Source organism: Gammaproteobacteria bacterium (assembly GCA_041395445.1).
GTDB lineage: Bacteria > Pseudomonadota > Gammaproteobacteria > Xanthomonadales > Marinicellaceae > NORP309.
This window is the reverse complement of record JAWLAO010000004.1, coordinates 115,344-173,014: the sequence shown is the minus strand read 5'-3', so window position 1 is coordinate 173,014 and position 57,671 is coordinate 115,344. Positions and strand designations below refer to the sequence as shown.

Below are 57,671 nucleotides of genomic sequence, written 5' to 3'. Positions count from 1 at the left end.
TGGTCTTGGGCATTATCTGGGTTTGCAAGTGCATGACATTGGCGGTCGTCAAATCGATGAAGATGGCAACACACTTTCTCCACCGGAACTTCATCCTTTCCTGCGTTTAACCCGAACCTTGCAGGAAAACAACGTCCTTACCATCGAACCAGGCATTTATTTCATCGACATGCTATTGGATGAAGCCAAAGCCAAAGGTCTTGGAAAATACATTAATTGGTCACGAGTGGAAGACTTTAAACCTTATGGCGGTATTCGCATTGAAGATAATATTGTGGTTAAGAAAAACAAGTCGGTGAATTTGACGAGGTAATGTTCTCTCGCAGAGACGCAGAGGGCTTTATGTATGAGTCATAACGGTTTATATAAAAATAAATTTGACAAGTGACTCAAGGGAGTTTTATTGCTAAAATTCATAAACAAACAACCAATCACTAAACAAGGAAACACATGCCAACTCTCAACTGGATAGGAAAAGAAAAAGTCATCAGCCATCATCAGGATGTTCCCTACCGAGTTTTGCAACATCAATACGGTTTTACCGCGGACAATGGCGAACAAAGCGAACCCACCAATAGCGGCAACAAAATCATCCACGGAGACAATCTCGAAGCCCTCAAAAGCCTGTTGCCCGAATACGAAGGTAAAATCAAATGCATTTATATCGATCCGCCGTATAACACAGGCAACGAAAGCTGGGTGTATAACGACAATGTCAATCACCCGAAAATCAAGAAATGGCTGGGTGAAGTGGTTGGCAAAGAAGGTGATGACCTCAGCCGCCACGATAAATGGCTGTGTATGATGTATCCGCGGTTAAAACTTTTACACAAACTGTTAGCTGATGATGGGGCTATTTTTATTTCCATTGATGATAATGAGCAAGCCAATTTGAAATTACTATGTGATGAAATTTTTGGAGTTCGAAATTTTTAGGGAAATATGATATGGCAACATTATACAAGGCAAGATATCAACCGATGAGTAATCTCTATTCATCATAACCACACTGTTATTTAGTCAAAGTCAAATTTTAATTGGAATCTTTTGATAGACAAAAAAGATAATACAAGCTTACAAAAACCGAAAATGATCCAAATGGACTTTGAGGAGGTGATGTTAGAAGCTTATAAGACAAACCTATTTATGATTTAAATACTCCTGACGGAAAAACTATTTACCACCAAAAAAGGTGGCGTTGGACTGAAACTGTCCAGAAAAATAAAGATGGGGAAATAATCTTCAATGAAGATGGAAAATGGAAGATCACTAGAAAAATATTATTTAAAGAACAAAAAGGCCGACCTACTAAAGCATTTGGTTGGATGAATTGAGGTACAACAAGGCCAAATTCGATACAAAAAATATTTGGAACAAAAAATGTATTTGATACCCCAAAACCAATAGTTATTACAAGAGATACATTTTTAATACAAAAGACTTTTATGTACTTGATTCTTTTGCCGGATCAGGAACAACTGCTCATGCCGTTTTAAACCTAAACAAACAAGACGGTGGCAATCGCAAGTTCATTCTCATAGAAATGGAAGATTACGCCAATGATATTACTGCTGAAAGAGTCAAACGGGTTGCCAAAGGTTATGGTGAAGACAAAAAAGCAGTCGAAGGCACCGGCGGAGCCTTTGATTTCTACCAACTTGGCTTACCTCTTTTTGATGAAAACCAAAACCTGAATGAAGAAGTCGGTCTGTCTAAAATCCGCGAATACATCTGGTTCTCCGAAACCCGGACTCCCCTCACAGATGTCATTTCGAGCGAAGTCGAGAAATCTCAATACTTTTTAGGCACAAAAGACCAAACTGCCTACTACTTCATCTATGAAAAAGACCAATTAACCACTTTGGACTATGATTCATTGGGCTTGATACAAACCAAAGCGGAACAGTACATCATTTATGCGGATAATTGTTTGTTACCCAAAGACTTTATGAACAAGCACAATATCATCTTCAAAAAAATACCCAGAGATATCACGCGGTTTTAAATTATGGATAATCAACAAGACAATTTTTTACTCTATGATACGACCAATGGAGAGGTTCGTTTACAAGTTTATTTGCAAGATGAAACGGTTTGGTTAACTCAGAAAGCAATGGGAATGCTTTTTGATACGACGCCTCAGAATATCACAACCCACCTGAAAAATATTTTTGAAACCGGGGAATTGCAAAAGTTGGCAACTTGTAAGGAATTTTTACAAGTTCAACTTGAAGGTAACAGAGAAGTAAACAGAACCCATAAGTTTTACAACCTGGATGCAATTATTTCAGTTGGCTATCGGGTCAATTCTGCCAAAGCCACTCAATTCAGAATTTGGGCAACTCAAACACTCAAAGAATACATTATTAAAGGTTTTGTTATGGATGACGAACGCCTGAAGCAAGGGAACAAGGTTTTTGGTAAAGATTATTTCAGAGAATTACTGGAGCGGGTTCGTTCCATTCGTGCCAGCGAACGCCGGGTATATCAACAAGTAACTGATATTTTTTCGGAGTGCAGTATTGATTATGATAGAAATTCTGAAATCACCCGAAACTTCTTTGCCAATGTACAAAACAAATTTCACTTCGCCATCGTCGGTAAAACCTCAGCTGAAATTATTCATGGGCAGGCAGATGCCGGCAAGAAAAACATGGGGCTTGAAACATGGAAAAATTCACCCGATGGTCGTATCTTGAAATCTGATACAGAAGTGGCAAAAAATTACCTGAAAGAAGACCAAATCAAACGATTGGAAAGAACCGTTTCAGCGTATTTTGATTATATTGAAAACCAAATTGAAATGAAAAACACTTTTACCATGGAAACTTTGGCGGAAAGCATAAATAAGTTTTTGTCCTTCAACGACTTCAAAGTCCTTGATGGAAAGGGAAGCGTTTCCAGACAGCAGGCACTTGAAAAAGCTGAAAAGCAGTATCAGGAATTTAATAAAACCCAAAAGATTTTATCCGACTTTGATAAACATATTAAAAAGATGAAGAAATAGCATGGAACTCAAACTCTATCAGCGTAAAGTCATAGAAAATATTGAAGAATATCTTGATTATGTTCAGGAACAAAAAGATTTAGGCAAAGCCTTTAATCAATATTGGGAAGACAAAATCGGGCCGTATAATCCTTTGGATGGCTCCGGAATGCAGCCTTATAAAAACAATATTCCCAATGCGGCTCATGTTTGTATCAAAGTTCCAACGGCCGGTGGCAAGACATTTATTGCCGTCAATGCTTTGCATTCTATTTTTCAGGCTTACGATTCAAGCAAACCCAAAGCGGTGATATGGCTGGTTCCCTGGAGCAATTTATTGCAACAAACCGTTGATGCTCTTTCCAACCCGGAGCATCCATACAGACAAAAACTCAATACACTTTTTAATCACCGAGTAGAAATCTACCAAAAAGAAGACTTGTTACAAGGCTCAAACTTCAATCCAACGGTTGTGAAAGATCAATTGAGCATTTTTGTGATGAGTTTTGCCAGTTTACGAGCAAGAAACAAAGACGACAGAAAGGTAAACGAAGAAAATGGTGCCTTACAATCATTTGTTGAAAGTTATGTGTCTAAAGATCATCTTCACCCAGAGGTTCCTGAAAGTGCTTTAACGAATGTTTTACGCTACCTTAATCCAGTTTTAATAGTGGATGAAAGCCATAATGCCGAAAGTGATTTGAGTGTAGACATGCTCAAGAATCTCAACCCGTCTTTTATTCTCGATTTAACAGCCACTCCGAAAAATAACAGTAATATTGTTAGCCTTGTTCCAGCCATTGAGTTGAAAAAAGAACATATGGTGAAATTACCGGTTATCGTTTATAACAATCACGATAAAACAGAGGTGATTAATAACGCTTTGCATTTGCAACGAAAACTCGAAATTCTTGCTAAAAAGCAGGAGTCTGAAGGAGGTAAGTATATCCGACCGATTGTTCTGTTTCAGGCACAGCCCAAAACAGCTAAAGATAACACCACCTTTGAAAAGCTGAAAGAGCAACTGCTAAAACTGGGTATTCCCGAAAACCAAATTAAAATCAAAACTGCCAATATTGACGAACTCAAAGGTGTAGATTTAATGAGCAAGGAATGTGAAGTCCGATACATCATAACCATAAACGCATTGAAAGAAGGCTGGGATTGTCCTTTTGCATACATTCTGGCATCTCTGGCAGACAAATCCAGTGCGGTTGATGTTGAACAAATTCTCGGTCGTGTACTTCGACAGCCTTATGTGCAAAGGCACAAATCGTTTCAGTTAAATCTCTCCTATGTTCTGACAGCTTCAGCCAAATTTAATGAAACCCTGCAAAGCATTGTAAAAGGTCTGCAAGAGTCCGGTTTCAGCGACAGAGATTATCGTCAAGTTGATGTTATGACAGAGGAAGAAAAGAATCCAGTTGATGCTGATCCAATTGAAACTTTTTTGTTTCCTGAACAACAAAATAAGAAAAATGAAGAAGAAACCATTGACCCTGAAAGAGTCACATTTAATCCAAATGCAGTTGATGAAGATATAAAGCCAACAACTGTTATAGAAGAAATTGAGGCGATAGCTGAAGAGCAAAATCGTCAATTGGAAGAACAAATAAAACAACAGGAACAACAACCTGTTGACGACAATATGTTTCAGGAAATGGGTGATAAAGTGAAACGATATAAAGTCAGAGACTCATACAAAGAGTTAGTGAAAAACATTAAGCTCCCCAAATTTTATATTAAAGTTACAATCAGTGATATTTTTGGAACAGATGAAGAATTACTCAATCGGGAATCATTGCTCAAAGACTTCAAATTATCGAATGAAGACATCAAGATTGACTTTAATAAGATTTCATCAGATTTGTATAAAGTGGATATCGAAGAATCAAAGAAAAATGAATACAGTCCCTCTTTTACCAAGATTGAAGATTATCAAATTAAAGAACCTTTTACTGATTACATATTAGCTCAACCTCAAACGAGTCAAATTAGAGAAATTACCAATAAAATCATTCAAGTTATTGGTAGCATGTCTCCAATTCCAGATCAGGAAATTAAGACATATATTGAACGAATATTGGATGGTTTTAACTCCGAGCAATTAAGAGATGTTCTGGCTCATAAATGGAGTTATAAAGATAAAATTAAAGTCAAAATCAGGCAATTGGCAGACTCTTATGCGGAAAACCGTTTTATGGATTTAATCAAATCAAAACGAATCCAGGTCAAAGAAGACTGGAACTTGTCCAGTGAAATCGTCCCGGGTGCTGTTGGGTCTTCAATTGGTAACTCTTTGTATGAAAGAGAAGGAAAAATGAATACATTTGAAGAAAGAGTTATCATGGAATTGGGTACGACATCAAATATTGAGTTTTGGCACAGAAATCTGGAAAGAGGAAAAGGGTTTTGTATCAATGGTTTTATCAATCATTACCCTGATTTTATCTTGCACACAAAATCAGGAAAAATCATCCTTGTTGAATCGAAAGGCGACGATAGAGATAATAGTGATAGTGCCGCAAAATGCCGATTAGGCAATGAGTGGGAAAAGCTCGCCGGAAGCAATTATTCCTATTTTATGGTTTTTGAAAACAAAGAAGTCGAAGGAGCCTATACTTTGGATAAAGCCAAAAAGTTGATTAGCCAAATGTGATTTTCGTAATTCTCTAGATTCCCTCCTTCGAGGGAATGACAAAATTGTGGAAATGACTATTTTTCAGCAAGATAACTCGGGGCGTTCCTCTCGCTCAAAATGACATTTTAAAACCCCTTTACTCTCACCGAAATATTTTTGAAGATTTGGAATCAAGTTCGCAAGTGTTTGAACATTGCTTGCAATGTGAGTTGTTGCGAACGCCAAATTTGAGAAAATATTGAGGGAAACCGCAGGTTGAGAGTTCGGGGCGTGCTTTTGCGTTACTTTTGCACGAACAAAAGTAACAAAGAAAATAATGGTTTTATTTCCCGTCATCTCGACTAAGCGAAGCGCATGGAGAGATCTCTATTCACAGAAGCTGCTAGAAAAAAAGATTTCTCCGTTCGTTTCACTCGGTCGAAAAATTCTTCGGGAAAGAATTTTCATGTAAACCATCATGGAAGATGGTGAGCCTCAGGACGAGGCGAATAAATGACGGTGTTTTATAGTTCATTCGCTCAGAAGGGTAATTCTAATTCGCTGTGCCTCTGTGTCGCTGTGCGAAATAAAAACAAATAGATTCCAGCCTTCGCGGGAATGACGAGGCTTTTTTTATCTGCGGATAAATTCTTTTAACTTATCACAAATAAACTCCACACCTTCTCTCGTTAATTCGTTATAAAACGGTAAAGCCAGACATTGACTGGCAATCTCTTCGGTGACTTGAGGTTTTAAATCCGGGAATTTATCCCGATAAAAAGGCTGCAGATGAACAGGAGCAAAATATCGACCGCATTGAATTCCTTGGTTTTGCATATCTGTGATAACTGCTTCCCTGTCCGTTGTGAGCAAGCGAATCACATAAACAAACCATGCAGATTGAGGTTCACTTTTTGAAAACTGCGGACAAATGACTTCATCAACATCTTCAAGGTTTTCATAATACCAATTGGAAATTTGTTGGCGTTTTTTAATGATTTGCGAAAGTCGTTTGAGTTGAGACAAACACAAAGCGGCATTGATGTCGCTCATACGGAAATTCCAACCAAAGCTGATTTGATCATACAAATCGCCGTTCATTGTGCGGCCGTGATTTCGCAGCAGTTTGAATTTTTCATCATATTGCTTATTGTTGGTGACCAGCATTCCTCCTTCACCGCTGGTGATTTGTTTGTTGGGATAAAAGGCAAACACACCGATATCAGCGAATGTTCCTAAGTGTTTGTCTTTGTATCGATTGCCAATCGCTTCGCAGGTATCTTCAATCACGGGGATGTCATGTTGTTTGGCAATGTTTATAATCTCTGCAATTTTTGTCGCTTTGCCAAACGCATGAACCACAATAATCGCTTTAGTTTTGTGAGTGATGGATTTTTTAAGGGCGACCGGGCACATCCCCAAAGTTTGAGGCTCAATATCAATCATCATCGGAGTTGCGCCAACAGCAATGATTGAATTTACTGTTGCCGGAACGGTGAAAGAAACGGTGATCACTTCGTCTCTGGCTTGAACTCCCAAAGCCTGAAGTGCCATAATCAGCCCGGCTGTTCCTGAACTCACAGCACAGGCATATTCAGATTTAACAGCCCGACAGATGGCTTGTTCAAACTCTTTAACAATAGGTCCACGGGATAGTTCCGAAGACTTTAATACTGAAGTGACAGCATCAATATCTTCCTGAGTGACTTCAGGTTTTGCCAGCGGATATTTCCTCATAAGATGTTCTTCTTGAACAACAAATCATTATTGATTGTCAGTTCCGACAAAACTTTCACAATTTTCTCTGCCGCAAAACCATCACCATAAGGATTTGAAATATTTTTAATGGTTTTTTTGAATTCTGAACTCAAACCTTTATCAATAGCCTGAGAGATTACTAAACAATCCGCACCAACATCAATAATATTTTCTGCTCGATCTCTCCCTTTTTGGCGAATGCCGATGTTGACTGTGGGCAATTGTAATGAAGCGGTTTCCATGATGCCACTGGATGAATTTCCCAGCATTAAATCGGCCGACTTTAATAATCCCCAATAGGTTTGAGCCGGTAAGTTGGTGTGCATTTGAGCATTTTTATGGTTTTCACAAAACTCTTTTGCTTGTTGCATGATTTTGTGCGAGCCGGTATCGGCATTGGGAAAACAAAACACGATTTGCTCTTTTCGTCGTTCTAATGCATCAAAAACAGCATGTTGCTCAAGATTAGAATTTCTGTGCATTGTGACCGGATGATAGGCAACAACAATGATACTTTCATCATCTTTGAGATTAAACTGACCTAAAATCTCTGAGCGAGTCGGGATTTCACTGCGTCGTAAATGATCCAATGAAGGAGCTCCGCTCACATGAACTCTCCAAGACTCTTCTCCCATAGCCAATACCCGCTTTTGTGCCATTGTTGTTGGAGTAAAATGAATATGGCTCATTTTCGTCAAAGCATTTCGCACCGCATCATCAATAGCTCCTTCAGAAACATCTCCTCCTTCAATATGTGCAATTGGAATTCGTAATGTCAAAGCGACATTCGCAGGAGCGAGCATTTCATAGCGATCAGCAATTATCAACATTAAGTCCGGACGAAGTTCAGACAAATAATCCGCAATGCTTAATGTTGCCAACCCCAAAGACTTTGCCATACCGACATCGGTATCAGAACTCAGCAAGCATTCAATCGTTTTGACATTTGTAAAACCGTCTTTAATGATTTCTTTCCATGTTTCGCCATACTCAGGAGACAAGTGAGGACCAAAACACAAAATGCTTAATTCGATGGATTTGTCTTGTTCCAAAAGTTTTAACGGCCAGTATAGATGGCTGTAATCGGCACGTGATGAGGTTATTGCGACGATTTTTTTCTTCATTCTTAGAGGTCTGTAGCCAATGCTTGTATAATACGCCCCGATTTTACAACAGACGAATCAACAATGAATAACAAAATTACAGTAATTAAAGGGGATGGCATCGGACCGGAAATCATGGATGCCACATTACGCGTATTGGATGCTGTTGAAGCAGGACTGGAATACGAGTATGTTGATGCCGGACTAATGGCTTTGGAAAAGCATGGGGAACTTCTTCCAAAAGATACATTAGACACCATCGCAAAAAACAAAGTTTGTTTGAAAGGGCCTTTAACCACACCGGTTGGTAAAGGTTTTAGCTCGATTAATGTCGCTTTGCGTCGTCATTTTCACCTATATGCCAACTTACGCCCGGTGATTACTTTTCCGGGAACAAAGTCAAAGTTTGAAGATATTGACATTATCACCGTTCGTGAAAATACTGAAGGAGCTTATCGTCAGGAAGGACAGACTATCAATGAAGATAGAACGGTGGCAAAAGGCGAAATTGTAGTCACTCGTGAAGCGTGCGAAAATATCGTTCGCTATGCATTTGATATTGCTGTTAAGGCTGAACGCAAAAAAGTGACAGCGGTGCATAAAGCTAATATCATGAAAACAGTTTCAGGATTATTTCTGGAAGTGGCAGAAGAAATAGCCAAGGAATATCCTCAAATCGAGTTCAATTCATTAATTGTTGATAACACTTGTATGCAGTTGGTTATGAATCCGCAACAATTCGATATTATTGTTACCACCAATCTTTTCGGTGATATTATTTCAGATCTTTGTGCCGGGCTTGTTGGTGGCTTGGGTATGGCACCGGGAGCCAATATTGGTAAAGATTCAGCTATTTTTGAAGCTGTTCATGGTTCCGCTCCTGATATTGCCGGCAAGAAAATTGCCAACCCAACAGCAGTAATTCTCGCAGCAGCTTTAATGCTTGAACATCTGGGAATGCATGATAAAGCGATTAAAATTCGCAATGCAATCCGCAGCGTTTTAGCAGATAAAGATCGTTTAACGGGTGATTTGGGTGGTTCAGCGAAAACAGCTGAATTTACCGATGCTGTTATTGAAAGATTATAATTTTTTTTGTTGAAAAGGTCTTATCCAGGCCTTTTCATTTTTACTTTTCACTCAGTTTTTCAAGAATTGCTTGAGTAAGTGTACTCATGCCTAAATTATTGAGGTGAAGAGGATCTGAAAAATACTCGCACTCTTTGTGAGACGAATCTTCTGCAAATAGATTTCTAAAATCGATCAATTCAAAATCTGATTTACTCCTATAACTATCTAACACCATGTTCATGGTTTCGACAGAGTTTGTTGGTTTTACAGCATAGTTGAACATTTGATGTTCCGGTAATAAAACAACTTTCAGTTTTTTTCCATTACTAAAAATTTTGTCAAAAAGTTTTTTCCAGTTATTCGATATTTGCAATTGTTCATCAGCTGTTTTTTTATGGAATGGAGTGTTATTTTGTGCTCGGCGTTGACTATAATCATTACCGCAGACTAATTGTATAAAATTAAATGCTCCCTTATTATTGACTTGGTCAATATGTCGGTTTGCTGTTTTGACACACTGTTGAATACTATCGAGTTCAAATTCACAAACATCATTTGGTAAATCTCTTTTGAAAGAGAAAATATCTGAATGCTCTTTTGATTGATAGTGACTAATTTGCTTGAACCGAACCATACTTTTTTGAAAAAGTTCTTTGATATCAAAAAAATAGACATAAAGAGCAAATCTGGAAAGATAGCTAAATTTCCAAAAGTTCGGATGAAAATATTTAAAATCATCATAGTTGATGAAATTTCTGAAAGGCCACGCCACGTTATATTGTTTGGAAACATCATCATAGTGACCAAAATTATTTTCTCCAACACCAAGAAAAATACCTTCCAAGTTCGGCATATTTGCCATAGACCATTCTACAGTTGATTGTAACGCTAAAAAATTCGAACTCTCAAAAGACATCCTCAAGTGATTAATTCCCTTGTCTTTTTGAAGCTTAAGAATCTTTTCGTGTTCAATTCCCCAGTCCAATCGAGAATCACCGATGGTTATCCAATGGACATTCTCCAAACCAAAATCTTGTAATGCTTTCTCTCTGTAGACAGCATTTCCTAAATATGATCTGGGCTTGATAAAATCATCGTAAATACCAAGCCTTAACAATAACTCAAGTACAACAGCAATTCCAATAATCAAAACAATCGGTAGCCAAAACTTTCTATGTAAAAAAAACTGAATCATATTAAAACTGGAAGTACATGAATGAGCCTGTTTGTTGTGGATAGAAAAAAATCAGGGTGAGTGTCAAAGCCGTTTGCCAAAACACATACTCTTTTGTTTGCATGGTTCCACTTCGACCTGTCAAATCAATTTTTGCTGAAATCCAGTGCCAAAGCGGAAACAAAACAACAAGAGCAGATGAAATCCAAAACACATCAGGAATGGCAAATTGTCCTTTCATCGTGATGATATTTTCAATAATTTGACGGCTGTCTGAAAATTCTACAGCACGGAAGAATATCCAGGCAAAGCAAACCAGATGGAAAACGACAAGCCATTTAAAAAGTCGAATGAATTTGTTCTGTAAATTCCATTTGAACAATTTATATTTGTCTATAATTCGTTCAATTGCAAGATAGACTCCATGCAAGACACCCCAGAGTGCAAAATTCCATGAAGCACCATGCCATAACCCACCTAAAAACATTGTCAGAAATAAATTTCTCATGGTTTTGTAAGAGCCTTTTCGGTTGCCGCCAAGACTAATGTAGAGATAATCTCTCAGCCAGCGAGACAAAGTCATGTGCCAACGTCGCCAAAAATCCTGGATCGACAATGCAATGTAAGGATGATTAAAGTTTCTTGGAAAACTAAATCCAAGCAACTTAGCGACTCCAATGGCAATGTCTGTATAACCGGAGAAATCAAAATAGATTTGGAATGCAAACGCATAAACCGCTATTAACGTCATTAAACCATTCGCGCTTTCCGGATTATCAAAAACAGGATCAACAATCGTTGCTAGATTATCCGCAAAAACAATCTTTTTAACCAAACCAAGTAAAATCAACATAACCCCGGATTGAGCCATATCAAAACTGAAGTGTCTTTTCTTGTCTAATTGCTCAAAGAACTCTGAAGCACGAACAATCGGTCCGGCAACCAGCTGTGGGAAAAAGGAAATAAACAAAGCATAATCAAAAATACTTTTTCTTGGTTGCAATTCCTTTCGATAAATATCAATGGTGTAACTGAGGCTCTGAAAAGTATAAAAAGAAATTCCAACCGGAAGTAAAAACTCGAAGAATTGCATTTGGTAATCAAATCCAAGCCCTGTACTAATGTTGTTACCTGTATTTATCAGAAAATTGGCATATTTGAAGAAACCCAAAATACCAAGGTTGACAATGAGGCTAAGCAAGAGAAATTTTTGTGGTTTGTCGGAACTATAGCATTTAAGACCTAAAATATAATCCGTAACGATAGTGATATAGATAAGGATAATGTAATTCCAGCTCCATTGCCCGTAGAAATAAGCACTGGCAATGATTAAAAATAAAACTTCTGCTTTTTTTGAATACTTTCTGAGTATTGCTGCTCCGAGCAGAACAATCGGCAGAAAGATAAAGAAATGTATGCTATTAAATAACACAGCTATTGATTAGTTCCCTAAAGGAATAGTTAATCCAACGGTAAAAACACCATCACCGAACCCATCTTGTCCCGGCAATTTGGTATCATTCAAATCCAATCTGGAAACCGCTTCGGCACGCAGCCTGACATTGTCACCAAAGAAATACCAACTACCGCCAATGCCTACATTGAAATAAAGATTGGTTCCGGATTCGTCTTGCGTTTCATGGCGAATCAACCCAACGCCCATTAAAAAATAAGGCTTCCACAGCGGGTCTTGGTTGATGTCGAGAAAATTGATGCCGACACCCGTGTGTTTTAAGCCATAGTCGATATCGAAATCGTATTCATCAGCAAAGCCGACAATTTCATAACTCCACACTTCACTCATTGCTTTACCGACTCGAAAATCAAATATTTTGGCATCATTCAATTGCAAGGAATCGTCAGGAACAACTGCACCTGCATTGACATTGAAATACCAACGTTCATCAAATTTTTTGTCCTGGGACAGACCATTTGCAGAGAATAAAAGTAAAGTTATGATGAAAATCAATCGCATCGGCAGATTATAATGCATACAACACTTCTGAGACTATCAATTGTCTATTTAACTGGACAATTGTTTTCAACGAGAAGAGTTTCTCCTTGAAAAATTCTTCCTGTGAATTGAGTGTTTCTTTGAATTTTTCCAACTCCTTTGGGTGTTCCAGTCATAATAACATCGCCATCTTCCAAAGTCATAAAGCGGCTGATTTCTTCAAGAATTTGCTGGGGTTTATAAAGCATCAAATCATAACCGCCATATTGCTTGAGTTCACCATCAATCAATAATTGCATGTGGATATTCTGTGTGTTTCCATCAAACTCGACAAAATCTGACAAAACCGCAGAACCATCAAAAGCCTTAGCCCGTTCCCATGGCAAACCTTTAGATTTAAGTTTAGACTGAACCTCCCTTTTGGTTAAATCCAGCCCAAAACCAACACCTGCCAGTTGATTATTCATGACAACAAAACAAATCTCTCCCTCATAATGGATTTCATCATTTTCATCTAAATTTATTTCATCAGAGATTGCCGAATTCGGTTTGCAGAAAACCACAGGTTCGCTTGGTGTTTCGTTATCCAGTTCTTTGATATGCTCAACATAATTTCTGCCGATACAAACGACTTTGGAAGGTGTGATTGCTTTATTGTTAAATTGAATCGTTTTCATTCTTCATCCTCAGAAGTGACAAACTCACCCGAATCCCATTGACGTAAAATCTCTTCAGCATCCGCAAAGTCTTCTTCAGCTACTCTAATCGTCAATAAACCACTCGCAGGCAAACCACCCATTGCCCCTTGCAAATATTCACCATCAACACGAACATTCAATCCGGCTTGTTCAAACAAATCAAGCAAAAGTTTGGCTTCAATAGAATTACTCGCTTCGTAGATTTTTTTCATGGTCTTCATTTGTTAAAAACTTCAATATTTAATTTTAACTTAATGGATTATGAATGGAAAGTCGCGAAACATTTTGATTGTTTTATTTTTTCTTTCTAATAGCACCAATGATCTCAAATATATTTGGATAGTGGGGTAAGGGGTTATTGTTAACTTTTGGAAAAATAAGAGCAAAAGATAACAATAATAATCCTCCCCCAAATGATATAAAAATCCAAAGCAAATAGAAACTTTCATTATTTTTAGGATTTTGATCCAAAGGAACAATCACAACAGGGTTTTTGTAAGATTCTAAGTACGATTCGCTTATTGCTTTGGTATACCCATCTAAGTCTTCAGATGATGACAATACTTCAAAGTACTCAGGCTTATCTAAATCATAGTCAGAATAATTAGATTCAACTTGCTTTAGAAATTCTTCATATAATTTTTCTTTCTCTCTTTCAGGAAGACTTTTTTCAATAGTTTTATAGAATTTGATCCCATACCAAAATTTATAATAGTTTTCCGACTCATCCCAATAAGCTATGTCTTTAAAGTTTTCAACTTTAAAGGGTATTACAATATATGCAGTGAAGGTTAGATCTCTCCTCCGATTGAATCTAAATCCTCCACCAGATGTGCTGATTTTTATATGGATACTTGGCATATCGAATTCCAGGTCAATATCTGAAATTGCTAGATATCTTGAGTTGTTTTTATGCAAATTATTTATAGAGGTTACTTCTGTTATTTCACTAGTTACGAAATTGAGATAATAGTTTGATGACATTAAAGTTCCAAAAAATGCTGCATACACAATCATTTCATAAATCATGACAGATTTATGGTAATTTACAAAACGTAGTATTCTAAACTTACGACTTAACCATATAAAACTCACAATAAGCGGCAAAATTAGAGGAATATAAAAGAAAAAAACTTCCTCGTTGATATGTAAGAAATCATTTCGTATTGTGAAAAACCATCTAAATAATAAAACAACCGATGTTGTTATAAAAGTCACAGCAATGTAAGCTGGAATGATGTGTTTTATCTTTTTTAGATATTTTTCCATTAGTGGCGATTGTTCAACAATTTACGAGTTTTATTACCCCAATACAAATCTCTGTGTAACTTTGTGACTTTTCCATTAATCTTTATGTTCCTTATTAAACCTAATACCAATTTTCCAGTTTTAAATCTTCAATTCTCGAAAACTCTTTTACATTATTAGTAATCAGGGTTTTATTATTTGCTAAAGCTGTTCCGGCAATGAGATTATCATAGGGTCCAACAGGTGTGCCTTTGTTTTCCAAAGTTGCTCTGAGTGTTGCAGACACTTTGGACTCTTTTTCGGCAAATGGAATGACCTCAATGACTGAACAAAGGTCTTGTAATTGTTTCATTCGCTTTTCAGGAGAGTTGGATTTAGCAATACCTAACTCAATTTCAAACAGTGTGATTGAAGATATTGAAATTTCTTTGGGTGAAACAGAGAGAAGTTTAGAGGCGACTTTTCCGGCTCCTTTGAAAAAATAAATTAGAATGTTTGTATCCAGAAGATACATTATAGCTCTTCCCGTTTTGTATCTTTGCCCTGATTGTTACGCAATTCTTCAGCACTTGGGAAGACATCCCAGCTACCGGCGGCTTCCTGAACTGATAAAGGCCATTCGGAATTGACCTTTTCCTGTATTAGTTTCGCAATCCATTTGCTTTTGGAAAGATTGGCTGATTGAGCCGCCTCAACCATTTTTTTTTCTATTTCATCTTCGAGATATATTGTAACTTGTCCCATATTGACTTTTTTATAAATTATATGTGTCATTATATGTGTTTTTATTATTGCTGTAAAGTTTCTTATGAACAAGTTGAATATCAATCTTGTTTCAATAGACACATCCCTCAACATCCGCTAAAGTATGTTGGTTTAAATAGTATTGAAAAATCATGAGCGAGTCTTCACGAGTTGAGTTAAAAATTGAAAACCAGATTGCTTTTGTCAGTTTGGCTCGTCCGCATAAACGCAATGCTTTGGATATGGAGATGTTTAAAGCGATTGCTGACACAATTAAAAAACTCAGAAAAAATCGTGACATTAGAGCGGTGATTGTTTCCGGTGAGGGTGAGGATTTTTGTTCCGGTTTGGATGTAAAATCAATTATGAAATCCAAATCAGCGCCGCTGAAATTATTAAAAAAATGGAATCCCTTTTCATCCAATCTGGCTCAATTTGTTTCGACCGGATGGCAAAAAATTGGTGTTCCCGTCATTACTGTGATTCATGGTCGTTGTTGGGGTGGTGGCTTGCATATTGCTCTGGGTGCGGATATTCGCATTGCCACACCTAATGCTTCTTTGTCGATTATGGAGGGTCGTTGGGGCTTGATTCCTGATATGGGCGGTTTGCTTGCCCTGCGAACCCATTGTCGTTTGGATGTTGCTAAAGAACTCACATGGACTGCAAAAATCATTGATGGAAAACAGGCAAAAGATTTTGGATTAGTTACGCATTTGTCTGAAACTCCCAAAGAGGCGGCGATGCAGTTAGCTGAAGAATTAATTGAACAATCGCCTGACACGGTTTCAGCTGTCAAAAAATTGTACAATAAAAGTTGGAAAGGTCGTAAGGGCTGGGCGTTATTCCGTGAATCGTTTTATCAAATTCGTATTCTTTTGGGGAAAAACAGTCGTATCAAAGCATACAACCAAACTCATGAACCAGATGAACACAAACCATTCCTCAGACGTAAGAAGTGGTGAATTTTCAAAATTCAATGACGTTAATTATTGAGAGAAATAGATGCAAAACAAAACTATCATCATTTTGAGCTTATTGGTTTTATCCTCATGCGCTCAGAAAAATTCAGTTAAGAACTCATCAAACCTAAGTGATCACAAAACCCCTTATGAAATTGTGGAAAAAGCACCACAGAGTGATTGGCGAGATTTAGATCAGGAAAACAGTCTTTATATCAAACTCGAAAGCGGAATGGTGGTTGTCGAATTGGCAAAAGACTATGCTCCAAATCATGTTCAAAATACCAAGGCATTAGCAAGAGAGGGTATATTCGACAATACCAGTTTTTATCGGGTGATTGATGGTTTTGTTGCACAAGGCGGCCCGATGAACCCTGAAAAACTGACAAAACCTAAAAATGGAAATCTAAGTATCGACGCTGAATTTAGTATAAAAACTGAAAAACCATTCAATATCACAGCAATTGAAGAGTTTGATGGCTATGCTGATGAAACCGGTTTTTATAACGGTTTTGCAGTCGGTCGCTCTGCTGATAAAAAAGACAATTGGTTGTTGCATTGTTATAGAGCATTTGCCATGGGTCGGGCGAACGATGTGAATAGTGGCGGCACAGAACTCTATGCAGTTATAGGAAATGCCCTACGATATCTGGATAAAAATACGACTGTGTTCGGTCGTGTGGTTGCCGGAATGGAGCATTTGCAGGCTCTCAAACGCAGCTCCGGTTTAAATGGTTCTGTTGATGTCACCAACGAAAATAAAATTATCAGCATTCAGGTAGGAAGTGATTTAGAAGAATCTGAACAACTTCAGTTACAAATTATGGATACAGCATCACAATCTTTTAGAGATTTGATTCAATCTCGTAAAAATCGTAAAGGTGAGTGGTTTGTGGATGCAAAAAATTATATTGATGCTTGTAGTGTGCCTGTTCCTTCGCGATTAAAAATTAATCAATAAACCGTTATTAGCAGTTTTCTTCGGTGAGGAGAATCGCGATGCTCACAAAGATAGATTCCCTGCCATGTTCCCAATGCCAAACGTCCATTGGTAACGGGAACAGTCAACTGGCACCCGAATAACGAAGACTTGATATGAGCCGGCATGTCATCGTCGCCTTCATAGCAATGTCTGAAAGGAAAGTTACGAGGAACGAGCTTTTCTTCAAAACTCTTAAAATCTTCCCGTACGGTTGGATCAGCATTCTCATTGATGGTCAAGCCGGCACTGGAATGTTGCAAGAAAACGTGAACTAGACCCGCATTGGTTCCTTTAATCTCATGAGCAATTGCCTGCTCAATTTCATCAGTAATCAGATAATAACCTCTTCCGGGCGTGTTGATAACAATTGGGAACTGTTTCATGGTTTGCGATTATTCTATCAAGAGATTTCACTATAGTTTTTTTTGGACTTTGAAACAACTGCATTTTTAAAAAAAATATCTCAACCGAAAGAAAAGAGAGGGCAACTTTCGGTCGAGATACGGGTTAAGCTCTATCAGCCCTGAGCCAGTCGAAACTGAATGAGTACCATAAATAATTCATCCACAAAGTCCTTTTGATCGCTCGTCAATACATTACGAATTTCTTTCTTCATGTGTTCTTTGGCAACAATTATCTGAGAAAGAAGTTCACCCTGTCTATCAGCTATTTCCTGCAAAAAAGTTTCATCAACCTGATCTTCGCCAAGGTTATTTTCAATCAATAATTGTCTGTTATTCAGCATTTCATTCGCTTTATATGCCAATACGGGTGCATAGGAGAAAACGACTCCTCGGATGTCACTCCGTTGCTGATCTGTCAAATTAAACTCATCAGCTAAATCAGCAATCTGCTGCATAATCCCCATTGCGTTACCAATCATGGTTTTATTGGCAAATGCTGTGGTCGTTGTCAAAGCAATGAAGCAAGTTAGGAGAACTATTGTTTTAAATATTTTCATGTGATTTCTCCTTAATATTTGCTTGGGCATTTGATTTCATTGCCATTGGCGTCATAGCAAGCATGATTGTGATTGACCCCTGAATTCGAATCATAAGTCGTATCACCTTGATAAGAGTTCCCGTTATTAGCTGTTGCCGTCGTAGAACGCGCACCAATCACTCCACCACCGGCTGATCGACTGAACCCTCCGGATGTTGAAGCTGAACCATTGGCACCTGTAGCAGCAGCTCCACCTTGGTAATTTACATTTCCTGAACTATCAGCTGTGTATGAACCAGCCCTGAAACCAGCACCTCCATTTGGACCTTTTACAGCAGTTGCGCCACCGCCAGTTGCTTGCCCTTGTCCGTTTGTGGTCGTTCCTCTGGCTCTGGCAAATCCTCCGCCATTCTGTCCTTTAGCTGCAGCGCCTCGGGCTGTTGTTACACCGCCGTCTGCATTTTCAGTTTTGACACTTGCTTTGACTCTTCCTCCTGCATGAACAGGATTCATAATCATTAATGTGGCTCCTAAAAATAAGGCTGTAATTGTTTTTCTGTCTAAATGAATCATAATTTTGCTCCGTAAGTTTTGTTAAACGTAGGTGCATTATGAAATCATGATGTAACACCAATATGAGCAAAGTGTAACAAAATGTAATAATCAACCTTAATCCCAAAAGTCTGATAAAATGTGAAACTCTGAGGTGAATTATTTAATGAGTAAAATTCTGAACATATTGATTGTTGATGATGACTTGAAACTACGTTCTTTGCTGAAAAAATATCTGTTGGAGCAAGGTTTCTTTGTTTCTGATGCCGCAAACACCACAGAAGCGGATCAAGCAAGGATTAAAGATCAATTTGATGCGATTATTTTAGATTTAATGATGCCCGGCGAAAACGGTCTGGATTTTTGTAAACGACTGAGACACTCAGGAAACAATATTCCCATTATCATGTTATCCGCTCAAGGAGAGGACATTGACAAAATCATCGGTCTGGAAATGGGCATGGATGATTATCTCTCCAAACCTTTTAATCCCAGAGAGCTTGTTGCCCGTATTAAAGCGATAACCAGACGCCCACAAGCTGATACTATTTCTTCAACTGAGACTATCTATCGTGTTGGAAGGTTTGATTTTGATACAGTTAAGAGACATTTAAAGTCCGAAAAAGGACAAATAACTGCTTTGACTTCCAGCGAATACGATTTGCTCAAAGCCTTAGTTGAGAATGTCAATATCCCTCTATCCAGAGACAAAATCATGCAAATTCTTCATTCCAAAGAATTTGAAATTTATGATCGGAGTATTGATGTGTTGGTTTCCCGTTTGCGGAAACTGGTAGAAGAAAACCCTGCAAAACCGGAACTGATTAAAACAGTCTGGGGTGTTGGTTATGTATTTGTGAGTGATATTTAAGGCATTGTCATGAAAAAGTTTTTCAATTCAACATACTCACAGATGACAATTATGTTTGGTGTGTTGTTACTGATTAATTTTACAATCGTGTTGTTTGTTTTTCGCACATCAACTTTTTCACCGGCTGCCAAACAAATGGCGCAACAAATCAATAATCAAATGCTGATAATTAAGCATCTCCTAAACGAGAAAAATTTTGATCAAAGTAAAATTAAACTCAATGAGATTTATACAAATGGAGAAGTACTCATTAAAACGAGATCTCCATCAGATCATTTTCCACAGATTCAATTTTATCAAGAGCTAAAAAATCAACTTGACAAACAAAACATCCGTACAGCATTTCTGCAAGCCGATGGTGAACCCCCTCGTTTATGGTTGCAACCCACATGGACAAAAGAGTATTGGTTGGGCTTCGCTTTTTACTCTTACATCGACAATATTTCAGCTTTGTTTTTGGGTCTGGCTATCACCTTATTTTTACTGACTCTATTGGCTTCCTTTTTTTTCAGCCGTTATATGTTGAAACCATTCAAACAGCTTGCATCAATGGCAAAATCAATCGTTCAAGGTGAAAATTCTGATAAAAACTTACCTGTTAAAGGAACACTCGAAGTTCAAAATTTGACAGAGCTGGTAAAAAATTCTGCCATACAAATTCAAAAACTGAATCAAGAAAAAGAAATTCTGTTAGCTGGTGTTTCACATGACTTACGCACACCGCTTGCAAGAATGAGATTGCAAACAGAATTCATGTCAGATGATGAAATGCGCGAAAACATGAATAATGAAATTGATGAAATGAACCAAATCATCAACGATTTTATTGCTTTTGTTAAACTTGGTAGCGAAGAAAAGTTCGAAAACACCGATTTAATAACAATCATTCAACAAAGCATGGAGCCATATCTACAACAAGGAAAACAGATTGATTTTAAAACTGATATGAGCAAATGCCATTTAAAACTCAAACCAATCAGTATTAAAAGGATGTTAACAAATATTTATGAAAATGCTTTCAAATACGGAAAACCGCCGGTAAAAATCACACTGGAAAAAGAAAGTGATTTAGTAAAAATAATGATTTATGACCACGGAAAAGGCATTGCAGAAAAAGACTTTGAGAAAATATTTGAACCGTTTGTTATGGCACAATCCAACGAGAACGAATACGGCTCGGGATTGGGTCTTTCAATCGTCAAAAAACTAGCCCAACAAAACAACGCCCGAGTTTCTGCAAGTAACTACATCAACGGCGGATTGCAGATTGAGATAGTGATTAAATGTTAATGTTCGAGTGGTCTTAACTGCTTTGAAACTTTATGTAAAATGCCATTGATGAAGGTATGAGAGCCTTCGCCTCCATACTGTTTTGCCAGTTCGATGGCTTCGTTTAATATCACTTTATAAGGAGTTTCGATATGATTTTTCAATTCAAATACGGCAAGCAACAGTATTGACTTTTCAACTTCTCCAACATCGTAAGATGATCTTTCAACGAGGGGAGAAACTTCTTTTTCGTAGGAGTCGATATTTTCAATGATGTTGTGCAAGGATTTTTGGAAAAAAGCCTGATCGACTTTCGCCATGTCTTGCTCAGTCAAAAACTGAGTGATAATTGTAGAAACTGGTGATTCGTTCAATTGCCATTGATAAAGTGCCTGAACCAATCGTTTTCTGGCTCTTCGTTTGGCTGCTAAGTGTTCAGGTATTTTTTTTTGTTTCATTTTCAATCCTTGTAAACGGGGAATTGGTTGCAAAGTTTAACCACTTGAGTTTTTACATTATTAATCACATCATCATTGTCAATATCATCCAAGATATCAGCTATCCAGTTGGAAATTTGGATAAATTCTTCTTTGCCAAATCCTCGAGTTGTTCCGGCAGGTGAACCCAAACGCAAACCCGAAGTGACAAATGGTGATTTCGGATCATTTGGAACAGAATTTTTGTTAACTGTGATATGAGCCTCACCTAAACGAGCTTCTGCATGTTTTCCTGTGATGTTTTTACTGATTAAATCAAGTAGGAACAAATGGTTTTCAGTTCCTCCTGAAACAATGTCGTAACCACGTTGAATTAGGGTTTTTGCCATAATATCAGCATTCTCTACAACTTTTTGCTGGTAGGACTTAAATTCCGGTTGCAAGGCTTCATTGAAAGCGACAGCTTTCGCAGCAATGATATGCATTAAAGGCCCGCCCTGAATTCCCGGGAAAACGATAGAGTTAAGTTTTTTCTCAATTTCGAGATTGGATTTTGCAAGAATAATTCCACCACGAGGACCACGCAGAGTTTTATGCGTAGTTGATGTGGTAACATCAGCGATATTGACTGGGCTTGGATACACTCCTGCGGCTACAAGACCGGCAATATGAGCCATATCCACCATGAAATAAGCACCGACTTCGTCAGCAATCTCTCTGAATTTTTGCCAGTCAATTTTTTTGGAATAAGCTGAAAAACCACCAATAATTAGCTTCGGTTTATGTTGTAATGCCATATCGCGAACATTTTCAAAATCAATATTACCGTCAGCATCAATACCGTATTGAACGGCGTTAAATATTTTACCGGAAAGATTGACTTTGGAACCATGAGTTAAATGCCCGCCATGATCAAGACTCATACCTAAAATCGTGTCACCCGGTTGCAAAAGTGCAAAATAAACTGCCTGGTTAGCTTGAGAACCGGAATGTGGCTGTACGTTGGCATAATCAGCTTGAAATAATTCCTTTACTCTTGAGATTGCCAGTTGCTCTGCAATGTCAACATATTCACAACCACCATAATAGCGTTTGCCGGGATAACCCTCAGCGTATTTATTGGTCATCTGACAACCTTGTGCTTCCATCACGGCAGGAGAAGTGTAATTCTCGGAGGCAATCAATTCGATATGGTGTTCCTGACGTTGATTTTCCGCAACAATGGCATCCCAAAGTTCAGAATCGGTTTTTGCAATCGTATCTTTTTTGCTAAACATGGCTGTATTCAATCATTTACCGGCTAAAGAGCGATATTTTACATTGTAAAATTTGTGAAAACATTTGAATATCACAATTTAATGATAATAATTGGAATAAATTGATTTTATTTACGATTCAAATGAAACCACCAATCTGTGAAGTGTGTCATCTGGATTTCCGACATGAGCTGGAAAAAAATCCAGCGGCCGGAGGATTGGTTTATTTCAGCGACTACCAAACACTTGGTAATGGTATGGCTGGACATCCAAAAGGTTTGGGGTGGTTTTGCGCAAAGCATTTAAAAGATGCTCAGTTTTTATCATCACTGAGTAAGCGGATGGCAATGGAGCAACTCAGAAGAAAATTCAACAACTTCGGGTAATTAAAGCGTTTTCCGCCCATAATTCATCATTGATTATTATTAACTGACAAATTCCTTATTATCACTTTCAGCTTGGTACGTTTTCGATTTATAATAGGCGTTGATTTTAAATATTGAAAAAGCGGAATCAATTATGAAAAAAGTTTTTATTTTTATGTCTTTAGTATTTGCATCTTTGTCTTTTGCCGGAGATGTGGAATCAGGGAAAGCGAAGTCTGCAATGTGTGCATCCTGTCATGGTGCAGACGGAAATAGTGTGAATCCGGTTTGGCCAACTATTGCTGGCCAGCATGAAAACTATATTTCCAGACAACTGTCTCTGTTCAAAAGTGGCGAAAGAAAAGCCACAGTTATGGCAGGAATGGTTGCTGCTTTGAATGAAGAAGACATGAAAGATTTGGCTGCTTACTTTAATGCACAAAAAGCAGCAAAGAAAGCTGCTGAACCTGAACTGGTAGCTTTGGGTCAATCTATTTTCCAGGGTGGAAAGTCCGAATTAAATATTCCGGCTTGTATGTCATGCCATGGAGTTGCAGGTGAGGGAAATCCATTGTCAGGATATCCGATTGTTGCCGGACAACATGCTGCTTATAATGAACAACGCCTGAAAGATTTCCGAGCAGGAGAGACTGTAAAAAATGCTGATGATGTGAATGGAAATATCATGGCAAGTGTTGCGAAATATCTGAGCGACGATGAAATTAAAGCCGTTGCCAGCTATATGCAAGGTTTATCTTCAAAATAGAATTTGAACTTCATGGTTGGATTACAGTCCAAGTCCACTCATAAATTAATTCAAGGAGTTTAAGTATGAAATTTGCATTTGTTTTGCTTTTTCTGGCGGTTTTTTCTATTAGCGCTCAAGAATCTCAAAATACTCAATCTGCTTTTAGTAGTGGGTTGCATTACACCGAATTGAGTCCGGCTTATGAAACCGGGAACGATAAACAAGTTGTTGTGTATGAGTTTTTTGGTTATATGTGTCCACATTGTGCTAATTTTCAAACTTATATGAAACCATGGCATGAAAAGCTACCTGAAAATGTAACTCTGGTTAGAGTTCCAGTTGTCTTCCAACCGGGTTGGGATGTGTATGCAAAAGCTTATTACACAGCTGAGTCAATGGGAATACTCGAGCAAACTCATCAGGCAATGTTCGATGCACTTCATAAAGAGCGCAAAAGATTTTCAACACTGGAACAAGTCGCGGATTGGTATGCCGAAAACTTTAATGTTGATAAGGAAGCATTTTTATCAACTGCAAAATCTTTTATGATTGATTCAAAAGTGCGTCAATCGACCAATATGTTTCAAAGAATGCAAGTAACATCAACTCCGACTTTGGTTATCAATGGTAAATATAAGCCTAATGTTAAAGCATTGGGAAGTTACAATGCACTATTTGAGTTAGCAACATTCTTAGCTGACAAAGAAGTCGCAGAAATGAGCCTTAACACACAATAAGGAAATCATTCGATTTATGAAAAAAATACTTTTAATTTTAGCGGTTTTATTATTTGTTGTCTCTTGCTCTGAGGAGCAAGAACAAGTTTCGGAACTTGATAAAGAGTTACAAATGGTAAAGGAGAGCACAAAAAAACCGGAACCTGAAATCCAAAAGCCGCAACAGCCAAGATATACTGAAGGAACTGACTATGTAACTCTTGAAGCTCCGTATGATACCGAGAATGCCAGTCAAGTAATTATTTACGAATTCTTTGGTTATACTTGTCCGCATTGTTTTCATTTCGAACCAACGATGGAAGAATGGTTAAAGAAAAAACCTAATGTTGCAAAATTGGTCAGGGTTCCTCTTAATTTTCATCCAAGCTGGGCTGTTTATCAACAAGGTTTTTTGACAGCTGAATCAATGGGCGTGGCTGAGCAAGTTCATAATAAATTATTCTCTGAGATTCATGAAAATCATAAAAACTTTACCAGTATTGAGCAACTTGCTGAATGGTATGCTGAAAACACTGGTATAAATAAAGATGAATTTTTAAGTACAGCAGACTCTTTTATTCTGGATTCCAAATTAAGAAAAGCCGATAACATGGGCTTTCGCATGCAAATTACCGGAACTCCATCAGTTGTTGTGAATGGTAAATACAAAGTTCAGAATAACTCCAAAGATCAAAAGCATACAATTGGGGTCATTAATTACCTGATTGCAAAAGAAGCTACCGAAATGGGATTGATTAAATAACATTCAAAATATTTCTAAACCATGAAAACCCGTGTGACCCCACGGGTTTTTTCGTTTTCAATAATATAAAAGAAGACCTTTGTTCGATTCTGAGTAATTGGGAAAATGCATTTGACTTGTTGTCTTAACAGAGTTTAAGATATATTTTTTTGCTCTCAATCTGTATTATGACTTCTGATAATAAAAACATCTCTGAAATTAAAGCCGATAAAGAAACAGTTATTATTAATACGGAACTCAGTTTGTTTGAGGCCTTGATTCCCGTTGTCGCACTCATATCAATGCTTGCATACAATATCTTTTTTGTTGAGGATCAGGAGTTGCTGGGAGCTTATACCAATCAGTACATTTTACTAATCAGTGGATTGATTGCAGCAGTTGTTGGTTTCTTCAATAAGGTTGGTTTTAACTTGATGCTCAAAGAGGTGTGGGAAAATCTTCGCACTGTGTTTATACCGATAGTCATTTTAATAATGGTTGGTGCATTATCCGGAACATGGTTATTCAGCGGAATTATTCCGGCAATGGTTTATTATGGATTAAAAGTTTTAAACCCGGAGGTCTTTCTGCCGGCATCGGTTGTAATTTCCATCATTATTTCAATAGCTACAGGAAGCTCCTGGACTACCTCAGCGACCGTTGGTATTGCTCTCATAGGAATTGGCACCGCTCTGGGAGTTCCAACAGGGATGGTTGCCGGTGCCGTTATTTCGGGAGCTTATTTTGGTGATAAAATGTCACCACTCAGCGATACAACCAACCTGGCTCCGGCAATGGCAGGAACCGATTTGTTTACCCATATTCGTTATATGACTTATACAACAATACCAACCATACTTATTACAATTGTTGCTTTCACGATTATCGGTATGAATGTGAACACTAACGGTAATGCCGATATTAATTATTTACTTCACGATATCGAAAACTTATTTCATATCACTCCATTGCTGTTTATTGTTCCGGCTGTTGTGGTTGTATTGATTGTTTTTAAAGTCAAACCGTTTATTTCATTATTTATAGGTGTGATTGCAGCTGCAGTTTTTGCTTTAATATTTCAATCAGATTTGCTCAAATCACTTCCCGACTCACAATTATCAACTATCACACAGTCTATTTTTATAGAAACATCTATTGAAACTGATAACAAAATTTTGAGTGAATTATTCAATGCAAAAGGCATGCTTGGAATGTTATGGACCATTTTATTGATTATTTCTGCAATGGTATTCGGAGGTATCATGGATGGAATCGGTGCATTGGAGCGAATCACAGAATTTTTGCTAAAAATGGCGAAATCGGTATTCGGGCTTTTTTCCAGCACGGTTGCCAGTTGTATGGGCTTGAATATCTTGGCATCAGACCAGTATCTTGCGATTGTGATTCCCGGCAAAATGTATGAAAAAGCTTATAAAGACAGAAACTTGGCACCTGAGAATCTCAGCCGGACACTGGAGGACAGTGGAACAGTCACTTCCGCATTGGTTCCCTGGAATACTTGCGGAGCTTACCAATCAAGCACCCTTGGAGTTGGTGTTGGTGAATATTTTGCTTATGCGATTTTCAACTGGCTCAGTCCAATTATGACGCTAATATTCGCAGCATTCAGAATTAAAATTCGCCAGTTGATAAAAAGCTAAATCATTCAAATCCGTTGTAGAAGATTAAATCACTTGGAAGTGCTAAAAATAGCACAAAACCATCATGGTCGGAAACCCTCAGCGAAGTTGTCGAATCGCTTTCATAACTGAGGTTGACGTCTGACTGTCCTCTTGCATATCTCATTTCATTGAAATAAGACAATGCAGTATCATTCAGCAAAGCATGATCCAGAACTTGAGCACTTCCTGCGAAGATATAAGAATACTGCTGAGACGATACCAGTGTTTGAACGGCATTAGTTAAAGGACTGGATGCAAACAATGGAGCTGACCACCACTCATTATCGAGTTCATCAGCTGTTCCGGTGATTTGTCCAATCATATCGACATAACCGTCAGTAAACTGGAAGGCATTGAAGTCACCTAATGTAACAACGGCTTCTCCCGGATTATTTGTTTGAATCGAATCAATCATATTGGCAACCGAGTTCGCTTGCTCGAATCTCTTTTCACGGACACGGGTGCTTTCAGTCCCTTCAATTCCACCACGGGAACGCATGTGGACAACCAGCAGGTGCAAGTCCATTGAATCTGCCCCCAATGTAATGGTTGAATCCATGTGCAAAGGTGGACGATCATGCAATAATGCTCCGTTTGAACTCTGTGTTTCAGATGCTCCTAATTGTGTCACTCCATTGACTGTTACGATACTCGCCTGATACATAAAGCCGACATCAATGCCACCACGATCATTTCCTTCAACTAAAACAGTTGTATATGTTGGTCCGCCATTTAGAGTGATTCGAGCTGATAAATCATTCAAAACATTAATATTTTCGACTTCTTGCATAGCAATGATTAAAGGGGACTTAAGGTCATTGATAAAATATTTTGATAACTTATCAAGTTTGAGCTGATATGTTGGTGTATCTAAAATTGTATCGTCATCTTCAATGCCCGGATCATCAACATCGTTAAAAAATCTGTATAAATTGGCAGAAGCCACCGTTGCTTCTATATTGCTGTGTCCTCTCACAGGTGCCGGCGTCACGTTTTCATTGATGATATTGATTTCAGAAGGCCAGATTTCATATTCTCCAAAATCATAGCCAAAAACACCTTTAATAGAAACTTCTGTGCCGCCGGTGTATTTTGCTAGCGGTAATGTTAAACCATCTATATCCATCTCCAGAATTTCCGGGTTCCCATCAAAAAGTGGCAATTCATGAATTCCCGGGTAATCTATACCCGGTTCCCTGAATGCACGGGCACTTCCGGCTCTGACAAAAACATCATCATCATTTGGAAAGAAGAATCCGGCAAATCCGGAACTGATAAATCCCTGAGGCATATCAAAGTGCATGCCTTCCAGACATTCGTATTTATGTGTGGTTTGGTCGGTTGAACATACAGCATCTTCAGGATTGTTTGGTGGGAAGCTATCATTCAACAACACAGCTGTTGGAAGTGAGTTTCCACTGGATTGTATAATCACTGATACACCACCAGAGAATTCGGTAAAATCAAAATATTCGACAATTCCCCCGGACACATCAACCAAATCTCCTATCGAATATATAGTTTGAGGGTCTGGGTTTGTTCCAGTATAAACAAATATACCGTTGGATGTATTGCTGTCTCCATCATCACGGGCATCCGGTGTCTGCATGAAAAAACCATTGGTATCAAGAGCCGTTACAATATTGCCATTTGAACTGACAGTGAAACCATCATAGGCTGATGTTATTGAGTCTCCCTGAATTTCCCAAATCTCCAGATTCGGTGTTCCTGTGGCAAATGACCAACTATAATTGTCACCACCAATGATATCACCATTTCCATCCAGTTGGTCATCTCCACCATCAGTATCAGTAATCTCAGAGGCAATCAATGTCACGGTACAAAAGGAGTTGTCAGGCAATGCAGAGTCCGGCGTCAGTGTAATAACATCAGAAGTCAAAGGCAAACCGCTATAGCTCAAATTACCTGTTCCGCAATCAATTGTAGCCGCCGATGCTGTTGCTACGACCTCTTCACTAAAATTGACGGTAATTGTAGTGCTTGTTGATACCTGAGAAGCACTTTCCGCTGGAACAGTTGAACTAACCTGCGGAGGAATATCTCCGGTGACACAACCATTAAAAAAACTACCATCATGTTTTGTACCCGGTGAAAATAAGCTGCCGCTTGTTGTAGTGCTGTGAAGAACAAAACTTCCCGTAATGTCTGGGTCTCTAGTGAATGATTGATCTTCTTCTCCAAAATCACCATAAATCTCTGATGCTATAATTACATCGCTATCATTTTTTAAAGTAATAGTATCTCCATCATTATTTAAAGCTAGACCATTTGATGCGGTTTGTACAGTTGAACCGCCAAATAAGCCAGTAGGACTCCCACCTCCGAAAACCACTATAGAACACTCACCTGAAACAATGGTATTAGCAGGAAAAGTGTATCTTACTTGCGAGCTATCACTTAATGTCCAACCGGAAATATCCAATGGATCAATTGAATTATTATAAATTTCAACAAATTCATCATCAGAACCATCTCTAACACCATCGCCGTTGGCATCTCCCGCTAAACCAGCTGCAGGGTCAGCTTGAAATTCGTTAATTACAACATCCGGCAATACTCCTTTCGGAGATACAGGGTGGTTGATAGATAAAACCTCAGTTGTAAAAAATACAACCAATAATAGATAAACGTGTTTGTTGAACATTGTTTGAATACCTTTGCTTTTTCGGAGAATCCCAACATTTTAAGGTAAAAAACGAATAATTCATAAAGCATAAGGTTTAATTTCTAAAGAGTGAGTGAGAAAATCATAAAAATTCATCATTTTGAAACTTTTTACATTACATTAGCTATCCCATAAACATATTCATGAATATGCTGAGATTCCGTGGCGTTCTGTTTTATAATTGAACTTTCAATTGTACAAATGTCAAAGGCTATAAAAAAACAACACCTATGTATCTCGATTCTTTCGGTTTTGACGAACCTCCATTTTCAATAACGCCAGATCCTAAGTTTGTTTTTCTCAGTGAAAAACATCAGGAGTCTTTGGCACATTTGGTTTATGGAATTACCAGAGGAGGAGGTGCCGGTTTTGTGCAACTCACAGGCGAAGTCGGAACCGGAAAAACAACGATTTGTCGTTTGCTTTTAGAACAAATTCCTGAAAATACTCACATCGCTTTAATTTTGAATCCATGCATCACGCCGATTGAGTTACTGGAAAATATTTGCAAAGAATTAAAGATTTCGCTGAGAGGTATAAAAGGAAAGTTGAACCGAATGGTGGATAAGCTGAATGATTTTTTATTGAACTCGTGGGCAAAAGGCGAAAACACGGTTGTTGTGATTGATGAGGCGCAGAATTTACCTCGTGATACTTTAGAACAACTCCGATTATTAACAAACTTAGAAACCGACAAACAAAAATTACTCCAAATCATTCTCATCGGACAGCCGGAGTTGCGAACAACGATGAGACGCAATGATTTGCGGCAACTGGCTCAAAGGGTTACAGCCCGATACCATTTAATGCCTTTATCCGCTGAAGAAACACAAAAGTATTTGTCACACAGAATCAATAAGGCAGGAGGCGATTTTAATATCATTTCCAAACCCGTAGCCCGAAAAATATATCAATTGACGGGTGGCGTTCCCCGGTTGATTAATATTTTGACAGACAGAAGTTTGTTGGCTGCTTATTCTGAAAACTCTGAAAATATAACAAAGAAACATGTAAATACTGCCGCTAATGAAGTTCTGCCCGAATCTAATCCGACTCACCAAAATAGGAATAATACATCCTACTATCTGTTGAGCTTAGTTTTATTGATGATTTTAGCCGGGTTGATTTATTGGTTTGGATATAGAAATCACACACAACCTTTAGTGACTGAAATGGCAGAAAACAACATTTCGACCAATAGCACTTTTGAATACTCATCCAATGCAATGGTTTGGGAAAGCTATCTCAAACTTTGGGATTCCTCTTCAAACAAAATCTGGTCAAAAACAACGTGCCCGGAAAGCAAAGATTCAGGTCTCGCATGTATGAGACGCCAAGGTAATTTACAACAGATTAAAAAACTGAATCGCCCTGTTGTGCTGTTAGTTAATGACAAACTGATTTTATTGGAAAAAATAAAATCAAGTCAAATTGGCTTAAAAGACAAAGATAACAATCTTATTTTTCTGAGTGAAAACTGGTTACGCGACGAATGGTTGGGAACTTATTTCATTCTCTGGCCGATGCCGGCTCAGTTGCTCGATAATCCTGACGCGAAAGAATTAAATCGCTGGAGTCTGGAAATGGCAAATTCCATTTCGACTCAGAAAATAGATGATATGCAACTGAATGACTGGATTATTGATTTTCAACGTTCTAATGGTTTGCTCGATGATGGTATAATCGGCTCTGAAACTCAAATGGCGTTGAGCCTAAGTGCTTATAACGGACCAACTTTAAAATAAAATTATGTCAACAATATTAGATTCTTTAAAAAAATCTTCCAATCAACGTAACGATAATGAAAAAAGTTCGTTAGATGGGTTTAAATTTGGTTCCTCCTCAAATTCAAAAACGGGCAACCTGAGATTGTTGTTTTGGATATTCTTTATCATCATTTCGGTATTTGTTACATATTGGTTCGGTTTTAGAGAAATTGAATATACAGGTGAGTCAGAACTAATCGAAACTCCAAATCAAACAGCACAACAAGTTTCCAAAGAAAATAAATTAAATATAAAGAACAATCGTTTGGCGAATGGAAATAAAAAAGCCAAACCAAATTCTGAAGAGGTCAAAAAGCAACTGAATCAGAAACAACCGGTGAGCCAGTCTCAAAATCCAGATCAAGCTGTGGTGGCTAAGCAAAAGCCTGAAAATAATAAAGCGGAAGAAAATAGGGCGCAAGCTGAAATAAAAAATGATTCTGCTCAAAAACCAAAGGTTGAGCCAAATAAAGAATCTGACAATAATGATTCGCTAGTTGATTCTCAACCTATTAAGTCTCAAAACGAACAGTCTGTTATTAAAGAAGTTCCTGAAATGATTAAACAGCAGGAATATCCCTTTGTGTATCAGTTACCTTTCAATATCCGTAAAGAAATTCCGAAAATCAAACTTAATATTCATATTTACGACCAAAATAAGGAGAGTCGATTGGTTGTTGTGAATGGTGAAAATTATGAAATTGGAGATTTGATTGAAGAAACTCTGTTGATACACGATATTGTGCCGGAAGGATTGGTTCTGGACTTTAACGGACAGAAGTTTTTGATTCCTAAACTGTAATTATTTCTAAGGTTTTATTACATAAATGTCGGACTGACATGGAAAAGTCGTTCGACATCATTGATGTTTCGTTTGTCAGAAACAAACAAAATGATATGATCTTCATGTTCGACGACAACATCTCTATGAGCAATGATAACTTGATTGCCTCGAATAATACCACCAATAGTTGTGCCGGGTGGTAAGTTGATGTCTTGCAACTCTCTACCGATAACTTTTGAAGTCATCGAGTCGCCATGAGCAATCACTTCAATAGCCTCGGCAGCACCGTTTCTTAAAGAGTGAATTCGAGCCATGTTGCCTTTTCTGACATGTACAAGCAAACCACCGATGGTGATATGTTGCGGAGATATAGCAATGTCTATTTGGTCTCGTTCCAGCAATTGTGCATAATTATGACTGCTGATCAGAGTAAGAACTTTACTTGCCCCCATTTTTTTAGCTACTAATGCAGATAAAAGATTGGTTTGATCATCATTTGTAATCGCACAGAAAATATCAGTTTGATCAATATTTTCTTCATACAATATTTCTTCAGAAGTGCAATCGCCTTTGATAACAAGTGCTTTAGTTAATTCTTCTGCAATAAATCGGGAACGCCTTTTATCATTTTCAATGACCTTGATTGAGTGATCTTTTTCCAACATTTTTGCCAGACTAAAGCCAATATTTCCACCTCCGGCAAGAATCACTTTCTTAACCGGGCGATCTGCGTGACGCAGAGTTTGCATGACCAGTTTAATATCTTTTTTGGCGGCAAAAAAGAACACCATGTCGTTGATTTTTATAACCGTATCACCATCCGGTGAAATGGCCTGATTATCACGGAAAATTGCAGCCACTCTGGCATCCACACCCTCTGGCATATAATTATGAATTTCACGCAATTGATGTCCTATTAACGGACCTTCATCATCAGCGACCACGCCAACAAGTTGGGCCAACCCTTGAGCAAAGTCCATGACTTGAAGAGCTCCGGGATAATCAATCAGGCGACGAATATGCTCGGTAACCAGTCTTTCCGGACTGATAAAAACATCAATTGGCATGTGATCGGATTTGAATAACTCCGGATAATCGAGATATTCCGACTGTCTGACTCGAGCAATTTTTAATGGGGTGTGGAAAATACTGTGGCATACTTGACAGGCAACCATATTGATTTCATCACTATTCGTCAGAGCTACCACCATATCAGCGTCTTCGGCACCGGCACGAGTCAAAACACTTGGATGAGACGCATTACCATGAACGGCTTTTAAATCAAGCCTGTTTTGCATATCCATAAGTTTTTCAAGGTTGGTATCAACAACCGTAATATCGTTCTTTTCTTTCGATAAATGTTCTGCAATGGATGAACCAACTTGTCCGGCTCCTAAAACCAATATCTTCATGATTTACCCACTTCTTTAGGGTTGATATTCAACGCTCTTAATTTGCGATACAAGTGAGTTCTTTCCATTCCGGCAACTTCAGCTAATTTGCCAACTCTGCCATCAACAGCCTCAAGTTGATGAAGGAGATAATCTTTTTCAAACTCATCACGAGCTTCTCGTAGTGGTAAATGATACCAACTCTTTGTTCCTTGGTTACCGGCTTCTAATTTGTTCTGTTCCAGTAAAGATTCCACTTCTTCTTTGCTGATATCACCATCTCCTCCAAGAAGAAGTAGCTTCCTGACGGTATTTTTTAGCTCAAGAATATTATTGTTCCACTGATGGTTTCGTAATAAGTTTTGCGCCGCAAATGACATTTTCCGGTAAGGTGTATTCTCTAAATCCGGCAAAGTATTTACAAAATAATTTAATAATTCGGGAATATCTTCAGGCCTTTCTTTGAGCGAAGGAATTCTTAATCGAACTTCACTTAATATTTCAAACAATTGAGGACTAAAATAGCCATTTGCAACTTCACGACTTATTTCTTTTTGGCTAATTGTAATGAGTCCAAAATTTATCATTTGGACTGAGTTTTCACCAAACAATGTGAATTGTTTGTGCTTTAAGAATGATGTCAATAGTTTTTGTTGCTCATTATTCAATCGCTCAATATTGTTTAATACCAATGTGCCTCCTTGGGCTTGAACAAAAAGCCCTGAGGGTGAGGTTAATTTTTTCTCCAGTTCATCGACAGAGGTATCAACGTCCAACTTTATTAATGGACTGTTATTGCCATTTCGTTTTTCATGGATTAATAAGGCGATAGAGTTTTTTCCGGTTCCGTACTCACCTTCAATAAGCAGATTGTTTTTGGCTTGATACAACTTTTCCAGCTTCGAGCGCACGGATTGAATTGCTGCTGAATTCCCAATTGGTTCAATAATCTGAGTTTTCTCTATAATGGTCTCAGTTTTGTTTTGCTCAATTGTGCTGGAAACAGTTTGTAAAAGTTTTGCCAATGACAATGGTTTTTCGATAAAATCTTTAGCTCCAAGGCGTGTTGCTTCGACGGCTGTTTCTACTGTGCCGTGTCCGGACATCATAACAATTGGAGCTGCTACCAGTTGTTTCTCCAACCAACCTTTCATCAGGCTGATACCATCAATATCCGGCATCCAGATATCCAACAAAATAAGACTCGGAGAACTGATACTTAATTGTTGATTTGCCTCTTCTCCATTGGCAGCAGTGGCAACTGAATAGCCTTCATCCGCGAGGATGTCAGAAATCAGGTTCCTGATATCCGGCTCATCATCAACAATTAAAATGTGTTCCTGTTTCATTTTGAAATATTGGGCATGACAGGAAATGGCATAATATTTTCACCATCTTTGATTTCCCGAATTTTACAGGCTTGTTTTTTCTTGACCTCATCAATGCGGATAACACTTTGCATTGGCAGGTGTAAAACATTGATGTTTTTAAATTCTTCACGAAGCTTTTCTTCGGCAGGATCAATCACAATGCTTTGGTTTTGATCAAAAACCAACTCTCCAACATAAATAAAACCGTACAACTCACTTGAGAAAACATCTCTGGCGTACAGCTCATATATCTTGGATCGACAATAAAATATTACTTTATAAAGAATCTCATCATTCATGCTTTAATTCTACTCCTAATTAGCAATTCTATAAAGCCAGGCCAAAGAAAAACCTGTTATAAACCCGACCACATGACTAATCCAAACAATGGAATAATCCAGTGGGCTGACAAGCTGCAAAACAATCTGGATTCCTAACCAGATTAGAGATAACAGAAGTACAGGGATTTCCGCTTTCTGCATATAAAATCCGATGGGTATTATAATACTGATTTTCAACGAAGGAAATAAAACAATCCACGCCCCCAGTATTCCTGAAACGGCTCCACTAGCCCCGATGAGATAGTTCTCAGAACCGGAAAGGTAATAAATACAATACAAGTTCCCGGCAAAACCGGCAGTGAAATAAATCAGTAAAAACCAAAAGCCGCCAATTCTCTTTTCCAAAGGGAAAGCAATAATCAGAAATAAAATCATATTTCCAAACCAGTGTTTCCAGCTTCCATGTACAAATAGCGAACTGAGTAGTTTTAGCAAATAAAGCCATTGACTCTTAATTTGACTAATAATTTCATTAGGCTTTATGGCAAAGGTTTCATTGAGGAAACCCTTCTGATGAAAAAAATAGGAGGAAACCATTACAGCCAACGTCACTATCCAGATAATCAGTGAGAATGTTGGGAAACGATTTTTTTTCTTGTCTCTAAATTTAAGCAAAAGTTATCTTCGACACTTAAAACACACGGGTATAGTACATGATTTATATGATTTTTGCTTATTCCGGTCGAATTAATTATTTCTAAAGTCCAATTCAGGAAGCTCGGGTTTCTCAAACTCCAGATTTTCAATTTCAATTTCTGTTTCAATACCCAACTCTAACTGATTGATGATTTCAAAATTGTCAGCTAAAAGTTCATTGAGCTGACTCATTGTTTCGTCGAATCTAATTTTATCCCGAATTAAACCCTTGAGAATGACTTGATTCTCCGAAACTGTAATATCGGAGTATTTGATTTCAGAGATTGCAGGAATAAGTAATGCAATATTCTCGGCAAATTCAATTTTTTTAACTCCATCATCAATATAAATTTGGTGTGAGAGTGTATAGTCAGGAGAAACAGCCATAACATTTTCAATAATATCATCATGTTCTCTCTTATCATTCACGACACCACGAAGATAAATAATATGATTAAAACTATCAATCTGAATATTCAACTCGGCAAATAAGGGGGCTTCATTCTCGACAACTTTAATAAAGTCCTGCACCTCTGCTACATCACAAGTTTGTTGAATTTGACTAATCAAATGCTTATGTTGCTCTTTAGTTAATTCGCCTTCCAGTATCGGGAATTTCCCACGATTTTGTGTTTTGGAGGTTATGTTCTGCAAGTTGTTATCAGCGATGAGTTTATCAATACAATTAGAAATCCTTTTCTCTGTTCCCATCGACCAATAGAAAAAAAATGCAATTGAAATCAGAACTAAAGCAATAAATAATTTTTTACCCATAAAACTTTCTCACGCCAATTACTTTGTCAGACAATCAACTTTTCAAAAAGTTACTCTTTTTCTAATTTGTCGATATTTCTGAAACCTTTAGGTAATAAATTCCCGCGTTTGGCTCTGTTGCCGAGGAAGTTTTGTAAATCTTTCCACTTGATGCGAATATAACGAGCTCCTGACCAAACAAGGAAAGAATCGTCTTCACTAATGACCAACATATCAACCATATATTCCTCTCCGGAATTAAGTAGTTTTGGCGGAATATTTATCATCTTGTTGCCTTTTCCTTTCGCCAGTTGCGGTAATTCATGCACCGGAAAAGCCAATAAGTGACCGGCACTTCCCGCACAAACAATATAATCACTACTGACATCTTTTATGACTTTGGGAGGTAATGCGGTAAATCCTTTGGGAACAGAAATAATATGTTTGCCGGCTTTGACTTTCGAATAGAGATTTTCAGCTTCTGTCACAAAACCATATCCGGCAGAACTTGCCAGTAAAAGCATACTGTTCGGCTGTTCACAAACAGTTGCTACAAAATAACTTTCTTCCGGCAACTTGAATTTTGCCGTCAAAGGCTCGCCCTGTCCTCTCGCAGAAGGTAAGGTATTGGATAGCAGAGAAAATGAACGTCCGTCATTGCTGAGAAAAACCGCATTCAAGTTGCTTCGTCCTCGCGCATGATGAGCATATTCATCACCGGCTTTGTAACTGAGATTGGCTACGTCAATATCATGCCCTTTGGCGGCTCTGACCCAACCGGCTTTGGATAAAACAATGGTATTCGGCTCATTTGGAACGATACTGGTTTCATCAAAAACTTTAGCAGCTTCACGGTTAACAATCATGCTTCGGCGTTCATCACCATAAAGCTCAGTATCTTCCATGATTTCTGTTTTTATCAGTTTTTTCAATCGGGCTCGTGATTTTAAAGTTCCTGAAAGCTCGTCTCTTTCTGCCATCAACTCCATTTGTTCGGTGCGAATTTTCATCTCTTCCAATCGCGCCAGATTTCTTAATTTAGTTTCAAGAATGGCTTCAGCCTGAATATCTGTGAGTTTGAACGTAGCGATTAATGTTTCTTTCGGATTTTCTTCTTCACGAATAATACGAATGACTTCGTCTAAATCCAGATAAGCGATCAATAAGCCTTCCAGAATATGCAAACGAGCTTCCACTTTATCAAGGCGAAATTGCAATCGTCTGCGCACTGTTTCCGTTCGGAAAATTAACCACTCCTGCAATATTTTCTTCAAATCTTTAACTTGCGGACGTTTGTCCAGACCAATCATGTTGAGATTAACTCTGAAAGTCTTTTCTAAATCTGTGGTTGCATAGAGGTGACTCATTAACCCTTCATAATCAATACGATTCGAACGTGGAATAATCACCAAACGGAACGGATTCTCATGATCGGATTCGTCACGCAAATCTTCAATCATTGGCAGTTTTTTGGATTGAATCTGAGCGGCAATCTGATCCATCACTTTTGCTGGACTGGCTTGGTGAGGAAGAGCAGTGATAACAATATTCTTATCTTCTCTGTTATGCACACAACGCATGCGAATACTGCCTGTTCCATTGGTATAAATATCAATGATTTCCTCACGAGGCGTGATGATTTCAGCATCGGTTGGGAAATCCGGTCCCTGAACATGTTGACATAAATCCTCAATGGTTGAATCCGGGTGGTCAAGAAGTTGGAATAATGCTGCCGAAACTTCTCTTAAATTATGAGGAGGAATATCCGTTGCCATTCCCACAGCAATTCCTGAACCACCATTGAGTAAAATATTGGGCAATCTTGCCGGTAAAAATACTGGTTCCTGAAGTGTGCCGTCAAAATTAGGCTGCCAATCCACTGTTCCGTGAGGAACTTCCTGCAACATACATTTGGAATAAGCTGTCAAACGAGATTCGGTATATCTCATCGCTGCAAAAGACTTGGGATCATCCGGTGAGCCAAAGTTTCCTTGCCCGTCAACTAATGGATAACGATAAGAAAACGGTTGTGCCATCAATACCATCGCCTCATAACTGGCAGAATCACCGTGAGGATGGTATTTACCAATCACATCACCAATGGTACGAGCAGATTTTTTATGTTTGGATTTGGCTGATAAACCCAGTTCACTCATGGCATAAACAATTCGCCGTTGAACCGGCTTCAACCCATCGCCAACAAATGGCAAAGCCCTGTCGAGAACCACATACATAGAATAATCCAAATAGGCTTTCTCCGCATATTCGCCCATCGGCATGATTTCAAAATCGAGTATTTTTGACATTTATTCCGAAAATTTGAAAAAGCTCATTTTACACTTAGGTAAAAAAGATAGTAACACTAACAGAATAAAATACATTAAAAGGAAGTCATTCTATAAAAGTTATCCCGCTAAACTAAGTAACGAAACTCAGTTACCAAGAAACATTAGATTAATTTTGGTACCCATTAAAAAGAATTCAGATTATTTTTATTGTAAATGATAATCATTATCATTTACAATCTGGCTATTAATAACATTTAGAATGTGTGCGACAGGAAGAAAATTAATACAATGTACAAAATAATATTTATAAAAACTCACAATACCATTAAATTATCGTTGGAAAGCACCAAAAAAGTTATTCGACAATGGTGTGGTCAATTTGCAGAATTAATATTCTATCAAGAATTTCAGGGGTCGAATACTCACGTCAAGTCAACACACACATTGCAAAAAAATCAAGTACGAAAATTATTCTTGAACATCACATGCTTGCATCAGAAATTAATATACAAATACAACATAGATAGTGACTTGAGAAAAATAAAAATACCTAAAAACTTAATAAATATTGTCAAATCACTGTTGTTACAAATAAGAATAAACTCTTCTCACTCTGAGTATAGCGAATTGAAGAACTATTATATTGATGAATTCCTAAATTACAACATGGGTATCTTCGATGACACTCTGGATATACTTGTTGCTAATAAATTAATTCAGGCAATTTATACGGATGACGGTAAGTTATTCTTTGATAAAAACACACAACCTCATAATCATATTTACTTCAGTCAATATAAGAAACTCGTAGATTGTAGTACAGACATGACAGATTTCTTTTTAAAAAATAATATCATGGAGATAAAAAAAGACTCAAACGGACAGGTATTTACTCTCTATACAACCATTTGATTACTATAACTAAAACATAGCTCTATTTTTTGATTAATAACTTGAAGCTATATCAAACACCGATTAAGAGTTTTATATTTAGAAATTAAAACTCAATCAATAAAAGCTCAACACTTTCACCAGAACCAATTTGTGCCAGTTTGCTGAGAGATTGTTCAGTGAGTTGAAGAACTCGGGCGTAGCCGCCGGTGGTTTGGCAGTCTTGCATCAAAACAATGAGTTCACCGCTTGGTGTGAGTTGAACTGTTCCGGGTTGAACCGGTGAGGTGATGATTTCTTTGGCGGAGAGTTTGTGGTCTTTTTCCAGTTTGTAAGCCATACGGTTGATTGCTTTTGATACTTGGAAAGAGGAGTTTGCTATGTAGCTCTGGGTTTGGCTGTTTAATGAATTGAACTCAGGCCCTTTGAAAACTTCAATGGGATTATCAATTGATCGCGATTGTGGCTTTACTTTTGTGCGATTTAAAATTGGTTGAGTTGAGGATAAGGTTTTAATCCTATCACCTTTTTCCAATTTTGATTTTTTTGTGATTCCTTGAAAGAAACTTCTAGAGGACAGAACGACTTCAGCTTGGAAGCCTCCGGCAATGGACAAATAACACCAGATTCCTTTTTGTACTTTGCCGAAGTGTAAAATATCGTTTTGCCGAACCTCCAGAACACTATTTTGAGAAACAGGATTTTGATTGATTGTTATATCACATTGAGCTCCACAGATTGAAATATAAGTTCGCTGATGAAATTTCAATTTCAGCCCCATCCCTAAAGTTTCAATGACGGCTGCATCCAGTTCATTATTCAGTAAAGAATTCGCCAGCTTGGCACTGGTTTTATCCATAAAACCACTCACCGGCACGCCGATATTTCTGAAACCAAATCTTCCCTGGTCTTGAATGGTGCTGTACACACCCGGTGCAAGGATTTCAACGGACATCTTTGAATTCCTCTAAACTGATAGGATAAAACTGAATGGAGTCCATTGGTTGTAAAATACAAGGAGTGCTTTTTTTTGTGTTGAAAAATTCAAGTGGTGTTCGTCCAATAATATGCCAACCACCGGGACTTTGTTGCGGATAAATTCCGGTTTGTGAACCTCCGATAGCAACAGAGCCTTTTGCAACTGATAATCTTGGTGTAGATAATCGAGGAGTTATTAACTTTTGATTAAGCCCTTGTAAATAGGGAAATCCGGGAAGAAAACCGATAAAACTAACAGTATAAACAGGTTCACAATGGAGTTTGATAATGTCATCAATCGTTAAGTTCTTCTGCTGTGATAAACTTTGTAAATCCTGACCCAAAGACAAATCGTAACAAACCGGAATCTTCCAAAATTTGCTCTCTATTGTTTCAAACTTGGGAGTTTCGAGAACTATTTTTTCGATTTCCATTTTAACAATGTTAACAAAGTGATAGTTTTGCGATTGCTTAATGAGTACCATCAAACTGCAATAAGTTGTCACAGTTTCGATGATGAAATCGGATAGTTGATCTTTAATTCTTTGATTATAAAAATGAACTTTTTTACTAGTTTTTTCATCAATTTTTTGTTGCCAGGAAAGCAATATCCCTCGTTCGCCAAATTGTTGAATGATTACAGACATTGATGCAAATATTTGAGAATTTCCAGTGCGTTTGGTTGGTCTCCGTGAACGCAAAATGTTTCGGCATAGATTGTTACCTGTTGCCCGTCAATGGTTTCGACTTTGTTAGTTTTTAAAATCGAGGAAACTTGCTCAAAAGCCGCTATTTTATCGGTTATGACTGCGTTTTCGTGATTGCGATTCACCAAACTCAAATCAGCATTGTAACTTCTGTCTGCAAACGCTTCATAAACTATCGGAAAATAATCATCTGCTAAAAGTGCAATCGCCGAATTATATGGAACGTATATTTTTACATCGGGTTGAATTTGAGCAAAAACATCGAGCGTGAGAGCGGCAATTTCTGCATCACGTGCAGCGAGATTGTATAAAGCTCCGTGCAATTTGACATGATGCATCTTAGCATCGTGCTCTACACAGATTTGTTTAAACTCTGAAAGTTGTTGATATAAAGATTGATGTAAATCGCTATTAGAGATTTCTATAATTCTTCGCCCGAAATTTTCTTTATCCGGAAAAGAGGGATGCGCACCTATTTTTACATTGTGTTTCTTTGCCAACAATATGGTTTTTGACATACTGGATTTGTCACCAAAGTGTCCTCCGCAAGCGATATTACAGGAACCCAGATAAGGCATTAGCTCTGCATCATTGCCAATTCCTTCGCCTAAATCACAGTTGATGTCAATTTGCATAACTAAATCAAACCAAACACTTTACCCAAAGATTTTAACCCAAGTACCAAGGTCACTAATGCAATCAACCAGCCAATGCTATTCTGTAATTTTGAATTGACATATTGTCCCAGAATTTCTTTTCGGCTCATCAGCCACAATAAAAATCCGGCAATAAACGGTAGTAAGATGCCGTTGGCAATTTGTGCAAATTTGATAATCTCTATGGGTTTAAAACCAAACGACGAAATGATGATTCCCAGAAGTAGAATGATAATCCAAACTCTGCGGAATTTTTCAGACTTGATATCAGCGTTCCAGTTAAAACATCCGGCAGCAACATAAGCAGCGGCCAGAGGAGCAGTAATGGCAGAGGTGATTCCGGCAGCAAATAATCCGATCGACAACAAATATTTGGCGAAACTGCCAAATACAGGTTCTAAGGCTTTAGCTAAATCAACGGCATTGCTGATTTCAGCACCTTGCATCGCCGTTGCACTAATGATTATCGCAATAGAAATCAACCCTCCAAGCAACACAGAAACCACAGTATCGGTGCGGGCTTTGGATAAATCTTCAGCAGATTGCCACTTTTCCTGCACCAAAGAAGCATGTAAAAATAAATTGTAAGGAACAACGGTTGTGCCAATCAGGGCGATAATTATCATCGGGCTTCCTTCAGGAAAGGAAGGGATAACCAAACCTTTCAGCATTTCTGCGACATTAGGTTGAGTCATAATTGCGGTGATAACGAAAGCAAAACTCATTACTAAAACCAAGGTAATCAATGTCTTTTCAATCGCTTTATAACTGCCTTTGTAAAGAATTAAGAATGCAACAACGCCAATTATAATGCTGTAAAGATTCAATGAAAACTGACCGATTGAGACTTGTAATTTTCCACTTAAGGTTTCTAATCCCAAAACGCCACCACTGATATTACCCGCTTCATAAGCGGCATTGCCAACCAGAATAGCGGACATTACTAAAATGATTGCAGTTGTTCTTAACACCGGTATTTTGATTTCCTGACGAATTGCCTGTGCGACTCCTAATCTGGCGACCACACCAAGCCTTGCAGACATTTCTTGTAAAATAATCGTTGCGATGACTGAAAACACCATACTCCAGAGCAACACAAAACCATGTTGAGCTCCTGCAAGTGTACAAACTGTAACCGTTCCCGGACCAATAAAAGCGGCTGCGACCAGAACTCCAGGGCCGAATTTACCGGATTTATTCATTATCTTTTGGAGACTGTGTGGAGCTGTTTAAAGCATAAATAGCAAAACTTCCCAACCAGTGACCACCTTCATAACTATCGCCGACAACATAAGGCAGAGACTTACTAACATGAGTATCTGCCAGTGAGGTTAAATGTTTATAGTCTTGGTATTGATTACCAAGCGCATATAACACCCAGGCACGAGAAAAATTCACTCCATCCAAATGAACCAATTTGCCATCTGTGCGATCCGATACAATTCCCGGAGCTATACTAAATTTTTTCTTTTTCAGTTGTGGTAAAAATTTCTGAATCCATTTGTCAAATTGGTTTTTGGATAAAATTTTACGCATGATATCCACTTCTTGTAAACAAGGAGACAGAAAGTCAAAACCACTGGGTTCCCATGTTATCGGGCAATCCTTATCTGTCAGATAAAAGTCTTTGGCTCTTTGCTCAATCATACTCTTTAAACTTTCATCTTCGAGTGTAACCGCATAATCATAGGCAAAAGACATTCCAAAAGCGGTGTTTGTGTGTTCTCCGACTCTAATTGGATAATACAATTTAGGTAAAAACTCGACAAAACGCTGCGAAATTAACTCAGTTAGCGGTTGTAAGTTGGTTTCCAATTCTCTGGCAAGTGGATCATTCCATGAATGCAACTCTTCTGCTAATTTCAGCAACCATGCCCATCCGTAGGTTCGTTCCCATGATTTGTTGTGCTGACCATGAAAATGTTCGACTTCGTTTGCTATGTTTTCCTTACTGATGTTTTTTTTCAGAATTGCTTTCATAGTTTCATTTCCTGCAACATCAGGGAAGTTCTTCAATAAAGAAACCATCGACCAATGTCCATGTACTGAAGAGTGCCAGTCGAAACATCCGTAAAATGCCGGATGTAAATCTTTGGGAGATTTGAGATCATCATTGCTCCCAATCACTTGGTTGAGTTTGTTCGGATATTCCACTTCAACACAACCTAAAGGCATTTGTGCTAAACGGTTGGCTGCTTGAATATCCATGGTTGTGAGTTTTGAGTTTGCTGACATTGTTGAGGAAAACACAACAAGATAAGTAAAAAGTTGAAGTTTCATAAAGACAAGTCGTTTAAACAGATTAAATCATAACTCAATTTGGATTAAAAAATAACTGACGAAGCAACAAATTAATTATTTTTCAAAAACAGGGTTTTTGATTTGTTATATCTTGTTTCCATGGCTAGAATGCACTCTTGGCTATTGTCAAAAATTGAACAGGTGTCGATGTTTGTACCTCAAACATCGGTGAAAAGGGAATACCGGTGCGGTTGCTTTCAATTATTATTTGCGACCTATTCCGGAACTACCCCCGTAACGGTAATTTACTGCACGCTTAACAAAACCACTGGTTGAAAAAAACCGGGAAGGGTTAAGTGCAATGTAATGAGTCCGGAGACCTGCCTGTTTCCATATTAACTTTTTAATATCGCGGTGGGCGATGGAGAACTACAATGAAAAACCCCTACTTATTGCCAATTTTGGCATCTATTACTTTTTCACAAAGTTTATATTCTGAAGAAGTTTATCAGCAAGATAAAACCGTAGTTACGGCATCCAGATATGAGCAAAGCAGAGAGGATGTGATTCCATCTGTAACAGTTATTGACAGGGATGAAATTGACAATCTGCAATCGAAAGATATTCTTGATATTTTGTCTCTGCAAGCAGGAATTGATGTCGCCAGAAGCGGCGGCTTTGGTAGCGCAACGAGTGTTTTCATGCGTGGAACAAACTCTAATCATGTGCTGGTTCTTATTAACGGCATGCAATCCGGTTCGACTGCAACCGGAAGTTTTGCCTGGGAGCATTTACCGGTTTCGCAAATTGAAAGAATTGAAATTGTCAGAGGCACCAGAGTGAGTTATTACGGAACTGATGCCATTGGTGGCGTGATTAATATTATTACTCGGAAGCAACAAGGAACATCCATCAGAATGACTGGTGGCAGTTATGACAGTCAAAGCTATGATTTAGCACTTGGAAATTCAAAGGACAAGTTTCAATATTCTTTATCTTTAGGTTATCAGGAGTCAAATGGTTTTTCGGCAACGAACGAAAACAATCTTTATGGCTACAATCCTGATGACGATGGCTATAAAAACAAAAGTATCAATTTTGGTTCTACTTATACAATGGATTCAGGTAGTCAGTTTTCATTGAAACATTTTGAAACTAGGGGTGATGTTGACTTTGATTCCTCATTTAATGTCGGTCACTCTAAAAATACGGAACAAGTGAGTCGTTTGGTTTGGCAAGGAGAACTTTTTTCTCAATGGAAATCTGAAATAGCTATTGGCAGAAATAAAAATACCATCGATACCAAAGTTTTTTCAGATGGTTACAATACTGAACGGTTGAGTGTTGATTGGTTGGCTAACAAACAAATAGAAAATCATAAAGTCGGGCTTGGTCTCTCATACAAAGAGGAAGATGCGCGCTATATTCATCATTTGGTGAGTCCCTTCAATTATGCCGAATCTCGTACAAATAAAGCTTTTTTTGCCAATTGGTTGGGTAACTTCGAGCAAAATACGTTATCAATGAGTGCAAGATATGATGATAACAATACCTACGGAGCTGATACGACTGCCAATTTGGATTGGGCTTATCTATTTAATGACAAGGTTCGATTCAATTTTTCAGCCGGAACGGCATTTCATGCACCGGATATGAATGCTTTGTATTCACCATCAGGACAATTGATTATCTACTCGCCGGAGTTGGATGAGTTTGTGAACTTTTATAGTTTTGAAGGCAATCCTGACTTAAAACCCGAAACATCAACTCATTTTGAAATTGGTTTGAAAGCTAAATTGTCAGTTCATCAAAATTTAGCAATCAATATATTCCACTATGAAATTGATAACTTGTTTGACTATCAAGGTCCGACTTTCAAGCCGGTAAATATCTTAGAATCCAGAATTAAAGGGCTGGAAATCAATTATGGATTGAATTTCCAAAACTGGTCATTAAACGCCAATGCGACGATTCAAGATGCTGAAAATAAAGATACAGGAGAAGCTTTGTTGCGCCGCCCTGATGAAAAACTAAATATCAGTTTTGATAGATATTTAAATAACTTTTCAATAGGCTCTTCTCTGCGTTATGCATCACAAAGAGAGGACTACGGTGTGACCTTGCAAGATTATACAGTTATTGATTTAAGAGCTGCTTATCGTTTTAATGATAACTGGAAACTCGCTCTCCGACTTGAAAATATGACTGATGAAGAGTATCAGCTGGTTAATGGCTACAACACGCCGGGAGCGTCGGGATATGTTACGTTGGAGTGGAGAAAGTAGTTATTGCTTGTAACGAAAATGTCCGACTATTTTATAATCAAATAACATATCATCCAGCTTTGGACCTAAACCGATATTATGAACAATTTTATAGCGGTTTGGGTCTGCTTCGGATGGAACGTCACTAACAACACCTATGTGTGGCAAATTGTTATCCAAACGCCAAGTAACTAAGTCCCCGGGTTTGTAATCAGTTGGATTTTGCGAAGTCACAAGTGATTCGCCATGTCTTTTAAAAAATGTTTCCAAATTGGGAACTCGGCGATGATCAATATTGGAGTCAGGTCGGGTTAATCCCCAAATTGTGGGATAAGCTGAAAAATTTTGTTTCATATCTTCGTGAACCAATTGCTGTAAATCCACACCTAAAGCACGATAGCTGCGAATCACCACATCTGTACAAACTCCTTTATTGGCATCCACATCGCCATTGGGATACGCAATTTTTTGATAACTTCCATCGTAAATGACGAAATGACTAAGACGCTCTTTGGCGGAATCGACTAAACTGGATTGCGCGAGAATTGAAAAAGGCAGAAGCAGCATTAAAAATATCTTATTCATGCTGCTTCGACACAATAAATCTATACAAGGTTCAATGATTCAAAGCCAAACTGAAGATTATATCACTGTTATACTCATCGGCACCTGCATCGTAAGAGCCAATGCCAACAGCAAAACCTATGGTTACAACAACCGTGACCAACTGGTCTCTATCACTGACACCAATGGCTTAAACACAACATACTCCTATGATGAAACCGGCAACCAAACAGAAAAAACTGAAAACGGCACCACATCTACATTCAATTACACCGCCCGTCAGCGGGTTAAATCCATAACCATCGGTGGCGCACCACCCATCAGTTATCAATATGATTATTCCGGTCAGCGAGTCAATCAGCAAAACAATGGCAGCGAAAAACGCTATATCTATGACGGACTGACCCTTATTGCCGAAACCAACACATTAGGCAACACACTCGCACAATACCACTACGGCAACCGTTATCAACTGGCAGAAACCCGCAACAATACCAACAGCTTCTATCATGTCGATTCACTTTCCACAAATGTTGCAGTGACCAATACTGATGGCTCTATCCAAGCCCGTTATGAATATGATGCCTACGGCAATCTGCTGACCCAGGACGGAAGCAGCGAACAACCCTTTGGCTTTACCGGATATCAGAAAGACGATGACACCGGACTTTATTACGCCAATGCCAGATACTATGACTCAAACACTGCCAGGTTCTTGAGAGAAGACCCGTTATTCGGCAATCCTGAAAATCCTCCGAGCTTACACAGATATAATTATACAGCCAATAATCCAACCTATTTTGTTGATCCAACAGGTGAAGGTGATGAAGCTGCTCATTTCTATAATGAATATTTGGATTCAAGAGCTGCTGGATTAAATGTAATAGACTCTCTTATTGTTGCCTTGGGGGCACAATATCCTGATAAAGTGGATAAGTATGATGCTAAAAGTGTGTCAACCTCATTCATAGACTATAGTCGAGATTATACAAGAAAAAACAATAGAGGTTTACATGCACTAACAAATTCATTTGTCAAATACACAGTTAAAGCAGTTGACTATTTTCAAACAAACCTTGCAAAAACCATTTATCATTTTGCCCTTTCAGAGCATCCAGGCAAAGACTCTGGTTATCATATCCCAAAAGACAGTATAAATGATCCTGAGGCAATGGCATTTACAGAAATAACTGGTCATGGCTTATCAGAGGGACATACCACTGACCTTAACTTTTATATATCCAGATAAGAATTGCAAACCAGTATTATGTCAATGAAAAGAATATATAAGTTCGGTATAAAATCTGGACGAATTACTGAGAATGATCCTGCTTTCAAGGTGAGAATGGCAAATAGAATTCAGCAAATAAAAATTAAACAAACTCAACTAGAAGAAATATTTAAATCTGAAACTAAAACATATTGTTCAATAAAAGCTGGTTATTGTTCAAGTTCAAACCCGAGAGGAAAAGACAAGATTGAATTTGAGTTGTTATCTGAATTATTTAATGAAGATACAAGTGGTGAATTTAAAAATCTAAGACCAGAAAATATTGACGTTGGTAAAGATTTTAGTACAGTATTAGGTTTGTTCGATACTAAAACCTTAAGATTGCTAAATGGATTTTCAGAAGTGCCAGGTTGGGGAGAGGGTATGTCCGATGGTCTGTTAATTGATGCTCTTGATTCAAAGTTTGACATGTCAGCAAAATATGTACGGAATTCAATAAACGATTCTATCGACCAACAAATTCAAAATGAAGCAGCTACAGTTATTGAAAGTATTGATGATTTAGGAGTTAAACTAAAGTTTACAAATAATGATTAATTTTGAAAAAATATACAAATCCTTGGGGAATTATAGATTAGTTTATGGTATGTGTTTAATACCTATCTTATTAGGTATAATTATAGATTCTCATAACCCAAATAGCCACGACGATATTAGGCTTGTGGTTTTTATTGGAATACCTCTCTATATTGGTACTTTTTTGGCTGTTGTAATAGATGGGTTTATAAATTATATATCAAAAAAAAGAACCTCTTTTGATAAAAAAGTTATTAGTTTTTATTTGTTATTTATTTTTTTAGTTACTAATATCGCGATGTTATATATAGGAATGTAATTGTGTCCTGTCCAAAACTCAATAATTCAGTGAAAGTATAAAGGACATACACATATTAAAAATAAATTTCAATTGATTTTCTAGTGAAGAAGCAATATGGGACACGCATTTGTTAAGAATAAAAAAATACAGGACACGCATTTGATAAGAAAGATTTTTTATATGATAACTGGCTGATTCATTAGATAATTAGCCAGTTTTTCTTTTTGTTTTTCTAATATTTTTGACTATTGATATGTGTTTATGAAATTTGTGAGGGAATTTGTGAAATTTGCCTTATCTGAGACAAAAATATCCCTCAGCTTGAGGAAGCCGGATTGAAAATTTGTGATTTTTTACTATTCCAGTTTAGGTTTGAGCTGAACTCCAAACCTGAAGGATTTACCAACTGAACTACAAAAATCTCTTAGCTGTTGAAGAGTTCCAACTGCTGTTTTGTGTTTGGATCGAAAAGCTTTGAGTTCATCCATCCATGTGTCAGGATTGAGGTTTAAGCGTTGGAAAACATCTGGTATTTCATTAGGTATTGAACCTCTTTTATTCTCCAAAACGACACGACAAAAATAAAACTTGACAGGCAATGCACTGCAAAAGTTTTCATATGTTATATCCCACCTTTAACGGCTTTTTATCCTATTATTTTATAAAAAATGAATTTGTGATAAAGTTGGCACAGTTTAAAAAAAGAGCCTATATGAAAATTGCCAGCTGGAATGTCAATTCTCTGAAAGTCCGTCTTGAACACGTTTTACAATGGTGCAGTGAAAACTCACCCGATGTTTTAGCGATTCAAGAAACCAAGTTGAAAGATGAAAATTTTCCTGAAAAAGAAATAACTGATGCTGGTTTTCATGTGGTTTACTCAGGGCAACCAACTTACAACGGAGTTGCAATTATCAGTTCATCTCCTGCCAGCGATGTTGTAACAGATATTGAAGGCTTAGATGATCCTCAACGCCGGATTCTGGCAGCAACTATTGATGACATTCGTGTTATTAATTTGTATGTAGTCAATGGTAAAGAACCTGGTTCGGATAAATTTACCTACAAAATGAATTGGCTGTCGAAAGTGACAGAGTTCATAGAGTCACAAATGCAGGACTATGAGAATGTTGTGGTTTTGGGGGATTTCAACATCGCACCGGATGACCGTGATGTTCACGACCCAATCTACTGGAAAAACAAGATTCTTTGTACTGATGATGAAAGACAGAAACTCAATGATATCCTTGATTTGGGGTTTGATGATAGTTTCCGCCTTATGCATGATGAAGCCGGATTTTATTCATGGTGGGATTATCGAATGGGTGGATTTCAAAGAAACATGGGATTGAGAATCGATTTAATTCTCACCAGCGAAACCATGTCGGAAATGCTGACTTCTGCCTATATTGATGTTGAACCACGCAAGTGGGAAAGACCATCTGATCACACTCCTGTTGTTGCCGAGTTTGATTATTAAGGCTCATTAGGTCGGTTTATGCTTTTTGCAATGTTTCAAGGCTCCATCTTGGAAAGGCTCTGATTTTATTGTTATGTTCTTGTTTTCTTTGTAATCTTAATGCACCGGCAAGAGCAATCATTGCTCCGTTATCGGTACAGTATTTGAGTGGCGGGAATGATACGGATACTTTTAGCTTGCTTTCTATTTGTTTTAATCGTGAACGCAATTCGATATTCGCGCTCACACCTCCGGCAATGACCAGAGTTTTATAACCTGTTTGTTTGAGAGCTCTTTGGCACTTTTTAACTAATGTATCTACAATCGCTTCTTGAAAGCTGGCTGCGATGTCTTGTTTGAGTTTTTCTTCGTCTTTTTCTTTATTAAACTGCGGATGTTCGATTTCTTCCATCCATGTGAGCCTGACCGCTGTTTTTAATCCCGAAAAACTAAAATCCAATCCCGGACGATTCATCATCGGGCGAGGGAACTTAAATCGCTTCTTATCTCCTTTTTCTGCGAGTTCAGCTAAAATTTTACCGCCGGGATAACCCAATCCTAATAACTTTGCGGTTTTATCAAAAGCTTCTCCCGCCGCATCGTCAAGGGTATCACCCAAGATTTGATAGTTGCCAATGGATTGAACATCAACCAACATGCTGTGACCACCGGAAACCAATAAACAAACAAAGGGAAACTTCGGTTTTTCATCATCCAACAACGGTGCCAATAAATGCCCTTCCATATGGTGAACCTCAACAGAAGGTAAATCCAAAGCCCAAGCCAATGAACAACCAACACTTGAGCCAACAAGCAATGCTCCAATTAGCCCTGGACCGGTTGTGTATGCGATTCCATCTAAATCACTTAGGTTAATACCCGCTTGTTGGCAGGCATTTTGGATTAATGGGACAATTTTCTTGATATGATCTCTGGAAGCAACTTCCGGGAAAACTCCTCCGAATTGAGCATGCAACTCAATTTGTGAATAAAGCTGATCGGCAATTAAACCTTTCTCGGTGTCATAAATAGCAATACCTGTTTCATCACAGGACGTTTCGATTCCCAGAACTTTCATTTATCGTCTATTCCAGCGGTTGTATAATGCTAAATGCTCCGCGAATATCGCCTTCTTTGAAGCCGGTTGCCACGTCATTTGGGTACAGTTCTGAAATCTTTGTTTTGATTGGATCAGCAATGTTTTCTCCGTGGCATACCAAACAAACCTTTTCAGTTTCTATTGCTTTGATAAAACGAAAACTGGCTTTATCGTTATGTTTGACAACATCTTGTGCAAAAAGCATATCGAATGAATCACCTTTAGATAACTTTTTCTCAAAATCTTCAAGCATTGATTTTTCCCACACATCCGGTTGTGTTGCCCTAGGTTTAAGACTGGTTCTGTGAATATCCCAACCAGTTTCGTCGGATAATTGCTTGGCTATCAATGGAGCTTGTTCGTTACAAACTGAAATGGCATTGATTGGACCACCTTCTTTCATTGCTGCTTGAAGTTTAGCTTTCAACTGCATACCAAATTTTTTAGCAACTTCTTTACTTTGGTGTGTTCTTTCACCGATTTCCTGGTAACTGATAGTGTTTTTTCCACAGGCAGAGACAAATATAATGAGTAAAACAACCAAACTATGCTTCATGACTTCTTTCACTTTAAAAAAACTGTTAAAAAACACATAATAATGTTTTTGCATGAAAGTTTAAATTGAAATTTAACTCAAAATCAATTTTTACCATTTTGATTGGCATAGTAGCCATAGCTGTTTTGTTGCTAGTTCTGCTTGTAACTGAAAAATTGCTGAGCATCTGGCATTATCTGCAAGAAGCACCGCTTTGGGTTTCGGTTCTTTATGCATGTGTCATAATGCTGGTTGCATTTTTGGTGGTTTATCTCTATTTTGTTTTTGTCAGAACCAAACCTGTCAAACAACAAAAGCTCAAGCCCATTGATGAATCGTCATTGCGTGAGAGTTTAATACAACAAGCTCAAAGAGGTGTTGATGTTACAGAAGCGGAAAAGGAACTGCAAGAGTTAGACAAACGGCGTAGTAAAGAAAATTTCTATATTGCACTTTACGGCACGGTTTCTTCCGGTAAAAGCAGCTTTATTAAATCTTTATTGCCTGAGCAACAGATACAAACTCATGTTTTAGGCGGAACAACCAAGTCCATTGAGGTGTATCAATATAAAAATTTAGCAATTATAGATTTACCCGGTCTTGATGATTTCGATGATGAATCTGAAAAACTGGCTATAGAGGAAACTTTACGAGCGCATGTTGTGGTTTTTTTAACCGATTCGGATTTGACTCAAACTGAGATGAGAGTGATTAGTAAACTGAGAAATACTAAAAAGCCAATGGTCATTGCCTTTAACAAGGCGGACAGATATTCTGACTCAGAACAAATTCAAATTGTTGAAGAGTTAAAGGTAAAAACAGAGAAAAAATATCCGGTTGCCATTATTTCGACAGGCGGAATGGAAACACTGGTTTATCAGGATTCTAAAGGGAAACAACATAAATCGGTGGTTACTCGTGAAGCAAATATCAAACCGTTGCTATGCTCTATTGAAGAGGTTGTTGCCAATAACCCTGAGATCTTACATCGTTTTCGAGATGCATCTATGCTGATGCTGACTCAGAAAAAGCTCAATGATGCTGAGTCAGAATTTAACAAACAAACCGGCATTAATATTATCAATGATTACACCAAAAAAGCTGTTTTCGGTGCTATGGCTTCAGTTGCTCCGGGCTCGGACATTGTCATTCAGGGAACATTGGCAACTAAAATGATACAGAATATTTGTGGTGTGTATCAGATTTCACCCAAACAAATGGAGATCGATCAAATCATTCGCATGACCGGCGGAAAATTACGAACATCTGTGTCCTTAATACTCGCTGTTGCCGGAAATGCTTTAAAGGCTTTTCCGGGTGTGGGAACAGCTGTCGGAGGCGTCACCCATGCCGTCTCTTATGGAATGATTTTTAACGCATTGGGAAATGCCGTACTTGAGTCTGTATCCACTTTAGGAAAGCTGGATGCTGTCGCAACCCAACAAAAATTTGAGGAAAACTTACTTGGACCTGCACAAACGCTGGCAAAAGATTTGGCGAAAATGGCGCTCAAAATCGACAAATAAGCCCAAAAATATCAATGAGACAGTTGCCGATAGTGCAACGGATAAAACTCTGGACAGTCTCAGAGAGTTGCTTAATGATGAACATATTCCTGCAAGTGTTCGTATGCAACTGAGTGAGGAGTACCAACAAGTTCAACATCTCATTGATAAATTAGAAAAGCAGCAAGTTCATATTGTTGCCGTTGGAAAAGTCAGTTCGGGAAAGTCTTCGCTTCTAAATGCTTTGATTGGCAAACAAGCATTCAAAACCAGTCCTTTACACGGCGAAACAAAAACTCAACAAAGCCTGAGCTGGAATCAATACAACGAACAATCTATGGTTGTTATTGATACTCCCGGTACCGATGAAGTGACCGGTGAACAGCGAGAAAAATTGGCTCATGCAACGGCAGAAATTGCTGATATTATTTTGTTTGTTGTTGATGGCGACATTACGCAGTCTCAGCTTGCGCAGTTGAAACTAATCTCGCAACCCAATATCCAAATTATTTTAGTTCTGAATAAATCAGACTTATACACAGATGACGAGCTCAAAGATCTGAAATTATCATTGAAAGAAAAAACTTCAGGAATTGTTTCTGAGGAAAACATCGTATTCTCAAGTGCTGATCCAAATCCTCAGATATTTATCAAAGAAGATCAACACGGTCAGCAAACTCGCGAAAAAGTGATTCCCGAAATTGATGTCAACGAGGTTAAACAACGCATTTGGGATATTCTCGAGAAAGATGGGAAAACTCTGACAGCGCTCAATGCCAGCATATTCGCCGGTGAAATTTCCGGCAAAATTGGTGAAAAAATAACCAAACTAAAAGCTAATGCTGCCGAAAAAGTCGTCACAACCTATAGCATAGCCAAAGGTGTTGGTGTGGCTTTTAATCCTGTGCCTGTTGCCGATTTGCTGATTGCAGCCGGACTGGATGTCGCTATGATTCGTAAACTGTCTCAAGTTTACGGTTTACCGATTGTGGGTAAAGAAGCATCCAAACTGGCACTCACAATCATGGCTCAAATTGCGGCTCTGATGGGAGCTGTTTGGGGAGTCAATTTACTTTCTTCTGCTTTAAAAACCATGAGTGCTGGTCTTTCCACCACGTTAACGGCAGGAACGCAAGGAGCTCTTGCCTACTACGCAACCTACCTGGTTGGAAAAATTGCAGAGCAATATTTCATTCGAGGTAAATCATGGGGCAAACAAGGTCCTAAAAAAATCGCTAAAGAAATTGTTAGTAATCTGGATAAAGACTCAATTTTACTGGAAGCAAGAAATCAGATACTGCAACGCATTCAAAAGAAATAAGATCGTAACTTTACCACCTCACTTTAACTCTGTTAGTTGAGCCAGAAAAGGTTCAAAACCTCCTTTTTTTCAAAAAAATCACGATTTCAGCTAAATTTTTTATATTTTTTGGTGTTTTTTTATAAAAATTGATAGACTATCGTAAAAAGTTGCGATAAATTATTCACATGGAGAACATATTTACTTCTCAAGAATTTGAAAAGTCCAAACTACCCACGAATTTCTATAAAAGTTTAAGTTCTCTATTATTCGACTTAGGCATAGATGGAAATGATGTAGTTGAGGATTTTATTTCTCACTACATCTCCCATGCTTACGAACAAACCAAAACTAAATCCTCAGTCTATCTAACAACCGGATTCTCCAGGCACATAGTAAAAAAATACCTGGAAGAAAAAGAAACACACTCTAAAAGCAATAGTAAGTTCATGCATCAAACTGTATTGCTTGCTGAGTTACATAAACTTTCAAAAAAATATGATGATGGACTTATTCCAATCTATGGAAAATTTGGATCTTACACATCGACATTTAACAGGGTTAAACCACAAGATAATATCATCACCTCAAAAACGGTCTTAGATATTCTGATTTCATCAGGAAAAGTAAAAAAGAAAGGTGAGTATATACAGTTTATAAGCTCATTAGGTAGAAAAGGATTGCGTGATAAAGCATCAATAATAAACACGCTTGCGATAAGTATGGCGAGGATGTCTAACACAATTCAGCACAATTATCATGCAAAAACTAATGAAGAAACCTTATTCCAGGCATCATATTTTTCTACATTGATAAAACCGGAAAATAGGAGAAAACTAACGGATAAGTTAAGAGAGTTAACAAGGAAGCATTTTCGTGAATATCAAGCACTAATTGATAGTTACGAAGAGACGGATCTCACACCAAAGGAAGTTGAAGACCTAAATAACGAGATTGGGATTTCAACTTTTATTTTTGACAATGAAAAAGAGGTATAAACCATGAAAAAGCAAACACTAATTCTATTTTTTTTTAATTTCTAACACATCTGTCTATGCAGGAGAGGGAGATGGAACCGGCCTTGACCCCAACAATCCTGAAAACTCTACCTTAATCAATGATTGCCAACCTGAACATAAATCTATCTTTGATTTAATATTTCCAACTTCACAAGGCGAAGGAGATGGTACGGGGCTAGATCCGAATGACCCAAATAATCCAGAATCTACAGAAAACTTAACTTGTGAAAAATAAGTATTCATTGCAGAGCCACATCATGTAGTTCTGCTTTATTAGTTTTTTGTAACACTTCATTCAGACATCAGTTACAATCCGCTGATGTCTTTGAATGAACATCAAAAAGGCTTGGCTGCCGGAGTATTTTGCTTCTTATTTTGGGGCATAGCACCTGTTTATTTTAAATTTCTCAAGGAAGTTCCGGCGATTTCAATTATTGCACATCGGATTATTTGGGGAGCGTTTTTTTTATTTGTTTTCCTGCTTATCAGAGATCATAAAAAACTCTTCCAAGCGATGAAGATTTCACCTCGACAGTTTTTGGTGCTGTGTATCAGCGGACTTTTGGTTTCCAGCAATTGGGTAGTTTTTGTTTGGGCGGTCACTCACGATCAAATTCTGGCAACGTCACTTGGATACTTCATCAATCCTTTGATAAACATATTACTTGGAATGCTGTTTCTCCAGGAACGACTGAGCAAGCCTCAAGTTGTTGCGGTTCTTATAGCCAGCGGAGTAACAATTTATCTGGGAATTTACCTCAAGCAACCACCCTGGATAGCATTATTTTTGGCAATTACTTTTGGGTTATATGGTTTAATTAGAAAAAAACTTCAAGTCAGACCATTGATTGGTCTGTTTTGGGAAACATTAATACTAATCATTCCGGCTATTGTTTATCTTTTGTATTTTGCTCCACAGTCAAATTATGTAACACCGACAAATCTTATATATTCACTTCTGTTTTTTGCCGGTCTTGTAACGGTCCTGCCTTTAGTTAGTTTTAATTACGCTGCACATAGATTGTCCTTAACACTCATCGGTTTTTTGCAATACATCGGTCCTTCTTTAAGTTTTCTGGTTGCGGTTATTTTTTATGGCGAAGACTTTACTTTTGGTTATCAAGTTGCTTTTGGAGGAATTTGGCTGGCTTTGATTATTGTTAGTTGGAAACCATTCAAGCGATTGGTTCGCTCAGGTTTTAATTAAGCCATAAAAATATTCAGTAATTTTGTAAAAAACATTGGAAAATCTCACTCCAAACCTTATATTAGAGTTTTCTAATATAATAAAAAGGAAAGAGCCATGAAATCCAAAATTATAGCAATAACCACTATTTTAATCTCAAATATTGCATGGTCTGCAGAACCAGTGAAACCAATTCAACCTGCCAATGACATCAATTTAGCACTTATGGAACTCGGGAAGAAACTATATTTTGATCCAAGGTTG

Annotated in this window: 57 protein-coding genes, 2 pseudogenes and 1 riboswitch (2 of these 60 cut by a window edge); of the genes and pseudogenes, 28 read left to right on the top strand and 31 right to left on the bottom strand. The window is 37.9% G+C overall.

Going from position 1 to position 57,671, the window contains the following annotated elements; translation table 11 throughout:
* The 6 genes and pseudogenes from pepQ to R3F25_08775 all read left to right on the top strand — a co-directional run.
* Positions 1–313 carry the final stretch of a Xaa-Pro dipeptidase gene (pepQ, locus tag R3F25_08800; GenBank protein MEZ5496915.1) on the top strand. 968 nt of this gene lie to the left of the window's left edge, so the window shows 313 of its 1,281 coding nt (coding positions 969–1,281); the start codon falls outside the window, past its left edge; the stop codon is at positions 311–313.
* 137 nt (positions 314–450) lie between these two features.
* Positions 451–933 (top strand): annotated as a pseudogene (locus R3F25_08795) (site-specific DNA-methyltransferase).
* Between the two features lie 490 nt (positions 934–1,423).
* Positions 1,424–1,515 (top strand): annotated as a pseudogene (locus tag R3F25_08790) (DNA methyltransferase).
* Between the two features lie 28 nt (positions 1,516–1,543).
* Positions 1,544–2,005, top strand: a complete 462-nt coding sequence (locus R3F25_08785) for a hypothetical protein (GenBank protein ID MEZ5496914.1) — start codon at positions 1,544–1,546, stop codon at positions 2,003–2,005.
* Between the two features lie 3 nt (positions 2,006–2,008).
* Entirely contained in the window at positions 2,009–3,007 is a 999-nt protein-coding gene (locus R3F25_08780; GenBank protein MEZ5496913.1) for a virulence RhuM family protein, read from the top strand.
* Between the two features lies 1 nt (position 3,008).
* Positions 3,009–5,645, top strand: a complete 2,637-nt coding sequence (locus tag R3F25_08775) for a DEAD/DEAH box helicase family protein (GenBank protein ID MEZ5496912.1) — start codon at positions 3,009–3,011, stop codon at positions 5,643–5,645.
* Positions 5,646–6,239: 594 nt separating this feature from the next.
* Here the strand turns inward: R3F25_08775 and R3F25_08770 are convergent.
* Both R3F25_08770 and neuC read right to left on the bottom strand, forming a co-directional pair.
* Positions 6,240–7,343 (bottom strand): DegT/DnrJ/EryC1/StrS family aminotransferase, encoded by a 1,104-nt coding sequence (locus tag R3F25_08770; protein ID MEZ5496911.1) that lies wholly within the window; start codon positions 7,341–7,343, stop codon positions 6,240–6,242.
* Positions 7,340–8,488 (bottom strand): UDP-N-acetylglucosamine 2-epimerase, encoded by a 1,149-nt coding sequence (gene neuC / locus R3F25_08765; protein ID MEZ5496910.1) that lies wholly within the window; start codon positions 8,486–8,488, stop codon positions 7,340–7,342. Before neuC ends, R3F25_08770 begins: the two co-directional genes overlap by 4 nt.
* A gap of 63 nt (positions 8,489–8,551) precedes the next feature.
* On the opposite strand from neuC, the gene R3F25_08760 reads away from it, so the two are divergent.
* Positions 8,552–9,556 (top strand): isocitrate dehydrogenase, encoded by a 1,005-nt coding sequence (locus R3F25_08760; protein MEZ5496909.1) that lies wholly within the window; start codon positions 8,552–8,554, stop codon positions 9,554–9,556.
* Between the two features lie 40 nt (positions 9,557–9,596).
* Here R3F25_08760 and R3F25_08755 read toward each other — a convergent pair whose 3' ends face one another.
* The 8 genes from R3F25_08755 to R3F25_08720 form a co-directional block, all read right to left on the bottom strand.
* A complete protein-coding gene (locus tag R3F25_08755; protein MEZ5496908.1) occupies positions 9,597–10,733 on the bottom strand; it encodes a hypothetical protein in 1,137 nt (378 codons plus the stop codon).
* 1 nt (position 10,734) lies between these two features.
* The gene (locus R3F25_08750) at positions 10,735–12,144 is read right to left on the bottom strand and encodes an MBOAT family protein (GenBank protein ID MEZ5496907.1); all 1,410 of its coding nucleotides are present in this window, start codon (positions 12,142–12,144) and stop codon (positions 10,735–10,737) included.
* Between the two features lie 9 nt (positions 12,145–12,153).
* Positions 12,154–12,705: a hypothetical protein gene (locus R3F25_08745; GenBank protein MEZ5496906.1), complete on the bottom strand. Its 552-nt coding sequence runs from the start codon at positions 12,703–12,705 to the stop codon at positions 12,154–12,156.
* A gap of 26 nt (positions 12,706–12,731) precedes the next feature.
* A complete protein-coding gene (locus R3F25_08740) occupies positions 12,732–13,343 on the bottom strand; it encodes a fumarylacetoacetate hydrolase family protein (GenBank protein MEZ5496905.1) in 612 nt (203 codons plus the stop codon).
* Entirely contained in the window at positions 13,340–13,576 is a 237-nt protein-coding gene (locus R3F25_08735; GenBank protein ID MEZ5496904.1) for a DUF2007 domain-containing protein, read from the bottom strand. The genes R3F25_08740 and R3F25_08735 overlap by 4 nt, the downstream gene beginning before the upstream one ends.
* 82 nt (positions 13,577–13,658) lie before the next feature.
* Positions 13,659–14,633 carry a hypothetical protein gene (locus tag R3F25_08730; protein ID MEZ5496903.1) on the bottom strand — a complete coding sequence of 325 codons (975 nt, stop codon included), beginning with the start codon at positions 14,631–14,633 and terminating at the stop codon, positions 13,659–13,661.
* Positions 14,634–14,733: 100 nt separating this feature from the next.
* Complete coding sequence (locus R3F25_08725) at positions 14,734–15,126, bottom strand: type II toxin-antitoxin system VapC family toxin (GenBank protein ID MEZ5496902.1); 393 nt, start codon at positions 15,124–15,126, stop codon at positions 14,734–14,736.
* Complete coding sequence (locus R3F25_08720; protein ID MEZ5496901.1) at positions 15,126–15,386, bottom strand: CopG family transcriptional regulator; 261 nt, start codon at positions 15,384–15,386, stop codon at positions 15,126–15,128. Before R3F25_08720 ends, R3F25_08725 begins: the two co-directional genes overlap by 1 nt.
* 122 nt (positions 15,387–15,508) lie before the next feature.
* On the opposite strand from R3F25_08720, the gene R3F25_08715 reads away from it, so the two are divergent.
* Positions 15,509–16,321, top strand: coding sequence for a crotonase/enoyl-CoA hydratase family protein (locus R3F25_08715; GenBank protein ID MEZ5496900.1), 813 nt, complete (start codon positions 15,509–15,511; stop codon positions 16,319–16,321).
* A gap of 40 nt (positions 16,322–16,361) precedes the next feature.
* The gene (locus R3F25_08710) at positions 16,362–17,279 is read left to right on the top strand and encodes a peptidylprolyl isomerase (protein MEZ5496899.1); all 918 of its coding nucleotides are present in this window, start codon (positions 16,362–16,364) and stop codon (positions 17,277–17,279) included.
* Here the strand turns inward: R3F25_08710 and R3F25_08705 are convergent.
* From R3F25_08705 to R3F25_08695, 3 genes are all read right to left on the bottom strand, one after another.
* Positions 17,273–17,683, bottom strand: coding sequence for a secondary thiamine-phosphate synthase enzyme YjbQ (locus tag R3F25_08705; protein ID MEZ5496898.1), 411 nt, complete (start codon positions 17,681–17,683; stop codon positions 17,273–17,275). The genes R3F25_08710 and R3F25_08705 overlap by 7 nt on opposite strands.
* A gap of 134 nt (positions 17,684–17,817) precedes the next feature.
* Positions 17,818–18,261, bottom strand: a complete 444-nt coding sequence (locus R3F25_08700; GenBank protein ID MEZ5496897.1) for a Spy/CpxP family protein refolding chaperone — start codon at positions 18,259–18,261, stop codon at positions 17,818–17,820.
* Positions 18,262–18,272: 11 nt separating this feature from the next.
* Complete coding sequence (locus tag R3F25_08695) at positions 18,273–18,815, bottom strand: hypothetical protein (GenBank protein ID MEZ5496896.1); 543 nt, start codon at positions 18,813–18,815, stop codon at positions 18,273–18,275.
* Between the two features lie 145 nt (positions 18,816–18,960).
* Here R3F25_08695 and R3F25_08690 point away from each other — a divergent pair, with 145 nt between their 5' ends.
* Together R3F25_08690 and R3F25_08685 are read left to right on the top strand one after the other, a co-directional pair.
* On the top strand, positions 18,961–19,665 hold the full coding sequence (locus tag R3F25_08690; GenBank protein ID MEZ5496895.1) for a response regulator: 705 nt from the start codon (positions 18,961–18,963) through the stop codon (positions 19,663–19,665).
* A gap of 9 nt (positions 19,666–19,674) precedes the next feature.
* Positions 19,675–20,955: an ATP-binding protein gene (locus tag R3F25_08685; GenBank protein ID MEZ5496894.1), complete on the top strand. Its 1,281-nt coding sequence runs from the start codon at positions 19,675–19,677 to the stop codon at positions 20,953–20,955.
* On the opposite strand, the gene nusB is transcribed toward R3F25_08685, so the two are convergent.
* Complete coding sequence (nusB, locus tag R3F25_08680; GenBank protein ID MEZ5496893.1) at positions 20,952–21,392, bottom strand: transcription antitermination factor NusB; 441 nt, start codon at positions 21,390–21,392, stop codon at positions 20,952–20,954. The two genes, R3F25_08685 and nusB, sit on opposite strands and share 4 nt — an antisense overlap.
* A gap of 2 nt (positions 21,393–21,394) precedes the next feature.
* A complete protein-coding gene (gene glyA / locus R3F25_08675) occupies positions 21,395–22,648 on the bottom strand; it encodes a serine hydroxymethyltransferase (GenBank protein MEZ5496892.1) in 1,254 nt (417 codons plus the stop codon).
* 122 nt (positions 22,649–22,770) lie between these two features.
* On the opposite strand from glyA, the gene R3F25_08670 reads away from it, so the two are divergent.
* The 5 genes from R3F25_08670 to nhaC all read left to right on the top strand — a co-directional run bounded on the left by R3F25_08670 (position 22,771) and on the right by nhaC (position 26,859).
* A complete protein-coding gene (locus R3F25_08670) occupies positions 22,771–23,013 on the top strand; it encodes a hypothetical protein (GenBank protein ID MEZ5496891.1) in 243 nt (80 codons plus the stop codon).
* Positions 23,014–23,146: 133 nt separating this feature from the next.
* Complete coding sequence (locus R3F25_08665; protein MEZ5496890.1) at positions 23,147–23,758, top strand: c-type cytochrome; 612 nt, start codon at positions 23,147–23,149, stop codon at positions 23,756–23,758.
* 65 nt (positions 23,759–23,823) lie between these two features.
* Complete coding sequence (locus tag R3F25_08660; protein ID MEZ5496889.1) at positions 23,824–24,477, top strand: thiol:disulfide interchange protein DsbA/DsbL; 654 nt, start codon at positions 23,824–23,826, stop codon at positions 24,475–24,477.
* Positions 24,478–24,493: 16 nt separating this feature from the next.
* Entirely contained in the window at positions 24,494–25,219 is a 726-nt protein-coding gene (locus tag R3F25_08655) for a thiol:disulfide interchange protein DsbA/DsbL (protein MEZ5496888.1), read from the top strand.
* 167 nt (positions 25,220–25,386) lie between these two features.
* Positions 25,387–26,859 (top strand): Na+/H+ antiporter NhaC, encoded by a 1,473-nt coding sequence (nhaC, locus tag R3F25_08650; protein MEZ5496887.1) that lies wholly within the window; start codon positions 25,387–25,389, stop codon positions 26,857–26,859.
* 1 nt (position 26,860) lies between these two features.
* On the opposite strand, the gene R3F25_08645 is transcribed toward nhaC, so the two are convergent.
* On the bottom strand, positions 26,861–29,545 hold the full coding sequence (locus R3F25_08645; GenBank protein MEZ5496886.1) for a lamin tail domain-containing protein: 2,685 nt from the start codon (positions 29,543–29,545) through the stop codon (positions 26,861–26,863).
* A 251-nt stretch (positions 29,546–29,796) separates the two neighbouring features.
* Between R3F25_08645 and R3F25_08640 the strand changes: the two genes are divergently transcribed.
* Positions 29,797–31,311 (top strand): AAA family ATPase, encoded by a 1,515-nt coding sequence (locus tag R3F25_08640; GenBank protein ID MEZ5496885.1) that lies wholly within the window; start codon positions 29,797–29,799, stop codon positions 31,309–31,311.
* A gap of 4 nt (positions 31,312–31,315) precedes the next feature.
* Positions 31,316–32,134, top strand: a complete 819-nt coding sequence (locus tag R3F25_08635) for a general secretion pathway protein GspB (GenBank protein ID MEZ5496884.1) — start codon at positions 31,316–31,318, stop codon at positions 32,132–32,134.
* Between the two features lie 17 nt (positions 32,135–32,151).
* Here the strand turns inward: R3F25_08635 and trkA are convergent, their stop codons facing one another.
* From trkA to parC, 6 genes are all read right to left on the bottom strand, one after another.
* The gene (gene trkA, locus R3F25_08630; protein ID MEZ5496883.1) at positions 32,152–33,528 is read right to left on the bottom strand and encodes a Trk system potassium transporter TrkA; all 1,377 of its coding nucleotides are present in this window, start codon (positions 33,526–33,528) and stop codon (positions 32,152–32,154) included.
* The gene (locus R3F25_08625) at positions 33,525–34,856 is read right to left on the bottom strand and encodes a sigma-54 dependent transcriptional regulator (protein ID MEZ5496882.1); all 1,332 of its coding nucleotides are present in this window, start codon (positions 34,854–34,856) and stop codon (positions 33,525–33,527) included. The genes trkA and R3F25_08625 overlap by 4 nt, the downstream gene beginning before the upstream one ends.
* A complete protein-coding gene (locus R3F25_08620; GenBank protein MEZ5496881.1) occupies positions 34,853–35,176 on the bottom strand; it encodes a DUF1820 family protein in 324 nt (107 codons plus the stop codon). Before R3F25_08620 ends, R3F25_08625 begins: the two co-directional genes overlap by 4 nt.
* A 15-nt stretch (positions 35,177–35,191) precedes the next feature.
* Positions 35,192–35,833: a rhomboid family intramembrane serine protease gene (locus R3F25_08615; protein ID MEZ5496880.1), complete on the bottom strand. Its 642-nt coding sequence runs from the start codon at positions 35,831–35,833 to the stop codon at positions 35,192–35,194.
* 72 nt (positions 35,834–35,905) lie between these two features.
* Positions 35,906–36,628 carry a hypothetical protein gene (locus R3F25_08610; protein ID MEZ5496879.1) on the bottom strand — a complete coding sequence of 241 codons (723 nt, stop codon included), beginning with the start codon at positions 36,626–36,628 and terminating at the stop codon, positions 35,906–35,908.
* Between the two features lie 50 nt (positions 36,629–36,678).
* Positions 36,679–38,913, bottom strand: coding sequence for a DNA topoisomerase IV subunit A (gene parC, locus R3F25_08605; protein ID MEZ5496878.1), 2,235 nt, complete (start codon positions 38,911–38,913; stop codon positions 36,679–36,681).
* Positions 38,914–39,183: 270 nt separating this feature from the next.
* On the opposite strand from parC, the gene R3F25_08600 reads away from it, so the two are divergent.
* On the top strand, positions 39,184–39,807 hold the full coding sequence (locus R3F25_08600) for a hypothetical protein (GenBank protein MEZ5496877.1): 624 nt from the start codon (positions 39,184–39,186) through the stop codon (positions 39,805–39,807).
* A gap of 85 nt (positions 39,808–39,892) precedes the next feature.
* On the opposite strand, the gene R3F25_08595 is transcribed toward R3F25_08600, so the two are convergent.
* Genes R3F25_08595 through R3F25_08575 form a run of 5 tightly spaced genes read right to left on the bottom strand, consistent with a single transcriptional unit; the run spans position 39,893 to position 44,407 of the window.
* The gene (locus R3F25_08595; protein ID MEZ5496876.1) at positions 39,893–40,741 is read right to left on the bottom strand and encodes a biotin-dependent carboxyltransferase family protein; all 849 of its coding nucleotides are present in this window, start codon (positions 40,739–40,741) and stop codon (positions 39,893–39,895) included.
* Positions 40,731–41,411: a 5-oxoprolinase subunit PxpB gene (gene pxpB, locus R3F25_08590; GenBank protein MEZ5496875.1), complete on the bottom strand. Its 681-nt coding sequence runs from the start codon at positions 41,409–41,411 to the stop codon at positions 40,731–40,733. Before pxpB ends, R3F25_08595 begins: the two co-directional genes overlap by 11 nt.
* Positions 41,402–42,106, bottom strand: coding sequence for a 5-oxoprolinase subunit PxpA (gene pxpA, locus R3F25_08585; GenBank protein MEZ5496874.1), 705 nt, complete (start codon positions 42,104–42,106; stop codon positions 41,402–41,404). The genes pxpB and pxpA overlap by 10 nt, the downstream gene beginning before the upstream one ends.
* Positions 42,107–42,108: 2 nt before the next feature.
* Complete coding sequence (locus tag R3F25_08580; protein MEZ5496873.1) at positions 42,109–43,329, bottom strand: Nramp family divalent metal transporter; 1,221 nt, start codon at positions 43,327–43,329, stop codon at positions 42,109–42,111.
* Entirely contained in the window at positions 43,322–44,407 is a 1,086-nt protein-coding gene (locus R3F25_08575; protein ID MEZ5496872.1) for a DUF2891 domain-containing protein, read from the bottom strand. Before R3F25_08575 ends, R3F25_08580 begins: the two co-directional genes overlap by 8 nt.
* A gap of 143 nt (positions 44,408–44,550) precedes the next feature.
* A riboswitch (cobalamin riboswitch) is annotated at positions 44,551–44,771 on the top strand.
* A 31-nt stretch (positions 44,772–44,802) separates the two neighbouring features.
* Between R3F25_08575 and R3F25_08570 the strand changes: the two genes are divergently transcribed.
* Positions 44,803–46,653, top strand: a complete 1,851-nt coding sequence (locus tag R3F25_08570; GenBank protein MEZ5496871.1) for a TonB-dependent receptor — start codon at positions 44,803–44,805, stop codon at positions 46,651–46,653.
* Here the strand turns inward: R3F25_08570 and R3F25_08565 are convergent, their stop codons facing one another.
* Positions 46,654–47,217: a DUF1287 domain-containing protein gene (locus tag R3F25_08565; protein MEZ5496870.1), complete on the bottom strand. Its 564-nt coding sequence runs from the start codon at positions 47,215–47,217 to the stop codon at positions 46,654–46,656. It lies immediately after the preceding gene.
* A 34-nt stretch (positions 47,218–47,251) separates the two neighbouring features.
* Between R3F25_08565 and R3F25_08560 the strand changes: the two genes are divergently transcribed.
* Entirely contained in the window at positions 47,252–48,445 is a 1,194-nt protein-coding gene (locus R3F25_08560; GenBank protein ID MEZ5496869.1) for an RHS repeat-associated core domain-containing protein, read from the top strand.
* Between the two features lie 24 nt (positions 48,446–48,469).
* Positions 48,470–49,024 (top strand): hypothetical protein, encoded by a 555-nt coding sequence (locus R3F25_08555; protein ID MEZ5496868.1) that lies wholly within the window; start codon positions 48,470–48,472, stop codon positions 49,022–49,024.
* 636 nt (positions 49,025–49,660) lie between these two features.
* On the opposite strand, the gene R3F25_08550 is transcribed toward R3F25_08555, so the two are convergent.
* Positions 49,661–49,870, bottom strand: coding sequence for a hypothetical protein (locus tag R3F25_08550; protein ID MEZ5496867.1), 210 nt, complete (start codon positions 49,868–49,870; stop codon positions 49,661–49,663).
* 146 nt (positions 49,871–50,016) lie between these two features.
* Between R3F25_08550 and xth the strand changes: the two genes are divergently transcribed.
* Positions 50,017–50,784: an exodeoxyribonuclease III gene (xth, locus tag R3F25_08545; protein MEZ5496866.1), complete on the top strand. Its 768-nt coding sequence runs from the start codon at positions 50,017–50,019 to the stop codon at positions 50,782–50,784.
* 16 nt (positions 50,785–50,800) lie between these two features.
* On the opposite strand, the gene tsaD is transcribed toward xth, so the two are convergent.
* Both tsaD and R3F25_08535 read right to left on the bottom strand, forming a co-directional pair.
* Positions 50,801–51,841, bottom strand: coding sequence for a tRNA (adenosine(37)-N6)-threonylcarbamoyltransferase complex transferase subunit TsaD (tsaD, locus tag R3F25_08540; GenBank protein ID MEZ5496865.1), 1,041 nt, complete (start codon positions 51,839–51,841; stop codon positions 50,801–50,803).
* Between the two features lie 7 nt (positions 51,842–51,848).
* Positions 51,849–52,418 carry a DUF3365 domain-containing protein gene (locus tag R3F25_08535; protein MEZ5496864.1) on the bottom strand — a complete coding sequence of 190 codons (570 nt, stop codon included), beginning with the start codon at positions 52,416–52,418 and terminating at the stop codon, positions 51,849–51,851.
* Between the two features lie 65 nt (positions 52,419–52,483).
* On the opposite strand from R3F25_08535, the gene R3F25_08530 reads away from it, so the two are divergent.
* The 5 genes from R3F25_08530 to R3F25_08510 form a co-directional block, all read left to right on the top strand.
* Positions 52,484–53,923 carry a GTPase gene (locus tag R3F25_08530; GenBank protein ID MEZ5496863.1) on the top strand — a complete coding sequence of 480 codons (1,440 nt, stop codon included), beginning with the start codon at positions 52,484–52,486 and terminating at the stop codon, positions 53,921–53,923.
* The gene (locus R3F25_08525; protein MEZ5496862.1) at positions 53,862–55,223 is read left to right on the top strand and encodes a DUF697 domain-containing protein; all 1,362 of its coding nucleotides are present in this window, start codon (positions 53,862–53,864) and stop codon (positions 55,221–55,223) included. The genes R3F25_08530 and R3F25_08525 overlap by 62 nt, the downstream gene beginning before the upstream one ends.
* Before the next feature lie 167 nt (positions 55,224–55,390).
* The gene (locus tag R3F25_08520) at positions 55,391–56,200 is read left to right on the top strand and encodes a hypothetical protein (protein MEZ5496861.1); all 810 of its coding nucleotides are present in this window, start codon (positions 55,391–55,393) and stop codon (positions 56,198–56,200) included.
* Positions 56,201–56,540: 340 nt separating this feature from the next.
* Entirely contained in the window at positions 56,541–57,428 is an 888-nt protein-coding gene (gene rarD, locus R3F25_08515) for an EamA family transporter RarD (protein ID MEZ5496860.1), read from the top strand.
* A 96-nt stretch (positions 57,429–57,524) separates the two neighbouring features.
* Positions 57,525–57,671, top strand: partial view of a cytochrome-c peroxidase gene (locus tag R3F25_08510; GenBank protein MEZ5496859.1) — the 5' portion only. 834 nt of this gene lie beyond the right edge of the window; only the first 147 of its 981 coding nucleotides appear in the window; it begins with the start codon at positions 57,525–57,527; its stop codon lies off the right edge, out of view.

Coding starts and splice junctions, on each gene's coding strand:
- R3F25_08780 (MEZ5496913.1), top strand. CDS start 2,009: ATGGATAATCAACAAGACAATTTTTTACTCTATGATACGACCAATGGA.
- R3F25_08785 (MEZ5496914.1), top strand. CDS start 1,544: ATGGAAGATTACGCCAATGATATTACTGCTGAAAGAGTCAAACGGGTT.
- R3F25_08610 (MEZ5496879.1), bottom strand. CDS start 36,628: ATGGGTAAAAAATTATTTATTGCTTTAGTTCTGATTTCAATTGCATTT.
- R3F25_08575 (MEZ5496872.1), bottom strand. CDS start 44,407: ATGAAACTTCAACTTTTTACTTATCTTGTTGTGTTTTCCTCAACAATG.
- R3F25_08555 (MEZ5496868.1), top strand. CDS start 48,470: ATGAAAAGAATATATAAGTTCGGTATAAAATCTGGACGAATTACTGAG.
- R3F25_08740 (MEZ5496905.1), bottom strand. CDS start 13,343: ATGAAAACGATTCAATTTAACAATAAAGCAATCACACCTTCCAAAGTC.
- R3F25_08670 (MEZ5496891.1), top strand. CDS start 22,771: ATGAAACCACCAATCTGTGAAGTGTGTCATCTGGATTTCCGACATGAG.
- R3F25_08635 (MEZ5496884.1), top strand. CDS start 31,316: ATGTCAACAATATTAGATTCTTTAAAAAAATCTTCCAATCAACGTAAC.
- R3F25_08620 (MEZ5496881.1), bottom strand. CDS start 35,176: ATGAATGATGAGATTCTTTATAAAGTAATATTTTATTGTCGATCCAAG.
- R3F25_08560 (MEZ5496869.1), top strand. CDS start 47,252: ATGATTCAAAGCCAAACTGAAGATTATATCACTGTTATACTCATCGGC.
- R3F25_08760 (MEZ5496909.1), top strand. CDS start 8,552: ATGAATAACAAAATTACAGTAATTAAAGGGGATGGCATCGGACCGGAA.
- R3F25_08520 (MEZ5496861.1), top strand. CDS start 55,391: ATGGAGAACATATTTACTTCTCAAGAATTTGAAAAGTCCAAACTACCC.
- nhaC (MEZ5496887.1), top strand. CDS start 25,387: ATGACTTCTGATAATAAAAACATCTCTGAAATTAAAGCCGATAAAGAA.
- R3F25_08580 (MEZ5496873.1), bottom strand. CDS start 43,329: ATGAATAAATCCGGTAAATTCGGCCCTGGAGTTCTGGTCGCAGCCGCT.
- R3F25_08565 (MEZ5496870.1), bottom strand. CDS start 47,217: ATGAATAAGATATTTTTAATGCTGCTTCTGCCTTTTTCAATTCTCGCG.
- R3F25_08570 (MEZ5496871.1), top strand. CDS start 44,803: ATGAAAAACCCCTACTTATTGCCAATTTTGGCATCTATTACTTTTTCA.
- R3F25_08595 (MEZ5496876.1), bottom strand. CDS start 40,741: ATGTCCGTTGAAATCCTTGCACCGGGTGTGTACAGCACCATTCAAGAC.
- R3F25_08660 (MEZ5496889.1), top strand. CDS start 23,824: ATGAAATTTGCATTTGTTTTGCTTTTTCTGGCGGTTTTTTCTATTAGC.
- R3F25_08705 (MEZ5496898.1), bottom strand. CDS start 17,683: ATGAAACAGTTCCCAATTGTTATCAACACGCCCGGAAGAGGTTATTAT.
- parC (MEZ5496878.1), bottom strand. CDS start 38,913: ATGTCAAAAATACTCGATTTTGAAATCATGCCGATGGGCGAATATGCG.
- nusB (MEZ5496893.1), bottom strand. CDS start 21,392: ATGAAACAAAAAAAAATACCTGAACACTTAGCAGCCAAACGAAGAGCC.
- R3F25_08745 (MEZ5496906.1), bottom strand. CDS start 12,705: ATGCATTATAATCTGCCGATGCGATTGATTTTCATCATAACTTTACTT.
- R3F25_08655 (MEZ5496888.1), top strand. CDS start 24,494: ATGAAAAAAATACTTTTAATTTTAGCGGTTTTATTATTTGTTGTCTCT.
- R3F25_08695 (MEZ5496896.1), bottom strand. CDS start 18,815: ATGATTCATTTAGACAGAAAAACAATTACAGCCTTATTTTTAGGAGCC.
- xth (MEZ5496866.1), top strand. CDS start 50,017: ATGAAAATTGCCAGCTGGAATGTCAATTCTCTGAAAGTCCGTCTTGAA.
- R3F25_08535 (MEZ5496864.1), bottom strand. CDS start 52,418: ATGAAGCATAGTTTGGTTGTTTTACTCATTATATTTGTCTCTGCCTGT.
- R3F25_08715 (MEZ5496900.1), top strand. CDS start 15,509: ATGAGCGAGTCTTCACGAGTTGAGTTAAAAATTGAAAACCAGATTGCT.
- R3F25_08725 (MEZ5496902.1), bottom strand. CDS start 15,126: ATGTATCTTCTGGATACAAACATTCTAATTTATTTTTTCAAAGGAGCC.
- R3F25_08755 (MEZ5496908.1), bottom strand. CDS start 10,733: ATGATTCAGTTTTTTTTACATAGAAAGTTTTGGCTACCGATTGTTTTG.
- pxpB (MEZ5496875.1), bottom strand. CDS start 41,411: ATGTCTGTAATCATTCAACAATTTGGCGAACGAGGGATATTGCTTTCC.
- R3F25_08720 (MEZ5496901.1), bottom strand. CDS start 15,386: ATGACACATATAATTTATAAAAAAGTCAATATGGGACAAGTTACAATA.
- R3F25_08685 (MEZ5496894.1), top strand. CDS start 19,675: ATGAAAAAGTTTTTCAATTCAACATACTCACAGATGACAATTATGTTT.
- R3F25_08775 (MEZ5496912.1), top strand. CDS start 3,009: ATGGAACTCAAACTCTATCAGCGTAAAGTCATAGAAAATATTGAAGAA.
- R3F25_08710 (MEZ5496899.1), top strand. CDS start 16,362: ATGCAAAACAAAACTATCATCATTTTGAGCTTATTGGTTTTATCCTCA.
- R3F25_08735 (MEZ5496904.1), bottom strand. CDS start 13,576: ATGAAAAAAATCTACGAAGCGAGTAATTCTATTGAAGCCAAACTTTTG.
- pxpA (MEZ5496874.1), bottom strand. CDS start 42,106: ATGCAAATTGACATCAACTGTGATTTAGGCGAAGGAATTGGCAATGAT.
- neuC (MEZ5496910.1), bottom strand. CDS start 8,488: ATGAAGAAAAAAATCGTCGCAATAACCTCATCACGTGCCGATTACAGC.
- tsaD (MEZ5496865.1), bottom strand. CDS start 51,841: ATGAAAGTTCTGGGAATCGAAACGTCCTGTGATGAAACAGGTATTGCT.
- glyA (MEZ5496892.1), bottom strand. CDS start 22,648: ATGTTTAGCAAAAAAGATACGATTGCAAAAACCGATTCTGAACTTTGG.
- R3F25_08700 (MEZ5496897.1), bottom strand. CDS start 18,261: ATGAAAATATTTAAAACAATAGTTCTCCTAACTTGCTTCATTGCTTTG.
- trkA (MEZ5496883.1), bottom strand. CDS start 33,528: ATGAAGATATTGGTTTTAGGAGCCGGACAAGTTGGTTCATCCATTGCA.
- R3F25_08640 (MEZ5496885.1), top strand. CDS start 29,797: ATGTATCTCGATTCTTTCGGTTTTGACGAACCTCCATTTTCAATAACG.
- R3F25_08770 (MEZ5496911.1), bottom strand. CDS start 7,343: ATGAGGAAATATCCGCTGGCAAAACCTGAAGTCACTCAGGAAGATATT.
- rarD (MEZ5496860.1), top strand. CDS start 56,541: ATGTCTTTGAATGAACATCAAAAAGGCTTGGCTGCCGGAGTATTTTGC.
- R3F25_08690 (MEZ5496895.1), top strand. CDS start 18,961: ATGAGTAAAATTCTGAACATATTGATTGTTGATGATGACTTGAAACTA.
- R3F25_08730 (MEZ5496903.1), bottom strand. CDS start 14,633: ATGGAAAAATATCTAAAAAAGATAAAACACATCATTCCAGCTTACATT.
- R3F25_08600 (MEZ5496877.1), top strand. CDS start 39,184: ATGTACAAAATAATATTTATAAAAACTCACAATACCATTAAATTATCG.
- R3F25_08665 (MEZ5496890.1), top strand. CDS start 23,147: ATGAAAAAAGTTTTTATTTTTATGTCTTTAGTATTTGCATCTTTGTCT.
- R3F25_08625 (MEZ5496882.1), bottom strand. CDS start 34,856: ATGAAACAGGAACACATTTTAATTGTTGATGATGAGCCGGATATCAGG.
- R3F25_08645 (MEZ5496886.1), bottom strand. CDS start 29,545: ATGTTCAACAAACACGTTTATCTATTATTGGTTGTATTTTTTACAACT.